Source organism: Flavobacterium succinicans LMG 10402, from assembly GCF_000611675.1.
Lineage (GTDB): Bacteria > Bacteroidota > Bacteroidia > Flavobacteriales > Flavobacteriaceae > Flavobacterium > Flavobacterium succinicans.
Window position 1 is genome coordinate 57,672 of the sequence record NZ_JATV01000017.1, and the last position, 41,239, is coordinate 98,910.

Sequence of the window (41,239 nt, forward strand, 5' to 3'; positions counted from 1 at the left end):
AACACTTTGTCTGGAATGGATTACAGTACTATTGCGGTTAAAGGTGGTGGCGGTAGTGTGATTTATGGCAGTGGAGCTATTGGAGGAACGGTACATTTGAACAACGACTTAAAGTTTGATGACTCATTTTCTAATCAATTGCGATTGGATTACGGGAGTTTTTCTACGCAAAATCTCAATTATAGTAGTCATTTTTCTAATACAAAATGGTCGGCTCAAATAGGTATTTCTCGAAACTATTCTGATAACGATTATGATTATCCTGATAGTTTTGATTGGAAAGGCAATCAACGGTTCAATGAAAACGGGGAATATGAAATTATTGGTTTCAATACAGCCATTGGTTTTAAAATTTCGAATCGTCACATGTTGAAGTTTTACAGCCAATCTTCGAATACCGATAGGAATATTTCCTTGATCTTGCCCTCTGAATCTCGTACGAAATATAAGAATGATTTTAGTAGAAATTTATTAGAATATGAAGCCAAATCAGGGCTTTGGGTGACTAATTTGAAGGCCGCTTATCTTGCCGAAAACTATCAATATTTCCCCGACAATACGCTAAATCAATTCACTTATGGCGGTACCAATATGCTGATCGCCAAAGCCGATTTGAGTTATCAAGCGAGTCGTTCTATTCTTCTAAATTCTATCGTAGAATACAATAAAACCAAAGGTAAAGGTTCAGGATTTGGATATCATGAACGTGAAATTACTGGTGTTTCATTTTTGGTCAAACAAGAAGTTTCGTCCCAATGGCAAAATGAATTGGGGATTCGTAAGGAGTTTACCAGCAATTACAAATCGCCTGTTCTTTTTTCGGCAGGAAGTGCTTTGCGCATTGCACCTTGGTACCAATTGAAAGTCAATGTTTCGCACAATTTCCGAATTCCTACCTACAATGATTTGTATTGGGAAGAAGGTGGGAACCCCAATTTAAAACCCGAAAGTGCGTACCAAGGCGAACTGGCCAATGTTATTACTTATAAAGATATTAGCTTGACGCAAACAGCCTATTACAATAAAATTAAAGATTTGTTGCGTTGGGTTCCGGGGAATAATGGTATTTGGTCTCCTCAAAATACAGATCGCGTAGCTGCTTATGGCATAGAAACCTTGTTGGCTTGGAAACAACAATTTGGGAAAAGTATTTGGCAAATCAATGGGACGTATGCTTACACTATTTCTAAAAATGAGGAAACCCAAAAGCAATTGTTTTTTGTGCCTTATCACAAAGCTACCGCTGCTTTGGCGTATAGTTATCAAAAATGGAGCGCAAATTATCAATTCTTGTATAATGGTTTTGTTTATACCCAATCCGATAACGATCCAAGTGCTATCATTCCTTCGTATTGGGTTGCTAATGTGGGTGTGGATTATGAGTTTTTTAAGCGTAATCCCATAAAAATAGGTGTTCAAGTGCTTAATCTATGGAATGAAAAATATGAAAGTCTGGAAAATAGAATCATGCCCGGACGCAATTTTAATTTGTATCTAATCTTTAAATTTTAATATAATGAAGTTAACTAGAGTTTTATTTGTGACCTTTACTTTTGCCTTTTTGGCGTCTTGTAGTAATGATGATACCAACGAAAATGTATCCAAAGGGAATTATGATAATGGTGTGTTTATTTTAAATGAAGGTAATTCTTCAGGAGGATCTGTTTCGTTTTTAGGAGACGATTTGAGTAGTTTTAAGCAAGATGTGTACGGTGCTGAAAATCCAGGTGACTTACCAGGTAAGTATTTACAAAACATCTTTTTTGATGGCGATAAAGCGTATATCATTGCTGGTGGCTCTAACGTGATTAATGTGGTGAATCGTTATTCTTTTAAACTGATTACAAAAATAGAAGCTGGTTTTGTGAATCCAAGATACGGAGTAGTTAGAAATGGAAAAGCATATGTAACCAATGCGAATGCCTATGGAGGAACATCGGGCAATACAGACGATTTTGTTGCTGTTATCGATTTGGCCACGAATAAAGTGGAGTCTAAAATTAACTTGAATGCTACGGCCAATCGTATTGTTGTAGATGGCGATAAGTTGTACATCACAGAACCCTATAATAGCGACAAAGTTTTGGTAGTAAATACAGTAACTAAAGCTTTAGAAACACCAATAACTGTTGGGTCAAGCGCCAATACAATGGAAGTGAAAAACGGTGTTTTATATGTGTTAGCTTCTCCTTACGGAAGTGCAAGCAAAATTGTAAAAGTGAAATTATCGGATAAATCGGTTACTGAAGTGGTGTTTCCAACGACTTTGACCGATGCAGGAAATTTGGATATTTATGGTTCTAAAATCTATTTTACAAAAGATACAGGCGTGTATAGTATGGACATCACGGCTGCACAACCTTCTGATAAACCTATTTTTAAGTACTCATCGACTTCACAATATGGAGTAATGTATGGTTTTGCGGTAGAGAATGATAAAATTTTCATTGCTGATGGAGGCGATTTCGCTTCGAATAGTAAGGCTTATGTGTATTCATTAACTGGAACTTTACAAAAAGAATTAGTAGTAGGAGTAGGGCCAAACGGATTCTATTTTAATAACTAAAAGGTGTAACTTAAAAATAAAAAAGGCGTTTTCGCAAATGAAAACGCCTTTTTTTGTTTGGAATAATTGTTGTTTTTATTTTAGAGTTGAAACCACATCTAAAACGGCATTCGCAATCTTAGTTTGTTCTACTTTATCGGTCAGGGTGCGTTTGTCATTTTCATTAGTCAAATAACCTAATTCAATCAAAACACCAGGAACTGTAGCTTTCTTTAACACCATAAAAGGAGCGTTTTTTATGATAGTATTGCCTTTTAAAGCGGTTTGCTGTGTCAATCTTGCGTTAAGTTGTGTTGCAATTTCTTTAGATTGTTGAGCCGTGGCAGGATTTTGTTCGTTGATAAAAAATTCCAATCCAGATTTTTGACTTGTAGCGTTAGCATTAACATGCAATGAAATGAATAAATCAGGTTGTATGCTATTGATAAGAGCTGCACGAGAATGCAACTCCACGAATTCGTCCTCATTTCTAGTAAAATGTAAAACAATAGCTTGATTGGTATTCTGTTCTTTGATTTTATTAGCAATTTGAGCAACGATTTCTTTCTCGATAGCAGCGTCATTTTTTGCGCCAAAATCATGTCCGCCATGACCAGCATCGATAACTACGTGGATGGTTTTAGAAGGTTTAAATGCAGGCGAAATAAATGCTAAGGAAGCACAAGCTAAAAAGCCAATACCAATTTTTGAATACAATTTCATACTATAATGTTTTAAAAGTTACTAATGAAGTTTTAAAAAGCATTGCTTTTCAGAGATGTATTTATAACGCTATATTTTATGATTTTAGTATAATTACTATAAAGATTGTAATAATCCTTCAGGAATCGTTTCTAAATACATGTCGTTTCTAAAGCCTTTGATAGATTTTGAATCTTTGAAATATTCAAATGTTTTGCCTTTTGTTGTAGGAACACCTTTGGCAGTACCTGTAATTTTTCCGATGGCTAATTTTAATAAGGGTTCATCCACATCACCCAAAACACCAAAAGTACTGATGGTTTCTTTGAGTTCAAAAGTAGGCGTCAAACCACTTTGATAATCGCCAAATCCGTTCGCATTTACAATTTTAAGTACCAACGGTTGCATAGCGTATTTATGGGATTTGTTTACGTTTTCTTTTTCAAAAGTTGGAGAATCATACAGCGTGATGGAACCCACATTTTTACCTGTCGTCACATCTCCAATTTGAACCACATCGATAAAAGGCTTTAAACCATTAATCACCAATTCACTTGCTGAAGCGGTACTTTTTGTCGTTAGTACATAGATTTTTTTTAATTTTAAACTATTGATTGGGGTAGAGCCAATTTTATCCGTGAAAAAGTTTTTCAATGCTTCAGGATTATTGGTGTTAAAATAAGCTTCTATCTTTTCGTTCCATTGTTGTTTGGCAAACACTTTCCCTGTTAAGTCTCCTGTAATCATGCTTGCTAAACGCGTAGCTGTTTGTACTGATCCTCCTCCGTTGTAGCGCAAATCCAGTACTAATTCGGTAACACCTGCCGATTTTAAACTTCCAAAAGCGTCGTTGAGTTGGGTGTCATAATTAGCAAAAAAGCCATTGTACATCAAATACCCTATTTTTTTTCCTCCTGTTTCTATTACTTTATTGATTAAAATCGGATTTTCATTCAAAGTGGTTTTCGTTAAAGCAACTGATTTGCCATTACTAACAATAGTAGTTCCATTATAATCTGCTAAATTCAAAGTATAACTTTCGGCATTTAACAATAAAGTTTGATAGTTGCTTACTGTTAATTGCGTTCCATTAACTCCTGTAAACATATCACCACGTTTAATGGCTTTGGTAGCAGCATCGGATCCTGGAATGATATAACGAACATATCCAAAAATTTCGGTGGTACTTCCAGGTTTATAACTTAAACCAAAATCAACACCATCATTTTTGGTAGTACCTTGAAAGGATTGTTCTAAAGCTTCGTAATCATCCACAATCCAGCTGAAACGGTCCGTATTTTTGTCTACACGCAAGGCCTCAAATAAGCTTTCCGGAGTGCTGTATCCGCTTAGGAAGGTGTTTAACTCGGCTTGATTTTTAAATTTGTTGTCCGCTAAATTAGGAACGCTACTTTGCCACAAATAATATTGGTTCATGCCTTTCCATATAAAGTTCTGAATTTCCAGACCTTTGGGTGCAGCGATATCGTCATCATCTTTTTGACAGCTCTGAAAAAGGAAAAGGCTTGTAACTAAAAGCAGGACAATTTTATAGGTTGTTTTCATATTGAGGTTAGGTCTATTTAGTTTTTGTAAAAATACTAACTTTAAAATTATTTTTTTATTGTTTGTAACAAAAATAATTGTGGTTCGTCTTGCTTATATGAACCGCTAGAAACAACCATTAGAATGAACCAAAATGAGTTTGTACAATTGATTACTCCTTTCAAAGACAAGGTCTTTCGATTGGCCAAACGATTACTCGTGAGTACCGAGGAGGCGGAAGATGCTACGCAAGAGGTTTTGGTAAAGTTGTGGAATAAAAACGAAAGTTTGTCTGATTATGGCAGTGTAGAAGCCTTGGCAATGACCATGACTAAGAATCATTGTTTGGATCAGTTGAAAGCCAAACGTTCTAGTAATTTGAGAATTGTACATAATAATTACACGGATCGCGAACCAAGTTTACAGCAAAAAGTAGAAGATAATGATAGTTTGAATTGGGTGGCTAAAATAATTGATCAATTGCCAGAACAGCAGCGCATAATTATCCAATTGCGAGAAGTGGAGCAATATGAGTTTGAAGAAATCGCCAAATTATTAGAAATGAATGAAACCGCCATTCGCGTGGCACTCTCTAGAGCTAGAAAAACCATCAGAGAGCATATGTTAAAAACACACCGTTATGGAACTGTATAAAATAGAAGCACTTTTAGAAAAATACTTTCAAGGAGAAACCAGTATTGCCGAGGAAAAAGAGTTGACGAATTATTTTTCTTCATCAAATGTTGCGCAGCATTTAGAGCAATATCAGCCCTTATTTGGCTACTTCTCCTTAGCCAAAGCAGAAACAACTCGACAAGTGGTGTCAGAATTGTCTACAAAAAAGACTTATTTTGCACCATCAGCTTGGTGGTCTTTAGCGGCTTCGGTTGTGATTTTGTTTGGAATAGGAATGTATGTTTACACCACCAATGCAACAAAAAATAGTGTGGCCTCCAACGAATTAGGGACTTATGATACACCCGAAGAAGCGTTTAGAGAAACCCAAAAAGCACTAGCCCTGTTGTCAGGTCACGTAAACACCGGCATAGAAAGTGTGCAGGTCATTCAGGAATACAATGAATCAAAAGGAAAAGTTTTTAATCAATAAATCAAAAAACAACATGAAATCAACAGTTATAATCAGTAACAAAACTCGTTTTATTTCAATAACGAAAAAAGTATTTTTAGCTTTAGTATTTTTACTAGTCGCTAACCCCATTTTTGCTCAAGGTGCCTTCGATAAATTTGATGGCCAAGACGATGTCACTTCGGTGATTGTTAACAAAAAAATGTTCGAAATGATGAGCAAAGTCAAAGTCGATGCCTCTGATAAAGAAATGCAACAATATCATCATTTGATAAAAAAATTAGACAATTTAAAAGTGTTCACCACCAAAAGTGCTCGTGTAGAAGCTGAAATGAAAGCCACTGCTGAACGCTATATGAAAACGGCTAATTTAGAAGAGCTAATGCGTGTAAATGACCACGGCAGAAGTATTAAAATATTAGTGAAATCAGGCGCTAAAGACACTCAAATCAGAGAGCTATTGATGTTTATTGATGGAGGAAAAGGCGAAGATAGTGTCTTGATGTCATTGACAGGAGATTTTGATTTGAATGAAATTTCAGTATTGACTGATAAAATGCGTTTTCCTGGTGGAGAGGATTTAAAAAAAGCCACAAAAGGGAAGAAGTAGGAGCTAGTAACTAGTACTTAGTGATCAGTACTTAGTATTTAGTAAGTATTAATTTGTCAAATCAGCTTACTTTATTAATATAAGTCATTATTCTAAAACAAAGCAATCCAATTCCTGCAAGATTTTCAAAACCTTGTAGGTATGTTTTCAGATTCTAAAAAAGGTCAAAACAAAAAAAGGAACTACAAGGAATTGTAATAAGCTAGTGTAAGAATATTCAAAATGGAACGCAATTAATATTTAAAAAGGTAAAAAAATGAAAGCAGTAGTTAGTTTGGCTCTTTTCCTATGTCTGTGGTTGAGTAGTTGTAACTCTGAACCGAGTTTGCAAAAGTATTTTGTAGAAAATACTGAAAATAAAAATTTTATAGCGCTTGATATTTCCTCTTCTATTTTGAATTTGGATCAGGCGAAACTCTCTTTGGAACAAAAAGAAGCGTTACAGTCTTTTAAAAAGATGAATGTGCTGGCTTTTAAACGCAACCCCAATAATACGACCGAATTCGAAACAGAACGCGCTAAATTGAACGGAATCTTGAAAAATCCAAAGTACCAACAACTCATGAAGTTTGGTTCTGGTAAAGAAGGTGCTTCCGTAAGTTTTGTAGGAACAGATGAGCATATCGAAGAGTTTGTTTTGTTTGCCAACCAAAAAGAAACGGGTTTTGCAGTGGTTCGGGTGTTGGGCAAAGACATGAATCCTACTCATATCATGAACATGATGTCGGTTTTGCAGCAATCAAAAATCGATTTGGATCAGTTGAAACCGTTACAAGAATTGCTGAAGAAATAATCGATTAATTATAGATATTAACGAAAAGCAGCATAGTATTGCTTGCTTTGGAACAGACTATAATAAATTAAATAACAAGTGATGTATAAAACACGATCCATATTCACAATCATATTGCTTTTGTTGGCTTGTAAGATTTTGTTTGCTCAAAATTCACAGATAGGAATCTTTGAGAAAGATACTATAATTGTTATTGGAAAGAAACCATCAAATTTATTTTTTAATGATTACATTCTTTTTATTCCGAAAGGAACGAAATTAAATTCCAAAACATTTTTGCTAGTTGAACCAAATAACACAGGTAGACTATCGGATAGTATCGAAGTGCATAAAAAAAACGCTATTGATTTAGCATCTGTAAGTTCTGTTGGGAATAATATTTCTACCGCTTTACGAATGCCTTTTCTTGTTCCTGTTTTTCCAAGACCAGCATCAAAGTCCTTGGTCTACACCCATGCATTAGATCGAGACGTAATGTTGGAAAAATCAAACGAGTTGAAACGACTTGATTTGCAGTTGTTGGCAATGATAAACGATGCTAAAAACATTTTAAAAACATGGACTATTGAGGTTGAGGACAAAATTTTTATGTGCGGTTTTTCTGCTTCTGCAACTTTTACAAATCGTTTCTCATTTTTGCATCCAGACAAGATTCAAGCATTGGCTATTGGTGGTTTTAACGGAGAGCTTTTGTTTCCGCAAAATGAAATTAATGGTGTAAAACTAAATTATCCAATTGGAATAAATGATTTTGAAAAACTATTCAAACAAAAATTTGACTTTAATACTTACAAATCCATTCCTCAATTCATCTATATGGGAGAGTTAGACAACAATGATGCTGTTCAATATGATGATGCATACAGCAAAAAGGAACGAAAAATAATTAACGATAACATTGGGTCGGATGTTCAGAAAAGGTATTTAGAATGTCAAAAAGTTTATTTGAAAGCTAAAATCAATGCGTCCTTTAAAACATATGAAAAAGTCGGGCACTCGACAACATCCAATATGAACTTAGAAGTTATTAAATTCTTCTTGTCACAAATAAATCAGAGTAAAAATTAAAGACATGATAGCAACCTAGCAAGTGATTTGGGTTTCTTAATGCTTAATCTCGTGTAGTGCAGGAATATCATTGGAAATGAATTCTCCTCCTGATGTCGTAGGTTTAGTGATTATAATTTAAAAGTAATTAGAGTTGGAGAGTGTCTTTCTTTAAATTATAATTGTTTAAATTGTAACTATTTCACTTTAATAATTTCACTAAAAGTAGACGCAGTTATTAAAAACAACAAGAAAGATGAAGTGGGTTAAGTGTGTTGTTGTATTTGAGTATGCTGGTTGAAAGAGCAAATAGAAATGTTGCTAGAATATTACTTGAAGAATACGGATTGATTTTAATAAAATAAGCGTTAAATTTGCGAGCTCTAAATCAATCCCCCAAATAATGAATAATAAGGTATTAAAAATAGCAATACTAGGAATTTTAGTATGCTTTATTTTTGGACTTCAAGGTTGTACCGTTCATCATGTTCATCCTACTAAAGTAGTTAAGGTTAAGAAAATCCCTCCGGGACATGCTAAGAAAATGTCAGGTGAAAGAAGTGCCAAAAACCATGCTCACAAGCATTAAAAAAAACAGTAACCGTTTCAAGGTGTTTTCTTGAAACGGTTTTTTTATTTTTTTTGTTACTAGATTAAATTTTGTTGCTACAAAATCAATCTTTTCCGAAGGAACTCCAGTCGCTAAAAAAAAGAGTCGTAGACTCGACTAATATTGTAGGGCTGGATTTCAATCCAGCACAAGTACAAGAATTGATTTTACAAAATCAATCTTTTCCGAAGGAACTCCAGTCGCTAAAAAAAAGAGTCGTAGACTCGACTAATATTGTAGGGCTGGATTTCAATCCAGCACAAGTATAAGAATTGATTTTTTGAAAAAGAGGGTAGAAACTAAGCTATTTTGAAAACAGAAGCACCATTGCAGCTGCTGAATCTTTTAATACAAAAATAAAAGCCTTTAGAAGCTAGTTTAGAGGGGTAATAAAGATAGATTTCTTCTTATTCAGATTATCTAATCTTTTTGCATAATCCCCAACTTTTGAACTTGATCCCTTTTGAACTTGATCCCTTGATCCTTTAAAATGTTCCAAACAAAAAAAGAGCAACAAATACAAGATTTATTGCTCTAAAAAAAATGTGACCACGGTGGGATTTGAACCCACACGCCCTTACGAGCACCACCCCCTCAAGATGGCAAGTCTACCGTTTCTCCACGTGGCCGAAAACAAAAAAGGTTACTCGTACAACGAATAACCTTTGTGACCCGACTGGGGCTCGAACCCAGGACCCCATCATTAAAAGTGATGTGCTCTACCAACTGAGCTATCGAGTCAATCATTCAAGAAACGTATGTCTAGTTCACACTATTTGTGACCCGACTGGGGCTCGAACCCAGGACCCCATCATTAAAAGTGATGTGCTCTACCAACTGAGCTATCGAGTCATTTCGTTCCCTGAATGCGGGTGCAAATATACATACTTTTTTTCGAAGTTTCCAAGCGTTTTTATTATAAATTTGTCTTTTTTTATTAAAAACTTACAATCCCTTAGTTAGTAGGGCTTTAAAATCATGAAGAAAATAGTATTATTAGGGTATATGGGCTGTGGAAAGTCAACCATTGCTAATAACCTGTCTCAAAAAACAGCAATATCATATTTAGATCTGGATCATTTTATTGAAGAAAAGACTAATTTGTCGATCAAAGCGCTATTTGAAAAGCATGGCGAGGTGTATTTTCGTAAAGTAGAACACCAAGCTTTTGTAGAAGTATTGGCCATGCCTGGCGATCGGATTCTTGGACTTGGTGGAGGAACGCCATGTTATGCTAATAATCATGTGTTGTTGCAGCAGCCTGACGTTATTTCTATATACCTAAAAGCTTCTATCGACACATTGTTTGAGCGATTGTCTAAGAATAGAAGTAAACGTCCCGTAATTGCCAACCTAAATGAGGAGGAATTGAAAGAGTTTATCGCAAAACATTTGTTCGATAGAAGCTTTTATTATCATCAAGCTCAGCATATCCTTCCTATTGACGGGAAGTCTGTCGCCGAAATTGTGGCAAGTATTGAGCTACTTTTAGCTTAAATAAGCGTAGCTGTTGCCTGAATCTTCAAAAACCACCTGTACGTGTTCAAATAAAGAAGTCGATAATGAGATCCCCTTGAAATCGGCTTTTACAGGGTATTTTTTGTGGTTTCGATCAATGAGTACTGCGGTTTTGAATTTTTTTAAGGGAACTTCTAAGAAATGACGTACAGCATAAATAAGCGTCGTGCCGGAATTGAGTACATCATCTACCAAAACTAATCCTTTGTTGGTGTAGTTTTCTTTGGATAATGAAGTGCGAATGGCTAAGTCAGGTTGGTGTTTGTTGAGTATCACTTCGCAAAGCGATACTTTAATTGGAGAAATCAAAGCCAATGCTGCGGCTATTTTTTGAGCAAATACATAACCGTTTTTGGTAATGCCTGCCAAGACAATTTCTTCTTCTTCTACAAAGGTTTCGTATATTTGATAAGCAATTCGCTTGGTTTTATGTTCGATTTCTTGATGGGATAAAATGATATTTTGGCTCATAGTTTTATTTTTTTAATTTATTTAGTAAAAATGAAAAGATAGTGATGCCTGAAGCAAGAGTTTGTGTTTTGTAGACTAAAATAAGACTTCGTCGCCTGTAGTAATTACATTGCCAAACTCGTCAATGTCACGTCGATCTTTTTTGGTAGGGCGTCCGGTGCCATTTTTGCGATAGTGTTCTTTGGATAATTTTAGTAATTCAAGATGTTGATAGACTTCTGCAGGCGTGTCGTTTCGGCGATACATATCGACTAATTTGGCTCCCAAACGGCTTTCGGGAACATCCAAAACGGTGATGGTTTGTGTGATTTGATCCTTACGAAAGGTGATGACATCCGTAGGAAAAACTTCCTTCGAGGCTTTGGCAACTTGACCATTTACAGTGACTTGGTTTTTTTTGCAAGCTTCGGTAACCATGTTACGGGTTTTGTAGTACCGAACGCACCACAAATATTTATCTATTCGCATAATTTTTCAAAAATCAAAGTTAAATACTTCATCAAAATCAATCTAAATTGTATCTTGCGCACCTAAAAACTAGTACTAATGAACAAAATTAAGTTTTATTTTATTTTATCAATGCTAACGTTGGCATTATTTTCATGTTCTAAAGATAAAGATGAAGAGTTAACGCCACCAAGAGAATATAGCGTGCAATATGCCACCGATATTAAAGACATTGAAGAATATTTGAATACTTATTATATAGAAGAAGTAACTGCTAACTTCGATATTAAAATTACTAAAATCCCTGCTGGAGGGACTCAGGTATCTGTGATGAAACAAACCACATACCCTATTAAATTCAGAGAAGTGGATTTGCATGGAATTAAATACAAGTTATATTATTTAATTTTAAATGAGGGAAAAGGAGAATCGCCTACTAATGTTGATAATTATTTTGTGGGGTATAAAGGAGATTATCTGCAACAAGTAACTACTGATGGAGTAACCAAGTTGACGGCAACAGAGTTTCAAAGATTTGATTTTTATCTGCTTTCAGGTGCTATAACTGGATTTTCAGAAATGATGCCTAAATTAAAAACAGGAACCTATTCTTCAAATGCTGATGGTACAGTTTCTTATAAAGATTTTGGAGCTGGGGTAGTTTTTATTCCTTCTGGATTGGCCTATTTTAGTAGTGGTAGTGGTACGATTCCTGCGTATGCGCCAATCACTTTTAATATTAAATTATATGAAATTCAACGATCGGATTTAGATAGAGAAATTAACGGAACCTTTAGTCCTGATGGTATTCCTTCCTATTTGGAAGATATAGATGGTGATGGGTATTTATATGATTTCAGAAGTGAGATTCTTTATCCAAACAAGCCTGTTAATCCAGACGATACGGATGGGGATGGGATACCTGATTTCTTGGATGTGGATGATGATGGTGATGGTTATACGACTAAATTAGAGCGTTCATATAAAGACGCCAATGGAAAAACATTGTATTATGATTTTGCCGATATTCCTCTTTGTACAGGAGGGAATGGCAAGAAAAGACACTTGGATCCAAAATGTCAGAATTAAAGAAAGCGTAGTTTTAAACATATAATAAACCGTTCCAGTTTTGGAGCGGTTTTTTTATGTAGTTATTGAGGTTGTCGTTTTTTTAATCTGTGATTCAAAGGCGCTGGATTGAAATCCAGCTTTACAATATCGGTCGAGTCTACGACTCTTTTTATACGAAGCTATTTTGGGTTAATTTTTATTTTTTTAATCTTTGTCAATCTGTGAAATCTGTGTTTCGTTTAATAGATAAAAAAAATCCCGCCAAGTATACACAAGACGGGATGATTTTGGGATGGATAAAAAATTATTTTCTAGCCAATACTCTTTCTACAGCTTCAACAATCGCTTGGTTGTTTAGCTTGTATTTTTCCATTAATTGTTCTGGGGTTCCAGACTCTCCAAAGCTATCATTTACGGCTACAAATTCTTGTGGCGCAGGATTATTTAGAGCTAAAACTCTCGAAACGCTTTCGCCTAAACCACCTAAGATGTTGTGTTCTTCCGCAGTCACTACACATTTCGTTTTGGCAACTGATTTCAAAATAGCTTCTTCGTCCAAAGGTTTGATGGTGTGGATGTTGATTACTTCTGCTGAGATTCCTTTAGCTTCCAAAGCTTCAGCAGCGATTAAAGCTTCCCAAACTAAGTGACCTGTTGCAACGATAGTAACATCTGTTCCTTCGTTTAATAAAATTGCTTTTCCGATAACGAAAGGTTCGTCTGCTGGCATAAAGTTAGGCACCACAGGACGACCAAAACGCAAGTAAGCTGGGCCGTGGTGATCGGCTAAAGCGATCGTAGCTGCTTTGGTTTGATTGTAATCACAAGTGTTGATTACGGTCATGCCAGGCAACATTTTCATTAATCCAATATCTTCAAGGATTTGGTGGGTTGCTCCATCTTCTCCAAGGGTTAAACCTGCGTGTGATGCACAAATTTTCACATTTTTATCAGAGTAAGCAACGGATTGACGAATTTGATCGTACACACGACCAGTAGAAAAGTTAGCAAATGTTCCTGTGAATGGAATTTTTCCTCCGATAGTCATACCAGCTGCAATTCCAATCATGTTGGCTTCTGCAATTCCGATTTGGAAAAAACGCTCTGGGTGATTTTTTTTGAAATCATCAAATTTCAATGACCCGATTAAATCCGCACAAAGTGCTACTACATTCTCGTTTTTTTGACCCAATTCAGTCATTCCCGCTCCAAAACCTGAACGAGTATCTTTGCTTCCTGTATTTGTATATTTTTTCATAAGCCTCCCCCAACCCCTCCGAAGGAGGGGAGTTCCTATTGGGGTAAATAGGATTTATAATTTTTTATTTTCTAATTTTTTAACTAAGCTTTTTTTCCTTTTGGAGGATGAGGAGCTTAATAATCTGCTAAAGTTGAGCTATTTTGTGCTAGACCATTTTCTAATTGAGCATCATTTGGCGCTTTTCCGTGCCAAGCATGCGTATGCATCATGAAATCAACACCATTACCCATTTCAGTGTACAACAAAACACAAACAGGTTTTCCTTTTCCAGTTTTAGCTTTAGCTTCTGTCATTCCAGCAATAATCGCTTCGATGTTGTTTCCTTCTTTGATTTCAAGAACATCCCAATCAAAAGCTTCAAATTTAGCTTTTAGGCTTCCCATATTCAATACTTCGTCAGTAGTTCCATCAATTTGTTTCCCATTAACGTCGATGGTAGCAATAAGGTTGTCTACGTTTTTTGCAGAAGCATACATAATCGCTTCCCAGTTTTGACCTTCTTGCAATTCGCCGTCTCCATGTAACGTATAAACGATATGTGAATCACCATTTAATTTTTTAGCTTGAGCAGTTCCCAACGCTACAGAAAGTCCTTGTCCTAATGAACCAGAAGCCATACGTACTCCAGGTAATCCTTCGTGTGTAGTAGGGTGTCCTTGTAAACGAGAATTTAATAAACGGAACGTAGCCAATTCTGCTACTGGAAAATAACCGCTTCTAGCCAATACGCTATAGAATACAGGCGAAATATGACCATTCGATAGGAAGAAAACATCTTCTCCAATACCGTCCATGTCAAATCCTTCTTTGCGATCCATTAAATATTGATAAAGAGTAACCAAAAATTCTGTGCATCCTAGAGAACCACCTGGGTGTCCAGAATTAACAGCGTGTACCATACGAAGAATATCTCTTCTAACTTGGATAGTTAAATCGTTTAATTGTTGTGTGTTAGGCTTCATTTTGTGTGTAAAAGTTAAACTGCTGCAAAAGTAATTTTTATTTTTGGGAAGACCAATGATTTCGGGTGCAATTTCCCCTATAATTCGAAAATAGCATCCTGCCATAATTTCGGGCTGTATTTAAAGCCTCTGAAACAAAAAAAGATTAGCGTATAGCCAATCTTTTCGAATGTTGTTGCGAAGGAGGAAGTGTGGCAAAAGGATACATCGTGAGCCACAAACCCTATACTTCTTGTTTTATAATTTGCTTTTTAAGCTTGCCCATCCACCACCGTTGTATACTTCTGAAAATCCATTAGCTTTTAAGATGCTTTTGGCCGATGCGCTTCGCATACCAGAGGCACAACACGTAATGATAATCTGGTTTTTGTTTTTAAGTTTTCCTAAATTTAGCCTTAGTGCGTCTACGGGAATGTTTAGAGAATTTTGAATGTGGCCGCTATTGTATTCGTCTTTGCTTCGAACATCGATAATAATGGCGCCTTGTTGCAATAATGCTTTGTAGTTTGTAGTAGGTCCCAGACCCAAAATACGTTTTAAAAAAGTAATCATGTTAATCGATTTTGTTTTGTAAAGATTGATAAAAATTCACGTTCAGCCAAGAACCTCCGTTGGTACAATCAATACCATGTTGTAAGAGGAAATGCTCGGCTTGACCACTTCGGCCACCAGAAGCACAGCACAAAATAAGAGGACTAGGTAAGGCTTTCATTTCTTCAAGACGCTCGGGAATTTCATTCAGAGGAATATTGATAGACGTGGCTACATGACCGCCCATAAACTCTTCGTGAGTTCTAACGTCTACAATGGTGCCATGTTTTTCTTTAATTAAATGTTCTAAGGTCATAGGAATTCAATTTAGTTGTTGTTGAATTGAGTTAGGCAAAGATAAAGGTACAAAATGAGGTTTTGTGTAACAATTGTTACACTGTAGGGACAGGTCGTGACCTGTCCAGATTCATTTGTTCGTGACCTGTCCAGATTCATTTGTTCGTGACCTGTCCAGTTCATTTGTTCGTGACCTGTCCAGTTCATTTGTTCGTGACCTGTTCCAATTTGCAAATTTAATTTCAAATAAGGTATGTTAATTTGTAGTATTTTAAATGTTATTTTTATATTTGATTATGTAATGATTTGATTTTTAATTAATGATATTGCGTAGGGACAGGTCGCGACCTGTCCCTACGCTACATTACGCCTGTTCCATCCGAAAAAAATTATAATAGAATGAAAAGAAAAAATAGGAAAAGAAATCGAAAGGAAGGATTTGATTATTCGCAGGATAATTTGTATTTCATTACCATTTGTGTTCAAAATAGAATATGTTGTTTTGGATCCATTCCTGTAGGGACAGGTCGTGACCTGTCCATTTATGTAAATCGTGACCTGTCCCGAAATCAAAACCACGACCTGTCCGTACAGGATTCGCATTCGAATGATCAGCATTTGAGAAATTCGATTCATTACAATGAAGAAGAAAAAAATGAAACAGATGAAATACAAATGAATTTGAATGCATATGGTCAGATAGCCAAAAAACAAATGCATTGGTTAGAAGAGCAATATCCTTATGTTGTAATTCATTGTTTTGTAATTATGCCCAATCATGTACATGCAATTTTAGAGATAGATAAAAATTTGGTTTCAGATGAGGAGATTAAAATCAAGTCGTTATCAGAATTAATTGGAGCCTACAAAACCACGTCTTCGAAGCATATTCATCTAAAGGGATTGTTGTCTTTTGCGTGGCAGCGTTCCTTTCATGATCACATTATCAGAAATGCGATTTCATATGAAAGAATTTTTAATTATATACAGACGAATCCATTGCGTTGGCATGCCGATACATTTTTTGCGGCACCGTAGGGACAGGTCGCGACCTGTCCGTACAGATGCCCTGTTCGTACAGATGTCCTGTCTGTATGCAGCGACATTTCGTTCGTGTTAAATAAAATGGTAAATAGCAATTCGTAAATCTTAAATAAATTATCTTTGCGCACTGAAAAAAGAGGATATGAAATTTGATTTATTACAAAAAGATACGCAATCTAAAGCGAGAGCAGGGAGTATTACAACAGATCATGGGGTGATTGAAACTCCTATTTTTATGCCTGTGGGTACCGCTGGAACGGTAAAAGGAGTGCATCAACGCGAACTGAAAGAAGATATTAATCCAGATATTATTTTGGGTAATACTTATCATTTGTATTTGCGCCCTCAAACCCCAATTTTGGAAAAAGCGGGTGGTTTGCATAAATTCATGAACTGGGATCGTCCTATTTTGACGGATTCTGGTGGTTATCAAGTGTATTCATTATCGGCTAGTCGAAAAATTAAAGAAGAAGGAGTGAAATTCAAATCACATATCGATGGTTCGTATCACTTTTTTACACCCGAGAACGTAATGGAAATTCAACGTACTATTGGAGCCGATATTATCATGGCTTTTGATGAATGTACGCCTTATCCTTGTGATTTTCGTTATGCGCAGCGTTCCATGCATATGACACACCGTTGGTTGGATCGTTGTATCAATCATTTGGAAAAAGTACCTTATAAATATGGTTATGAGCAAACCTTTTTTCCAATTGTTCAAGGAAGTACTTATAAAGATTTGCGTCGTCAATCGGCCGAATATATCGCCAATGCTGGACAGCAAGGGAATGCTATTGGAGGACTTTCAGTAGGAGAACCAGCCGAAGAAATGTATGAGATGACCGAAATTGTTTGTGATATTTTACCCGAAGACAAACCCAGATATTTGATGGGTGTAGGAACACCGATCAATATTCTGGAAAACATTGCCTTAGGAGTCGATATGTTTGATTGTGTAATGCCTACGCGTAACGCCAGAAACGGAATGCTTTTTACCGCTAATGGAACAATTAATATCAAAAATAAAAAGTGGGAAGATGATTTTTCACCTTTAGACGAAATGGGTATGACCTATGTGGATACGCATTACACCAAAGCGTATTTGCGCCATTTGTTTGCTGCCAACGAATACTTAGGAAAACAAATCGCAACCATTCATAACTTAGGTTTTTATATGTGGTTGGTTCGTGAAGCAAGAAAACATATCTTAGCCGGCGATTTTAGACCTTGGAAAGATATGATGGTCAAAAATATGAGCCAAAGATTGTAAAAAAAAAACAGAAGTCAGAAGTTAGAGATTAGAAATGTTCGATGATAACGTATTATCTAACTTCTAACTTCTAACCTCTAACTTCTAACCTCTAACTTCAAATAATGAAATTAACCATAATAGACAAATACATTCTGAAGCGCTACTTGGCGACTTTTGCTGTAATGTTGTTGTTGTTTATTCCGATTGGAATTGTAATTGATGTTTCGGAGAAAATCAATAAAATGTTGGAAAACAAAATTCCGTTTTGGGATATTGCTTTGTATTATTACAACTTCACCATTTATTTTGCGAATTCTCTTTTCCCGATTTTTTTGTTTTTGTCAATCATTTGGTTTACCTCCAAATTGGCCAATAATACCGAAATTATTGCCATATTGGGCTCTGGAATTTCTTTCAGTCGTTTTTTAAGACCTTATATCATTGGAGCGACTATTGTTTCGATTTTAGTCATGTTGATGGGGTTTTTCTTGGTTCCATCGGCTTCTGAAGGTTTTAATAATTTTAGATATACTTATTTAAAAGGTGGTGGTAAAGAAGCCATGCGAGGCGACAATACCGATGTGTATCGTCAAATTAATGAGAATGAGTTTATTTATGTCAATAGTTTTAATCCGGAAACCAAAATGGCTTTTAATTTTTCGTTAGAAAAGTTTAAAAAAGAACAATTGGTGACCAAAACGACAGCGAGCAGGATCAAATGGAATCCTAAAGACAGTACCTATACATTGTATGATTATACCAAACGTACGTTAGGGGAGTTGGGAGATAAAATTGAAAAGGCGCCAGAGAAAAAAATGCGTTTGGCCTTTGATCTAGAAGATTTGACTCCTGTAGTGTACATTGCTGAGACTTTGAATTTAGGGAAATTAAACGCCTTTATTGACAAAGAACGAAAACGTGGTTCCTCAAATATCAACACCTATTTAGTGGTATTGTATAAAAAATACAGTGTTCCTGTTTCAGCCTTTATTTTGACTATTATTGCAGTTTCTGTCTCGGCCATGAAACGACGTGGTGGTATGGGAACCAATTTGGCCATCGGAATCGCAATTGCCTTTTCGTTTGTGTTTTTTGATAAAATTTTCGGCACTATCGCTGAAAAATCCTCTTTCTCTCCCTTGGTAGCGGTGTGGTTACCCAATATCTTTTTCGGAATTTTAGCCATTTATTTATTACGTAATGCCAAACGATAATTTAAAAAGTTACTTAAATCTTCATTTAATTGTTTTTATTTGGGGATTTACGGCCATATTAGGCGCCTTGATTACTATTGATGCTGACTTTTTAGTGTGGTATCGTATGTTATTTGCCGCTGTTTTTTTAGGAAGTTTTTTATGGATAAAGAAAATTCCATTCCAAATTTCATTTAGTGCGGTGCTAAAACTAGTGTTTGTTGGTTTGTTGATTGCCTTGCATTGGATTACCTTTTTTGAGTCCATTAAAGTTTCTACCGTTTCGATCACTTTATCTGTTTTTTCTTTAGGTGCTTTTATTGCCTCTATTTTGGAACCCCTTTTTTATGGGCGAAAAATATTGTGGTATGAAGTGTTTTTTGGGTTAGTCATTGTGGCCGGTTTAGCCTTAATCTTGCAAGTAGAAATCAATTACCTAAACGGTATGTTGTTGGCTTTGGTTTCGATTGTTTTAGGAGTAGTGTTTACTTTATTCAATGGCAAATTGATCGAGCATCATGAACCCGCTGTGATCTCTTTTTATGAGTTTTTAGCCGGTTTTGTTTTTATCACTATTTATTTTGTTTTCAATGGCTCTTTTTCAACCGATTTTTTCATCATGACTCCAAAAAACTGGGCGCTCATTTTGTTGTTGGCTTCCATTTGTACCGCCTATGCCTTTACAGCTTCGGTAAAAGTCATGAGGCGATTATCGCCTTATACCGTGATGCTTACGACCAATCTAGAGCCGGTATATGGTATTGTTTTGGCTTATTTTATTATCGGTGGGAAAGAAAAAATGAGTACCGAATTTTACTTGGGTGCCTTGCTAATTGTTATCACGGTGATCCTCAATGGTGTAGTAAAGCATTATAAAGAAAAGTCTGTTCAATAACCCAAACTGAGGCATAAATCGGGAGTTAAAACATAAATTTATCTTTTGTTTATCTTTTTAATTTTTACATTTGCAGTTCCTGAATTGCAAATTCATACAAACGCAAAACCCTATGGAATATTTAGATTTTGAGCTACCAATTAAAGAATTAGAAGAGCAATTGCAAAAATGCGTCCTTATCGGTAAAGAATCGGATGTGGATGTAGCTCCAACTTGTAAAGAGATTAACAAGAAGCTGGTAGAGACTAAAAAGAACATTTATAAAAATCTTACGGCTTGGCAACGTGTACAATTGTCTAGACATCCAAATCGTCCTTATACTTTAGATTATATTCGTGCCCTTTGTGGTGATACTTTTTTAGAATTGCACGGGGATCGTGGCTTTAAAGATGATAAAGCAATGGTGGGTGGTTTAGGTAAAATTGGCGGACAGTCGTTTATGATTATCGGTCAACAAAAAGGATTCAATACCAAAACACGTCAGTATAGAAATTTTGGTATGGCCAATCCTGAAGGCTACCGAAAAGCGTTACGCTTGATGAAAATGGCTGAAAAATTTGGAATTCCTGTGGTGACTTTAGTTGATACTCCTGGTGCTTACCCTGGACTAGAAGCTGAAGAACGCGGACAAGGAGAAGCCATTGCCAGAAACATCCTTGAAATGGTTCGTTTAAAAGTACCTGTTATTACCGTAATTATTGGTGAAGGAGCATCGGGAGGTGCCTTAGGTATTGGAGTAGGAGATCGCGTTTTTATGCTTGAAAACACTTGGTACTCTGTAATTTCTCCAGAGTCATGTTCTTCTATTTTATGGAAAAGCTGGGAGTACAAAGAACAAGCCGCAGATGCTTTGAAATTGACTTCGGCCGATATGAAGAAACAAAAATTAGTAGATGATATTATCCCTGAACCGCTTGGTGGGGCACACTTTGATCGAGAAACAACGTTCAAAACAGTAGAGCATTATATTATTAAAGGGTTCAATGAATTAAAAGACTTATCAACAACCGAATTAATCGCTCAAAGAATGGACAAATACAGTAATATGGGGCATTTTAAAGAGTAAAAACCTACATTAAATTTCGAAGTCCGAAGCCTTTGGTTCTCGGACTTTTTTTATGGTTATCAACAAAAAAAGGTTAGTTATGAACATAACACTGTTATAACTCTAACCTGCTTTATCTCTATTTTTATTTAAATTAGCAACATGGAAAATTTTAAATCTATAAACCCTGTAAAAGTGGATCGTTCCACTATTATTAACCTAGAAAAAGGAAAGTTACCTCCGCAAGTCCTAGAAATAGAGGAAGCGGTGTTGGGAGCTATGATGATTGACAAGAAGGGTGTAGATGAGGTTATTGATATTTTGCAACCCGATGCTTTTTACAAAGAGGCGCACAAACACATCTTTGAGGCTATCGTTCAGCTCTTTACAGAATCTCAACCTATTGACTTATTAACAGTTTCGGCTCAGTTGAGAAAAAACGCCAAATTAGACCTTGCAGGAGGCGATTTGTATTTGATTCAATTGACTCAAAAAATTTCATCCTCAGCGCATATCGAATTTCACTCGAGAATCATTCTGCAAAAATTTATTCAGCGTAGTTTGATTCGAATTTCTTCCGAAATTATCGAAGATTCATACGATGAAACCACCGATGTGTTTGATTTGTTAGACAAAGCTGAATCCAAATTATACGAGGTAACCCAAGGTAACGTGAAACGTAGTTCCGAAACGGCGCAAAGTTTAGTGTTACAAGCCAAGAAACGTATTGAAGAAATTGCAGGTCAAGAAGGATTAAGTGGTGTAGCTACTGGTTTTGAAAAGCTAGACAAAGTAACTTCTGGTTGGCAACCTTCGGATTTGATTATTATTGCCGCCCGTCCAGGTATGGGTAAAACGGCTTTTGTATTGTCAATGGCGCGTAATATTGCGATCGATTTTCAAAAACCCGTAGCTGTATTTTCATTAGAGATGTCGTCGGTGCAGTTAATTACCCGTTTGATTTCTTCTGAAACAGGCTTATCTTCTGAAAAACTCCGTACGGGTAAGTTAGAAAAACACGAGTGGGAACAATTGAGTACCAAAGTGAAAAACTTAGAAAAAGCGCCTTTGTTTATCGATGATTCGCCCTCGCTTTCTATTTTTGATTTACGTGCCAAATGTCGTCGTTTGGCATCGCAACACGGCATTAAATTGATCATTGTCGATTATTTGCAATTAATGACTGCTGGTGGTGGTGGAAAAGGAGGAGGAAACCGTGAACAAGAAATTTCGACCATCTCTCGAAACTTGAAAGCCTTGGCTAAGGAGTTAAATGTTCCTGTGATCGCCCTTTCACAGTTATCGCGTGCGGTGGAAACCCGTGGATCTAGTAAACGCCCTTTGCTATCGGATCTTCGTGAATCGGGAGCGATTGAGCAGGATGCCGATATTGTATCGTTTATTTATCGTCCTGAATATTATAAAATTGAAGAATGGGATGACGAGGAGCAATCTCCAACGGCAGGTCAGGCCGAGTTTATTATCGCCAAACACCGTAATGGTGGATTGGAAAATGTGCGATTGAAGTTTGTGGGTAACTTAGGAAAATTCGACAACTTAGAGGATTATAGTAGTGGCTATGACGATTTACCGTCAAGTATGAATCAGGATGACTTTACTAAAAATTTGCCTTCAGCGCATGAAGCCTTTGGTAGTACTTTTAACAATGATCCTGATGATGATAGTGATGTACCGTTTTAATTTATAAAAGATAATTCTTCCTTTTTTTCTTTTCTTAAGTCTTAAAAATACTCTAATTTAGCCCAAACTATTATTAACCAATATATTTTTACGTTATGACTGAAGAAAAATTCCCAGGAAAAATTGAAATCACGTTGCCAACCGCTCAAGAATGGGTAAAAAAATTCAAGGAGCCGAAGGAAAAGGCTAAATCTAAAAAAGTAGACGCCTATTTAATTCCGTTAGAATCGCTACAAATGGTAATGAACCAGCAAATCGATGCTGTTCGTGCCTACAAAGGAATTAATACAGCTGGCGAGGAAACCTTGATGTTGGTAGGAACAGTATTGAATGCTAAAACAGGGATTTTTGAAGACGTTTTTCCAGAAAATGCAGGAGTAGCTAAAACTTTAGGAGATGAGCCAATTGTTTTCGATGGTGGTCGTCCATGCCCTCCTTTTGGAGATCCAGAGAGTCCAATGAATAATTAAGATGGTTGATTTTTTTCTTTATTTAGCATATGGTATTTTATTGCTAAATTTGAGTTTATTTGCCATTAGCTTTTTCAAAAAAGAAAAGGTTAATGGCTTTTTCTTGTTCTATTTGTTATTTGTCACAATCATACAGTTAAGTATGGAAGCATTGTATCATTTGCATATAAAAAATTTATTTTTGATGAATTTATTTTTTATTGGGCAAATGATTTTGTTGGGGTTTTTTTATGGTTCTTTAACTTGTTTGAAAGTGCAAAAAAGGGTAATTTATTGCACAACAGCTTTGGTTTTAACTGGCATAGGAATACAGAGTTGGCTCGATTCTGAGCAATTTTTTCAGTATAACTTGTTCGTTATAGTGATTGCTAATTTGAGTGTCATTGTGTTTGCTGTTATACATTTGTACAATATGCTTACCACCGTAAAGAAATATTACTATTTTACTATTGGTCTTATTATTTACTTATTAGCGAGTACCATGGTTTTTGTAGTTGGAAACATCAATGCTAAATTGAGTAATGAATTCAAGTTTTTACTTTGGATTTTTAATTCAGTCTTAATTGTAATTTACTATTTATTTATTTTGTACGAATGGAAGGTGAGTTTTCTACAAAAAAAAATGCAATAACATACTTTTATATGAAGTATAAGCAATAGTTAATCGTAAAAGCACTATTTTTGACGTTCTAAGAACATAAATTAAATACCACCTAGTGCATGACATCAGCTTCCATTTCTGAAAAAGAGATTGTTTTGGTTATTCTATACACCTCTTTCTTTTTTATGATTTTGGCGGGGATCATTATAGTGTTCTTCTATTTTTCCAGAAAAAAAATTATCCAAAAAGAAATTGAAAAAAAGGATACTGAAATTGCGCACCAAAAAAAGCTATTAAAGGCAGTAATCGAAACGCAAGAAACAGAGCGCAAGCGTATCGCACAAGATTTGCATGATGATATTAGTTCAAAATTGAATGTGGTAGCGTTGAACGCACATTTGTTAACCACTCCTAATCTTTCGGCTATTGAATTGGAAGAAATTAAAACCAATGTTATTACCTTGACCGGAAAGGCTTTGGAGAATTCAAGGAAAATTGCGCATGATTTGTTGCCCCCAGTGCTGGAAAAGTTTGGTTTGGATGCAGGCGTCGAGGAATTGTGTATGGATTTTAGCTCCACCAAAGGCGTACAAGTGGAGTATACTAACGAAGTGACTTTTGAAGAGTCTGATATTCGTAGGCAATTGCATGTGTTTCGAATTTTGCAAGAACTCTTAAATAATTCCATTCGTCACGGTAAAGCTACCAAAATGACCATTAGTTTTAGGCCCGATGGTCAATACGTTAAGTGTTTGTATACCGACAATGGTATTGGTTTTGATGAAAGCTGCGAAGAACATCAAAAAGGGTTGGGATTAAAGAATATTGAAAGTAGAGTTTCATTTTTAAATGGGAGTTTGTCTTTTCATTCTGAAGTGAACAAGGGAGTAACCGTAGAAATTATTTTTTAGCGATGAGTCAAGATATTAAAATTGTATTGGTAGATGATGAAGAATTGTTCCGAAAGGGCTTAGCGTTCATTTTAGGGCGTGAGCCTAATTTCTCTATTCTTCATGAAGCATCCAATGGACAAGAATTGATTTCTTTTTTAAGATCAACGGAGGTCCTTCCTGATATTGTGATTACAGATTTGAAAATGCCTGTTGTTAATGGAGTAGAAGCCACAAAAATCATACATAGAGAATTTCCGGATGTGAAAATTATAGCTTTGACGAGCTATGATACCAAGTCGTTTGTAGCCAATATGATTGATATTGGAGCGGTGTCGTATATGTTAAAAAATGCCTCCCCTGCAGAATTGGTTTTCACGTTGAATGAAGTCGCAAGTAAAGGATTTTATTATTCAGATTATGTTCGCAAGGTGATAAAAGAAGTGGTGTTGTCAGGTAGTAAGTTAAAAAGCCCGTTGGATAAAAGTTTGCTGTCGGATCGAGAGCTTGAAGTATTGCGATTAATTTGTAAGCAAAAAAATGCACATGAAATAGGAGAGTATCTTTTTATAAGCCCAAGAACGGTAGAGGGGCACCGTACGAATTTGTTATTAAAGACCGACTCCAGAAATGTAGCCGGCCTTGTTGTGTATGCTTTACAAAATGAATTAGTCAAATTGGACTAAACTAATTTGGTTAATTGCTCAGTAAAAACTGAAAGGATAGTACATAAAATGCGATCAACAAAATAGTCAAAAAGCAAATAAGTATTTTTTTAAAGGTGCCTGAGTTTTCCACGTGCTTTGGGGTTTGGTTATTATAGTTAACAGTATATTTCATAGGTTTTTCTTTTACTTTTCAAAAATAGTTTGTTTCATTAAATTGATAATAAGTAGTTTTACGTGTTTCTTATTTACTCCTTATTTTTTTGAAAAACAGAAGACTTTTGTTGAAATGGGATACTTTGTTTCTTAGGTATAAAATAGGATAGATCACTTCTTTAATCACTTCGAAATACAGTCGTTGCTATGAATGCTAAATATTTCTATAGTTTTATTTTTTTTACAATCTCAATTGTTGCCAATGCAGGTTTTATCTTGTTACCTATGGATGAATTTTCTCAGCAAAATCATCTAAAAGCTTATGGGATTACGTATTGGTGTTTGGATAAAGACTACAAAGCCAGTTGGTTGCTTAATTACAGAGGAGGCTCTTTTTTATTGCCCGATGCGCCTGAAATCCGAAAAGAATGTAAAATACGCGGGGTGAGTTTCGAATTGATTTCTGATACTGAAGAAGTGGAATTACTAAAACAAATAGCTAGTCCATCTCAAAACACAGAATCTGTTTTGTTAGAAAAAGCGCCTAAAATTGCCGTTTATACCCCTAAGGGGAAACAGCCTTGGGACGATGCTGTAACATTAGTGCTTTCGTATGCTGAGATTCCGTTCACGGCAGTATATGATGAGGAAGTTTTAACGGATCAATTGGTTTTGTATGATTGGCTACATTTGCATCATGAGGACTTTACGGGACAATACGGGAAATTTTATGGAGCCTATAAAAATACACCTTGGTACATTGAGCAAAAAAAAGAAGCTGAGCTATTAGCCAAAAAATTAGGGTATGCTAAAGTCTCGGATGAAAAAGGTGCGGTGGCTCAAAAAATTAGTCATTTTGTGATTGGTGGTGGATTTATGTTTGCTATGTGTTCTGCTACCGATAGTTTTGATATTGCTTTAGCTGCCAATGGAATTGATATTTGCGAAACCATGTTCGATGGGGACGCAAGTGCATCCAATTATCAAGCTCAGTTGAATTTTGAGCGTTCTTTTGCTTTTAAAAATTTCACTTTGGAGCGTCGACCTGAACAATATGAGTTTTCTAATATCGACATGACAGGTAGACGAAAAATTCCAATGGAAAAAGATTATTTTACCTTGATGGAATTTTCTGCAAAATGGGATCCTGTACCTAGTATGTTGTGCCAAAATCACACTCAATTAGTCAAAGGATTTATGGGACAAACCACCGCTTTTGATGCCGAGTTGGTCAAATCAAACATTCTTGTTTTAGGAAGTTGTGAACTTAATGGTGAAGCCCGATACATTCATGGACAAAAAGGGAAAGGTATGTTCACTTTTTATGGTGGGCATGATCCCGAAGATTTTCAACATCAAGTGGGGGATCCAGCTACGGTACTCGATCTACATCCCAATTCACCCGGCTATCGATTGATTTTGAACAATGTATTGTTTCCAGCAGCCAAAAAGAAAAAATTGAAAACCTAATTTTTTGTTTTATATGTGAGCGTTTTATAGAATCCTTATTTGCAGGGTTTAATTCATTCTTTTTTACGTGTTTGTCAGGGATACTTCAGAAAGAGGATTTGATCTTGAAAAATGAAAACGATATCGTGACTATCAATTACTTATAACTGAGAGGGATTGGTTTTTTAGTTATATTTTGGGGTTACTTGCCTTGAAAATGTTTAAATTTGGATTTGAATAGTAAAGGGATCTATTCCAAAAATAGATTCTGAATTTTAATCTTAAATACATATAAAATGTCACGTATTTTTTTAGTTCTGTTTTTATTTACTACCTATATAAATTCAGCACAAACTCCACAAAAAAAAGAAATTAACGATCAAGCACAAACTTGGATAAGTCTTAATACGGTACTAAAATTTAATGACCGTTGGGGAACAATGAATGATTTTCATATTAGGCGTACGGATTTTGCAGATAAAGAAAATTTTTATTTTGCAAGAACGGGGATTACGTATAGTCCGTATCCAAAACTTACTCTCGCTGCGGGTTATGCTCACTTGTGGCTTGCGCCTTCAAAACCGGAATGGTCTAATTTTGCCGACGAAAACAGAATCTTTCAACAAGTATTATATTCATCCAAAATCGGAAACGTTAGTATGTTACAACGTATTCGTAATGAACAACGTTGGCAAGATAAAATGGTAAATGATAGAGCTGTAGACACTCGGTTTACTAATCGTATTCGTTATTTGTTAAGTTTTACAATTCCCGTATTTAATGATAAAAAATTACCTTCCTTAGTTGTAGCAGACGAACTTTTAATGCATTTTGGAAAAGAAGTAGTTTATAATTCAATGGATCAAAACCGTATTTTTATCGGGATTCGCCAAAATATCAATCCCAAATGGAGTTATGATTTTGGATACATGAACGTGATACAACAAAAATATAGTGGTTATCAATATGACTCTAATCACACGCTTCGTCTTTTCTTTTACTTTACCGGTAATACCAAAGATATTTTTCATCATGACCATGCCTCAGGTGACGAGTAGTTGATTTAAGAAAGTAAAATACTATAACTTTATAAAAAGCTAATGTTTAAGATTAAACATTAGCTTTTTTTGTTTTACTTTTGTAAAGTATACATTGTCAGGTAATTGTGTTTTTTTTTGTTTTTGATAACTTTTGACGTGCTTATGTTAACTAAATAGGTATATTATATTAATTTAAGTTAAAAAATATTTAAATTATGCTTTATTGTTATTTTTTGGCTTAAAAATTGATTTTTTGTTAAATATGTTTTATAATTTTACATTTTAATTTTAAACAATCTTAATACTTTTTTAATATGAAATCAACAAGATTAGAACATGACTTTTTAGGAGAATTAGAGATTCCAAATGAATTGTATTACGGCGTTCAAACGTTTAGAGCGGTTGAGAATTTCAACATTACTGGAATTCCAATATCTAAAGAACCTTTATTTATAAAAGCCCTAGGCTATGTGAAAAAAGCTGCGGCATTAGCTAACAAAGACTGTGGTGTTTTAGATGCTACAATTGCTGAGGCTATTTGTTATGGAAGTGATCAAGTAATTGCTGGTAAATTTGATCAAGAATTTGTTAGCGATTTGATTCAAGGAGGAGCTGGTACTTCTGTTAATATGAATGCTAATGAGGTAATTGCTAATATTGGTTTAGAATATTTAGGTCATAAAAAAGGTGAATACCAATTTTTGCATCCTAACAATCACGTTAATTGCTCGCAATCTACTAATGATGCTTATCCATCTGCTTTTCGTATTGCTTTATACCTAAAAATGGAAAGTTTTATAGCGTCACTTTCTGAATTGGAAAAATCATTCACCGCTAAAGGAAAAGAATTTAATAGTGTGCTAAAAATGGGACGTACCCAATTACAGGACGCTGTTCCTATGACTTTGGGTCAAGAGTTTCATGCTTATGCCACTACAATTAGCGAAGATATTAAGCGTCTAAAAGAGGCTCAAAGTTTAGTGCTCGAGATTAATATGGGAGCTACGGCCATTGGGACTAAAGTGAATGCACCAGAAGGTTACCCAGAATTATGTGTAAGTTATTTAGCCAAAGAGGTAGGTATTCCTTTGTCATTATCACCAGATTTAATTGAAGCTACTGTAGATACTGGCGCCTATGTTCAAATTATGGGAACCATGAAAAGAACAGCAGTCAAAGTGTCTAAAATTTGTAATGATTTACGATTGTTAAGTTCAGGGCCACGAACTGGTTTTAATGAAATTAATTTACCAGCAAGACAACCAGGTTCTTCTATTATGCCAGGAAAAGTAAATCCAGTAATTCCAGAAGTAGTAAACCAAACATGTTTCTATGTAATTGGTCAAGATTTAACCGTTACTATGGCAGCTGAGGCAGGACAATTACAATTAAACGTGATGGAGCCTGTAATCGCCTTTGCTATGTTTACCTCTTTGGATTACTTAACTAAAGCCATTCATACTTTAATTGATAAGTGTATTGTTGGAATTACAGCCAATGAGCAACACTGTTATGATTTAGTGATGAATAGTATTGGTATAGTAACGCAGCTCAATCCAATTTTAGGGTATGAAGAAAGTGCAAGTATAGCGGGAGAGGCTCTTAAGACAGGCAAAAGCGTACACCAAATTGCTGTAGTAGAACGCAAATTAATTACTCAAGAAAAATGGGATGAAATCTATTCTATAGAAAATTTGATTAATCCAAGGTTTATTAACGCATAAGTTAATCTTACTTATTTTACAAATATAAATTTATTATGATGAAAAAAATTATTTCAATTGTATATGTTGCAATTTTGACTTTCTCTATTGCAACGAATGCTCAAAAAAATACAGATAAAAATGCACCAAGAATTATCATTTTAGCAACGGGAGGAACCATTGCAGGATCAGGTGAATCAGCTACTAAAGCAGCCTACACTGCAGGAAAGGTGCCAATTGATGATTTGTTAAATGCTGTTCCAGACATTCACAAATACGGAAAAATTTCAGGAGAGCAAATTGCACAAATTGGAAGCCAAGACATGAACGTGGTGACTTGGTTGAAATTAGCGAAAAGAATCAATCAAATTTTTAAAGATAATCTAGCCGATGCAGTAGTGGTAACTCATGGAACGGATACACAAGGTGAAACGGCTTACTTTTTAGATTTAACTGTTACGTCTGACAAACCTGTTGTTCTTGTTGGAGCAATGCGTCCTTCTACTGCTATGAGTCAAGATGGAAATCGTAATTTATTGGATGCTGTAATGGTAGCAGCCAACCCAAAAAGTCAAGGCAAAGGAGTAATTGTAGCTATGGACGAAAAAGTCTTCGATGCTAGAGATGTTACTAAAACAAGTACCACCAATTTAGAAACGTTTAGATCTACCAATTTTGGTCCAATTGGTTTGATATACGATGGTAAAGTTAGCTACTACTACCAGTCATTACGTAATCCCTCCAAAAAATTTGATGTCAGTAAATTGAATGAACTTCCAAAAGTAGAAATAGTATACGGTTATGCTGATGCTAGTCCTGAAACAGTTTCTAATTTGTCTACTATTCCCGCTTTAAAAGGATTAGTGTATGCAGGTATGGGAAATGGTAATTTTGGGGAACCTGTTGGAAAAGCCCTAGCGGATATTTCTAAAAAAGGAGTAGTGGTATGTCGTTCTGCTAGAGCAAATTCAGGAAGAATCACTTTAGAAAATGAAGTAAATGATGCTGAATTAGGCTTTGTAGTAGCCGATGATTTGAATCCACAAAAAGCAAGAGTTTTATTGATGCTTTCTTTGACTGAGACTTCAGATAGAGCTAAAATTCAAGATAATTTTTTTGAATACTAGAATCCAAATTTTTAAGAATCAAATTAAAAAACACCGTGTATGTTTTGGATAGAGTTTAGTGTTTTATTGGCGATGATCCTTATTGGTTCGCAAATGAAAGGCATTGGTCTTGGGGTGATGGGTATGGTAGGATTGCTCATTTTTATATTAGGATTTAATATGAGACCTACCAATCCACCATTAGATGTAATGTTGATAATAATGGCCATCGTAACTACTGCTGCAACACTTCAGGCTTCTGGAGGTTTAGATTATTTAGTGCAATTGGCCGAGAAAATAATTAAAAGTAACCCTTCAAACATCACTTTTATAGCTCCCTTTACGGTGTTTTTTCTTTGTTTGTTTGCAGGTACAGCCCATATTGTTTATTCCTTGTTGCCTATTATTGCTGAGGTGGCGGCTAAAAAGCGTATTCGACCTGAAAGACCATTGAGTATTTCGGTAATTGCTTCACATTTGGCTTTAACAGGAAGCCCGATGAGTGCGGCAACTGCGGCGTTGGTAGTAATTTTAGGGTATCCAGGAGCCTTGGTAGACATCATGATTATCTGTATTCCTGCTTGTTTGATTGGGCTTACGGTGGGGTGTTTTTCTGTCTATAAAAAAGGAGTTGAGTTAGTAAATGATCCTATTTTTATCGAGAAGATGAAAGACCCACAATTTGCAGCTAGTTTGGATAGTGATGATGTAGCGCAGCAAAAAGAATTAAAACCTGGAGCCAAAACTGCAGTTCTTATTTTTTCAGTAGCTATTTTAATGATCGTTATTGCAGGTGCATTTCCAGAGTTAGTGCCCCATTTTGAAGCGGGAGCTAAAACTTTAGCTGTAAACGAGAAAGGATCTTTGACAATGGTAACTATTATCGGAGTGGTTACTTTATCCGCTTCGGCTGCTATGATGTTGATTACCAAAACGAGCGCTGCTGAAGTTACTAAGATGAGTTTATTTACTTCGATGGCCTCTGCGGTGGTATCTGTTTTTGGAGTGGTTTGGATGAGTTCAACATTCATGGGACACAACGCAGTATTGATTCAAGATGTTTTGGGCGGCGTGGTAAAAGAGCATCCTTGGACTTTTTCAATAGCCGTTTTTGCGCTTGGAGTACTGATGTTTAGTCAAGCTGCAACTACTAAAACTATGATGCCTCTGGGAATGGCTTTAGGTCTACCACCAGGAGCATTGATGGCAATTTTCCCTGCAGTAAATAGTGATTTTGTTTTGCCTGGGTATCCAACTCTTTTGGCGGCTATTAATTTTGACAGAACCGGTAGTACTAAAATTGGTAAATTCGTTGTTAATCATAGTTTTATGGTGCCAGGTGTAGTCGCAATTGGTGTTGCTATTGCCGTAGGTTTTTTATTGGGTTCATTTATTCTTTAAATATATAATTTATGAAAAAAGTATATTTTTTACTTATGGTTTGTTTTTGTTTCAATGCCAGTTTTGGCCAAGATAAACAAACAAACGAAGGTGTGCTTTCAAATCGAGACACCATACGATCAATAATTCCAATAAAAAAACAATCGTTGTTAAGGGATGTCGATGTGATTTTTAACACTAGAGTGGCTTTCAATAGTGGTTTTTTAGATGGAAGTCATACAGGGTCAAAATTCAATTACGATCAATTACGTCTTGAAATTAAAGGAAAAATTCATGAAAAAGTCTCTTTTAGATTCCGTGATAGATACACTAGAGAACCTATACCAGGAAATCTTGATAATATCAGTAGATCTGTAGATATGGCTTTTGTAAAGGTTGATCTTTCTCCAAGAACCAATTTTACTATCGGTAAAATGTGTGCCGATTGGGGAGGATACGAATTTGATTTTAACCCAATTGATATTCTTACCTATAATGATATTATCGAAAATGCCGACAACTTTTTAGTAGGGGTTGGAGTGGCTCATACTTTTGCCGATAAGAAAAATTCATTATCATTTCAAATCTTAAACTCAAGAACGAAAACTTTTCAAGAACAATACGGGGCAACAGCACCTCCAGATATAACGCCTTCTAAAGCGCCTTTAGCTTTCGTGGCCAATTGGAGAAGTAGCTTTTTTGATGGTAAATTAGAAACTACCTATAGTTATAGTTTCTTTAATGAAGCCAAAAATTCTCATATGAATTACTTTGCTCTTGGAAACAAGTTTACTGCAAATAAATTGGTACTTTATTATGATTTCCAATACAGCAAAGAAAATATTGATCGTAAGGGCATTGTGTCAAATATCATAAGTAGTCAATACCAATATGCTGCACAAGACGCGACATATCTTGAAAACTGGCTGCGTGCAGAATATCTAGTGACTCCAAAAGTGAATTTGCTTTTGACAGTGATGAATAGTAATCACTCTTGGGAAGGGAATCCCGATGCTAACGGATGTTCGAAACTTTCAACTAGTTATGGGATTATTCCAACCGTTCAGTTTATGCCCTTCAAAGATCATAATATTCGATTTTACCTAGCCTATACCGCTAGAAAATTTAATTACACGAAATATGCCGAAACTACCTTTGGGGTAAAAGATTACTCTACGGGACTTTTAGGAATTGGGTTAGTAGCACCGTTGTTGGTGTTGTAGTATTTACTGCTTTAACGGTGTAGAACTAGAATAGGTTTGTGTTTTTTTGGAGGAAGTAATCGTTTTTTTTCCGGTACTGTTGTGGTGCCATAAAATGGTTCTTTTTTAACCCGTTGGGTGAAATTACCAAATAAGCGTGAGTTTGAGGACTATTTTTTATGCGGAAAAGAGCAATATAAATGACATTTGGTTTGTCAGGTTGAGCGCAGTCGAAACCTTTCTTAAACAAAAACGTCAGTTCGAGTGTTTTTTAATGAAAGTTTATCTTGTTCTAGATATATTTTTATTAAAAAACACTCGAACTAATTAAAAAAAGCTTCAAAAAACTAATTTCACCCAACGGTTTTTCTTAATATTAGATTATGAAAATTCAATACTTCATAGTGCTCTTGTTTTTTTGGTGGTGCAATTCTGGCTATGGTCAACAAATTCAAAAACAAACTACAGAAGGTGTTTTGTTAGTACCTGACTCTTTACGTTCCATTATTCCTATTAAGAAGCAAGGTTTATTGAAGGATACGGATATAATTTTTCATACTCGCTTTGGGTTAGATTCCTATAGTAATAATGCAGAGCATATGCTAACCAACTTCAAAGGCAGTCAATTGCGGATAGAATTTAAGGGGAAAATTCACGAAAAGATCCATTTTCGCTTTAGAGAACGATTCACACAAGAACCGATTCCTGGCAATTTAGATAATATTAGCACAGCAGTAGATATCGCTTTTCTCAAAATCGACGTGACACCTAGAACACATCTAACAGTGGGAAAATTATTTGCAGATTGGGGCGGATATGAATTTGATTTTAATCCCTTGGATATTATGCAGTACAACGATATTCTACAAAACTCAGATGCATTTTTAGTTGGAGCGGGGATTGGGCATACGAATGCCAATAAACAGCATTATTTTTCCTTTCAAGTACTCAATTCTAGAACAAGAACTTTTGAAGAAATTTACGGACAATACATTCCACCGGGTATTCAGCCTGTAGCAAATCCTTTGGCTTTTGTTGGTAATTGGCGCGGGAGCATGTTTAAGGGAAAATGGCAAACTACTTATAGTTATAGTTTTTTTAATGAAGCATCAGCTGCTGCCAAAATGCATTATTTTGTGCTAGGGAATAAGTTGCAATGGGATAAGTTCTTATTGTATTATGATTTTCATTATTCCCGTGAAGGATTAGATCGAAAAGGAATCATTTCTAGAATAATAATACCAAAGTACAATTATGCTGCAACAGATGTTCGATATATCGAAAATTGGATCAGAGGTGAATACTTAGTTACTCCAAAACTAAGTTTTATACTCACTCTGATGAACAGTAATCATCGATGGAATGATAATCCAGATCCCGAAGGTAACCAATTGTTGTCGAGAAGTTTTGGATACATTCCAACGATTGAATATTTGCCTTTCAAAAATTTGTATTTAAGATTCTTTGCCTGTTTTGTTGGTCGAACATTTAACTATACTTCCTATGCTGAAACTACTTTTGGAGCCAAAGATTATTCCACCGGACAATTCAGCATCGGAGTTGTAGCTCCTATAAATGTGTTGTAATATTCAATTTGGAAGGAGAAAAATAGAGCTATGGGGTGTAACTTAAGTTCATAAGAAGTTCTTTTTGTTTTTAGAAATGAAATAAAGTTCTATTTCAGGAATACATTTTGTTATTCTAGGGCTTAAATTAGTAACGAATTAATCATGAAAGTATGGAAAGAGTATCGGGTTATGACATTTTACGGAATCCTAAGTTAAACAAGGGGACAGCCTTTTCAATGGAAGAAAGGGAAAAATATAATTTAATTGGCTTACTTCCTGAAGCGATAGAAACTATTGATAATCAAGTTGAAAGAGTGCTTAATCAGATAAGTAGGTTAAACAAACCGATTAATAAATACATTTTTTTGATGCAATTGCTCGAAAATAACGAACGATTGTTTTTTAAAACGGTTTCAACTGCCCCGAAGAAATTCTTACCTATTGTTTATACACCCACTGTTGGTGAAGCTTGTCAACATTTTGGACAAGTTTCTAGACGACCCCGAGGAATGTATATTTCAATTGAGCAAAAAAATAATATCAAAGAAATTATTAAAAATTGGCCTGAAGAGGATGTGCGTTTCACTGTTGTAACAGATGGAGGGCGTATTTTAGGTTTAGGAGATTTAGGTATTTATGGAATTGGTATTTCAATAGGTAAGTTGATTTTGTATACCAGTTGTGGAGGAGTTCCTCCAGAATATACTTTGCCTATAGTACTTGATGTAGGAACAAATAATGAGGAGTTCTTAAATGATCCTTTATATCCTGGATTAAAAAGAAAAAGAGTTAGAGGAAAAGAGTTTGATGATTTTGTGGCAGCATTTGTGGCAGCAGTCAATGAAGTTTTTCCTAAAATATGCATTCAGTGGGAAGATTTTCCCGGGGTAGATGCCATTCGTATTTTGAATACGTTCAAAAATAAAGTGTGTACTTTTAATGATGACATTCAAGGAACGGCAGCTGTAGCAACGGCAGGTTTTATTGCTATCAGTCGATTAACTAGCAAAACGTTCAAAGAGCAACGTTTCTTGTTCTTAGGAGCTGGAGCCGCTGCTTTTGGAATTGCTGATATGTTGACAAATAAATTCATAAAAGACGGCTTATCTAAAGAAGAAGCTTTAAATCGAATCTGGATGTTTGACATCAATGGTCTTATTGTAGAAGAAAGAACAGATTTGTTAGAACACCAATTACAATTTGCTCATAAAGGTAAACTATGTACCAGTTTTGCAGAAGCAGTTCTTTCTGTAAAGCCAACCGCCATTATTGGGGTGAGTACTGTGGGAGGAGCTTTTAATCAAGAAGTAATTGAAAATATGTCTTTGGTGAATGAAAGACCGATCATTTTTCCTTATTCCAATCCAACCTCACATTCTGAATGTACGGCAGAACAAGCTTACAAATGGAGTAAGGGCAAGGCTATTTTTGCGAGTGGTAGCCCTTTTGAGCCAGTAGAATATGAAGGAAAGGTTTTCTATCCTGGACAAGGTAATAATATTTACATCTTTCCAGCACTTGGCTTAGCCGTTTTTGCGACCGAAGCCAAAAGAGTTACTGATGATTTGTTATTGGTTGCCGCAGAGGCGGTTGCAGAACAAGTTGCTATCGAAGATTTTGAAAAAGGCTTAATTTATCCTAATATTTCAGATATTTTAGAAGTTTCTTTGAATGTTGCGGTTAAGATTACAGAAGAAATTTTCAATGCTGGTTTAGCTACTGTAGAACGTCCAGAAAATATTAGAGAATTCATTAAGACTAAGATGTATGTCCCTCAATATTAAAGTAAGTCATGATGCAAATGGGGAAATAATAGGGCTTCTGGGTCTTGAAATTGTTATGAAATCATTGATTTTGTAATGGTTTTGACAAAAAAACATTTGCCGAGGTAAATGTTTTTTTTGTTTTCATCTCTTTTTTTGGTTTTATATAAATCAAAAAGTAAGTGTATTACATATTCTTTTACAATTGGAACTAGTATATTTTTTTTGGGAATAATTCTATGTTTTCATTCTAAGAAACTAATTGCTTTGTATTGCTTCTAAAAAAAACTATAAGTAATGAACAAATACTTTATTTATATCATATTATTTTTTTATCCAATTTTAGCAATTGGACAAGTTGAACAAATGGGACAAATGGAAAAACAATCAAATGAAGGGGAACAGTTTGTTGTTGATTCTGTCCAATCTTTGTTTCCTGTTTCAAAGCTGACTTTGCTACGGAATGTTGATTTTATATTTAATTCTCGTTTCGCTTTTGGTAGTAACTTTTTAGACGGAAATCATAACGTATCAAAATTTAATGTGGATCAATTTAGATTTGAAATTAAAGGAAGGATTCATGATAAAATCCGGTTTAGATTTCGGGATAGATTTACTCGAGAATCCGAAATTGGAAATCTTGATAATGTCAAAAGGTCTATAGATTTGGCTTTTGTAACTGCTGATTTAACTCCAAGAACCAGTATTTCTATCGGAAAGTTAGTGGCCGATTTCGGGGGATGGGAGTTTGATATGAATCCAATTAACATATTGGCATACAACGATATTGTGGGAAATTCGGATAATTTTTTAGTTGGAGTCGAAATTTCACATTCTTTCAAGAATAAAAGTAATGCTCTTTCTTTTCAAATTTTAAATACTAGAACAAAAACTTTCGAAGAACAATATGGTGAAACGGCTCCACCTAATATTGCTGCTTTAGACTATCCCTTAGCATTTGTGTCGAATTGGAGGGGCAGTTTCTTTAATAAAAAATTTGAAACTACCTATAGTTATTCTTTTTTTCACGAAGCAGATGGGGTTAGTATGAATTATATTGCTCTAGGAAATAAATTCAAATCAAAGAATTTTATTTTGTACTATGATTTTCAATACTCTCATGAAGGGTTGGATCGTAGAAAAATTGTATCAAATATTATCAATAGCCAATATCCATATGCTGCTGAAAAGGCACTTTACATCGGACATTGGATGAGGGCTTGTTACTTGATTAAACCAAAAATTAATTTACTTTTAACGCTGATGAATACCAATTTTTATTGGGAAGGCAATCCTGACCCTATTGGAGAATCTAGACTAGCTTCCAGTTATGGTGTGACGCCAACAGTTGAATATTTGCCTTTTAAGAATCTTAACATGAAATTTTATGTAGGTTATGTCGCTAGAAAATTCGAGTACACCAGCTATGCTAAAACGGCTTTTGGCGCAAAGGATTATACAAGTGGTATGCTTAGTTTTGGGATTATTGCGCCATTATTAGTTTTGTAATTGGTATTGGTTTGGCTAGCCTCGTAATATAATCGAATCATTTGATTCTATTGTTTGCACAATTTGAATAGGAATGGGCTTTAGCCCATTCACTAAAATAAGTTTTGTATTCGGGCTTTAGCCAAAACTTTAATTTAAAACGGTAGGAAGCCAATAACAGGAAGTCAATTCCAAAAAGGCATAAAAAGGTTTAATAGTCAAAAATGGTTGGTAAAAATGCTGTGAAGCTTTGTAAAATATGATATTCCCAAAAGTTTATTGAAATTCGTTTCAATAAACTTTTTTTATTTATGAAAAACTCAAAAAAAAGCGCTGCCCAACATGTAAAGGTCTTCAAACAATTAAGTAAGAATCAAGTGAAGCGTATCTTGAACTATACTGTAAGATGTTTATTGGTTTTACTTCATTTTAATCTTTTTTAATTAAATAAAGTCTTTTTTTTATTATTTGTACTTTCTTCAATAAAGTACTGCCAAATTGTATAAGTGTATTATATTGATAATAATTTGTTTAAAAGCAAGAAACAACTTTTTTTATCAGAAACCGAAAGCTTTTGGTACTCTAACTTTGTTCAAACCTTTTCAATTAATTTTTGAATTTGTATATCAATTCTTCCATATTGAATTTTGTTTTCTGCTTTTTTATTTAGCTACTTTCCTAAAAAAAATTGAACATATCCAAATAATGTTCAGGCTTTTTTAAGTAGTAAAGTCTTGAAATTTCAGGCACTATACACAGATTGCCCTATAATCTAAAAAAAACAACACTAGTAATTGAACTAGTGTGTTGAAAGGATACAAGCTTAGCAGACGTTTGACTGTTTAAAATTATCCAACGATACAACGTGCTACATGCTCTATCTTAAGTCCAGTATACTCGCAAAATTCTTCAACAGAGATAAGTTGATGAGGCGCTTTGTTAAAGTGCTTCTTTATTTTCAACAAATACAATCTTGCTTGAGCATATTCTTTTCCCATAATGCGCTGCACGTCTTTCGGATAGATACATACCCTGATGCTGCTTTGAATCACTATTGATGTTTTATGGATACTTGCTTGTTAAGCAACTCAAATATAGAAAAAACAACTAATAAAAAAAAAGATGATAAAAGTCGATTATTTATGGTTTTGATTGGTTTTGAAAAGAGGCTGTTTGAATAAAGACATTTTTGATTGAATATTTGCTCAACTCATTCAGAAGTAGTTGCAACTCAAAGAAGAATGAAAAGTGTATTTAATTAGTAACAGTAAATTTTTAAGTTATGGCTAAACAAAATGGCATAATAAAATTGAAAGGGACTATCGGAGATATTACCTTCTATAAAACAAAAGACGGGCATTTAGCTCGTGAAAAAGGCGGTGTAGACGCCAACAGAATAGCAAATGACCCTGCATTTCAAAGAACACGTGAGAATGGTTCCGAATTCGGAAGAGCAGGCAAAGCGGGCAAAATGTTGAGAGTGGCTTTACGTCAAGTGTTGGTAAATTCATCAGATGCTCGAATGGTGAGTCGTTTGACACAATCCATGACGAAAGTCATTCAGGCTGACGCGACCAACCCAAGGGGGTTACGTAATGTGATTGATGGGGAAGCAGAGTTGTTAACGGGTTTCGAATTCAACATAGGAGGGAAGTTAGGAACAACTTTGTTTGCTCCTTTTGAAGCGAATATTGACCGAGTTTCTGGGAATATCGGATTGACTTTGGCTCCCTTCGTTCCTGCCACCATGATTACTGCACCTGCAGGAACTACTCATTTCAAAATTATCTCAGCTGGAGCAGCTATCGACTTTGAAGCAGAGAAGTTTGAAGTGACTACTTCAGAAACAGCGGTTTTACCATGGGATAGTACACTAACTGCACCCATCACTCAAGACAATGCAGTAAGTGCTAATAGTACCAATCCGTTGTTCTTAGCTTTAGGAGTAGAGTTTTATCAAGAGGTAAACGGACAAATGTATGCCTTGAAAAACGGAGCGTATAACCCCCTTTCTTTAGTACAAGTAGTCGGGTTGTAATATGGTGATAGTACTATCAAGAAGCTATTTCCCCAACGGAACAAACGGTAAACTCGAAAGCGACGGTAAGCTCATTTGTTATACAATTGAATTACCTTGGAAGGAAAACGAAACGAAGGTTTCCTGCATTCCTGAGGGGGAATATGGTATCAGAAAAAGATACAGCAGAAAATACAAATGGCATTTAGTAATAATGGATGTACCCAGTAGAAAGGGAATTCTTCTACATCCCGCAAACAATGCTCAATCTGAATTAAAAGGCTGTATTGCTCCAGTAACCAAACTTTCAGGTGCTGGAGTAGGGTTAATGTATAGAAAAGCTTTTGTCAAGCTAAAAAAACTAGTAGACAAAGCACTAGGCAGTAAAGAAAAAGTAACATTAATTATTCAATCTTAAAAGCATAGAATGATGAGAAAAATAATCAAAAGAGCTACGGCTCCCACACCAAAGTTTTTTAAAGTGCTTCGAACGCTTGGGTTAACATTAGCTGCTGTTGGTGGAACAATTATAGCTGCACCAATTGCCTTACCTGTTGTGGTTTCTACCATTGGTGGATACATGGCAGTTGTAGGTGGTGTCCTTTCAGCTACAAGTCAGCTGACCATAACAGATGACAGTCAATAATCCCACCCTTAAAGGGACAGCTGGTGGTACATTTTTAAGTATGATACCCAATCTTTCTTCTGATGATATTGTCAAAACAATAATTTTAGCAGCTATAGGAGCTGTAGTCAGTTTTATGATTTCGTTACTACTTAAAAACCTAAATAAGAAGCACAGAAAATAGTGTAACTCTAGTTTAACCAATAGGGAAAACAAATAGAAAGCCAAGTCATAAGACTTGGCTTTCTTGTTTTATGACTTACGTGTTTATTAAAAAGTGAAACGGCTAAAGAACTAAGAATAGTAATACTTTCAACATTGCTATCCGAAAGTTTTAATGAATGAGCATAAAATACCTTGTTACCCATTATAAATAGGCGTTTACTTTTTTATTATGCTGAAAATAAGTCAGAACTGAATTTTAATTCTGGTTCTGATCTTATTTTTTTGGCTCCATCTCCAACCTGATTGCAGATATAATCTAAA

Annotated in this window: 40 protein-coding genes and 3 tRNA genes (1 of these 43 running past the window's edge); 32 read left to right on the forward strand and 11 right to left on the reverse strand. The window is 35.3% G+C overall.

Annotated features, from left to right (window positions below):
- Window positions 1-1,512: the 3' portion of a TonB-dependent receptor plug domain-containing protein gene (locus AO58_RS0114735; protein WP_035717906.1), read on the forward strand. 342 nt of this gene lie to the left of the window's left edge; 1,512 of the gene's 1,854 nt are visible here — the last part of the coding sequence; its start codon lies off the left edge, out of view; its stop codon occupies window positions 1,510-1,512.
- Between the two features lie 4 nt (window positions 1,513-1,516).
- Window positions 1,517-2,566, forward strand: coding sequence for a YncE family protein (locus AO58_RS0114740; RefSeq protein WP_024982435.1), 1,050 nt, complete (start codon window positions 1,517-1,519; stop codon window positions 2,564-2,566).
- A 75-nt stretch (window positions 2,567-2,641) separates the two neighbouring features.
- Here AO58_RS0114740 and AO58_RS0114745 read toward each other — a convergent pair whose 3' ends face one another.
- Together AO58_RS0114745 and AO58_RS0114750 are read right to left on the reverse strand one after the other, a co-directional pair.
- Complete coding sequence (locus AO58_RS0114745) at window positions 2,642-3,268, reverse strand: N-acetylmuramoyl-L-alanine amidase family protein (RefSeq protein WP_024982436.1); 627 nt, start codon at window positions 3,266-3,268, stop codon at window positions 2,642-2,644.
- Between the two features lie 96 nt (window positions 3,269-3,364).
- Window positions 3,365-4,813 carry a GFO_1087 family putative carboxy terminal peptidase gene (locus AO58_RS0114750; protein ID WP_024982437.1) on the reverse strand — a complete coding sequence of 483 codons (1,449 nt, stop codon included), beginning with the start codon at window positions 4,811-4,813 and terminating at the stop codon, window positions 3,365-3,367.
- 123 nt (window positions 4,814-4,936) lie between these two features.
- Here AO58_RS0114750 and AO58_RS0114755 point away from each other — a divergent pair, with 123 nt between their 5' ends.
- The 6 genes from AO58_RS0114755 to AO58_RS0114780 all read left to right on the forward strand — a co-directional run bounded on the left by AO58_RS0114755 (window position 4,937) and on the right by AO58_RS0114780 (window position 8,918).
- Window positions 4,937-5,446 carry a GFO_1088 family ECF-type sigma factor gene (locus AO58_RS0114755; protein WP_024982438.1) on the forward strand — a complete coding sequence of 170 codons (510 nt, stop codon included), beginning with the start codon at window positions 4,937-4,939 and terminating at the stop codon, window positions 5,444-5,446.
- Window positions 5,433-5,900 carry a PG0215 family putative anti-sigma factor gene (locus AO58_RS0114760; protein WP_024982439.1) on the forward strand — a complete coding sequence of 156 codons (468 nt, stop codon included), beginning with the start codon at window positions 5,433-5,435 and terminating at the stop codon, window positions 5,898-5,900. The genes AO58_RS0114755 and AO58_RS0114760 overlap by 14 nt, the downstream gene beginning before the upstream one ends.
- A gap of 13 nt (window positions 5,901-5,913) precedes the next feature.
- A complete protein-coding gene (locus AO58_RS0114765; RefSeq protein WP_081764679.1) occupies window positions 5,914-6,489 on the forward strand; it encodes a GFO_1090 family protein in 576 nt (191 codons plus the stop codon).
- Window positions 6,490-6,745: 256 nt separating this feature from the next.
- Window positions 6,746-7,282: a GFO_1091 family lipoprotein gene (locus tag AO58_RS0114770; protein WP_024982441.1), complete on the forward strand. Its 537-nt coding sequence runs from the start codon at window positions 6,746-6,748 to the stop codon at window positions 7,280-7,282.
- 81 nt (window positions 7,283-7,363) lie between these two features.
- A complete protein-coding gene (locus AO58_RS0114775) occupies window positions 7,364-8,350 on the forward strand; it encodes a hypothetical protein (RefSeq protein WP_024982442.1) in 987 nt (328 codons plus the stop codon).
- Window positions 8,351-8,732: 382 nt separating this feature from the next.
- Window positions 8,733-8,918, forward strand: coding sequence for a hypothetical protein (locus tag AO58_RS0114780; RefSeq protein WP_024982443.1), 186 nt, complete (start codon window positions 8,733-8,735; stop codon window positions 8,916-8,918).
- A 567-nt stretch (window positions 8,919-9,485) separates the two neighbouring features.
- Here AO58_RS0114780 and AO58_RS0114790 read toward each other — a convergent pair.
- The 3 genes from AO58_RS0114790 to AO58_RS0114800 all read right to left on the reverse strand — a co-directional run bounded on the left by AO58_RS0114790 (window position 9,486) and on the right by AO58_RS0114800 (window position 9,791).
- Window positions 9,486-9,568, reverse strand: a tRNA-Leu gene (locus AO58_RS0114790).
- A 39-nt stretch (window positions 9,569-9,607) separates the two neighbouring features.
- Window positions 9,608-9,680: transfer RNA gene (locus tag AO58_RS0114795), tRNA-Lys, on the reverse strand.
- A gap of 38 nt (window positions 9,681-9,718) precedes the next feature.
- Window positions 9,719-9,791: transfer RNA gene (locus AO58_RS0114800), tRNA-Lys, on the reverse strand.
- A gap of 126 nt (window positions 9,792-9,917) precedes the next feature.
- Between AO58_RS0114800 and AO58_RS0114805 the strand changes: the two genes are divergently transcribed.
- Window positions 9,918-10,436: a shikimate kinase gene (locus AO58_RS0114805; protein WP_024982445.1), complete on the forward strand. Its 519-nt coding sequence runs from the start codon at window positions 9,918-9,920 to the stop codon at window positions 10,434-10,436.
- Here AO58_RS0114805 and AO58_RS0114810 read toward each other — a convergent pair.
- Together AO58_RS0114810 and AO58_RS0114815 are read right to left on the reverse strand one after the other, a co-directional pair.
- Window positions 10,428-10,928, reverse strand: coding sequence for a phosphoribosyltransferase domain-containing protein (locus AO58_RS0114810; RefSeq protein ID WP_024982446.1), 501 nt, complete (start codon window positions 10,926-10,928; stop codon window positions 10,428-10,430). The genes AO58_RS0114805 and AO58_RS0114810 overlap by 9 nt on opposite strands.
- A gap of 75 nt (window positions 10,929-11,003) precedes the next feature.
- Window positions 11,004-11,396 carry an RNA-binding S4 domain-containing protein gene (locus AO58_RS0114815; protein ID WP_024982447.1) on the reverse strand — a complete coding sequence of 131 codons (393 nt, stop codon included), beginning with the start codon at window positions 11,394-11,396 and terminating at the stop codon, window positions 11,004-11,006.
- 78 nt (window positions 11,397-11,474) lie between these two features.
- On the opposite strand from AO58_RS0114815, the gene bamM reads away from it, so the two are divergent.
- Window positions 11,475-12,464, forward strand: a complete 990-nt coding sequence (bamM, locus tag AO58_RS0114820; RefSeq protein ID WP_024982448.1) for a BamM family beta-barrel-assembly machinery protein — start codon at window positions 11,475-11,477, stop codon at window positions 12,462-12,464.
- Between the two features lie 286 nt (window positions 12,465-12,750).
- Here bamM and AO58_RS0114825 read toward each other — a convergent pair whose 3' ends face one another.
- The 4 genes from AO58_RS0114825 to AO58_RS0114840 all read right to left on the reverse strand — a co-directional run bounded on the left by AO58_RS0114825 (window position 12,751) and on the right by AO58_RS0114840 (window position 15,516).
- A complete protein-coding gene (locus AO58_RS0114825; protein WP_024982449.1) occupies window positions 12,751-13,704 on the reverse strand; it encodes a transketolase family protein in 954 nt (317 codons plus the stop codon).
- A gap of 116 nt (window positions 13,705-13,820) precedes the next feature.
- Entirely contained in the window at window positions 13,821-14,669 is an 849-nt protein-coding gene (locus AO58_RS0114830; protein WP_024982450.1) for a transketolase, read from the reverse strand.
- A gap of 237 nt (window positions 14,670-14,906) precedes the next feature.
- Entirely contained in the window at window positions 14,907-15,221 is a 315-nt protein-coding gene (locus AO58_RS0114835; RefSeq protein WP_024982451.1) for a rhodanese-like domain-containing protein, read from the reverse strand.
- 1 nt (window position 15,222) lies between these two features.
- A complete protein-coding gene (locus tag AO58_RS0114840; protein ID WP_024982452.1) occupies window positions 15,223-15,516 on the reverse strand; it encodes a rhodanese-like domain-containing protein in 294 nt (97 codons plus the stop codon).
- Window positions 15,517-15,896: 380 nt separating this feature from the next.
- Here AO58_RS0114840 and AO58_RS0114845 point away from each other — a divergent pair, with 380 nt between their 5' ends.
- The 22 genes from AO58_RS0114845 (at window position 15,897) to AO58_RS0114955 (ending at window position 40,774) form a co-directional block, all read left to right on the forward strand.
- Window positions 15,897-16,535 (forward strand): transposase, encoded by a 639-nt coding sequence (locus AO58_RS0114845; protein ID WP_024982453.1) that lies wholly within the window; start codon window positions 15,897-15,899, stop codon window positions 16,533-16,535.
- Between the two features lie 148 nt (window positions 16,536-16,683).
- Window positions 16,684-17,814, forward strand: a complete 1,131-nt coding sequence (gene tgt / locus AO58_RS0114850) for a tRNA guanosine(34) transglycosylase Tgt (RefSeq protein WP_024982454.1) — start codon at window positions 16,684-16,686, stop codon at window positions 17,812-17,814.
- Window positions 17,815-17,918: 104 nt separating this feature from the next.
- Entirely contained in the window at window positions 17,919-19,010 is a 1,092-nt protein-coding gene (locus tag AO58_RS0114855; RefSeq protein WP_035717894.1) for an LptF/LptG family permease, read from the forward strand.
- Window positions 18,997-19,884 (forward strand): DMT family transporter, encoded by an 888-nt coding sequence (locus tag AO58_RS0114860; RefSeq protein ID WP_024982456.1) that lies wholly within the window; start codon window positions 18,997-18,999, stop codon window positions 19,882-19,884. Before AO58_RS0114855 ends, AO58_RS0114860 begins: the two co-directional genes overlap by 14 nt.
- A 112-nt stretch (window positions 19,885-19,996) precedes the next feature.
- Window positions 19,997-20,950 carry an acetyl-CoA carboxylase carboxyltransferase subunit alpha gene (locus AO58_RS0114865; protein ID WP_024982457.1) on the forward strand — a complete coding sequence of 318 codons (954 nt, stop codon included), beginning with the start codon at window positions 19,997-19,999 and terminating at the stop codon, window positions 20,948-20,950.
- Window positions 20,951-21,091: 141 nt separating this feature from the next.
- On the forward strand, window positions 21,092-22,630 hold the full coding sequence (gene dnaB / locus AO58_RS0114870; protein ID WP_024982458.1) for a replicative DNA helicase: 1,539 nt from the start codon (window positions 21,092-21,094) through the stop codon (window positions 22,628-22,630).
- Between the two features lie 95 nt (window positions 22,631-22,725).
- Window positions 22,726-23,100 carry a hypothetical protein gene (locus tag AO58_RS0114875; RefSeq protein ID WP_024982459.1) on the forward strand — a complete coding sequence of 125 codons (375 nt, stop codon included), beginning with the start codon at window positions 22,726-22,728 and terminating at the stop codon, window positions 23,098-23,100.
- Window positions 23,101-23,284: 184 nt separating this feature from the next.
- On the forward strand, window positions 23,285-23,731 hold the full coding sequence (locus tag AO58_RS0114880) for a hypothetical protein (RefSeq protein ID WP_244530680.1): 447 nt from the start codon (window positions 23,285-23,287) through the stop codon (window positions 23,729-23,731).
- Window positions 23,732-23,820: 89 nt separating this feature from the next.
- Window positions 23,821-24,612, forward strand: coding sequence for a sensor histidine kinase (locus tag AO58_RS0114885; protein ID WP_024982461.1), 792 nt, complete (start codon window positions 23,821-23,823; stop codon window positions 24,610-24,612).
- Between the two features lie 2 nt (window positions 24,613-24,614).
- Entirely contained in the window at window positions 24,615-25,277 is a 663-nt protein-coding gene (locus AO58_RS0114890) for a response regulator transcription factor (RefSeq protein WP_024982462.1), read from the forward strand.
- A gap of 342 nt (window positions 25,278-25,619) precedes the next feature.
- On the forward strand, window positions 25,620-26,882 hold the full coding sequence (locus AO58_RS0114895; protein WP_024982463.1) for a hypothetical protein: 1,263 nt from the start codon (window positions 25,620-25,622) through the stop codon (window positions 26,880-26,882).
- Window positions 26,883-27,157: 275 nt separating this feature from the next.
- A complete protein-coding gene (locus AO58_RS0114900) occupies window positions 27,158-27,919 on the forward strand; it encodes a DUF2490 domain-containing protein (RefSeq protein WP_024982464.1) in 762 nt (253 codons plus the stop codon).
- Window positions 27,920-28,215: 296 nt separating this feature from the next.
- Window positions 28,216-29,625: an aspartate ammonia-lyase gene (gene aspA / locus AO58_RS0114905; RefSeq protein ID WP_024982465.1), complete on the forward strand. Its 1,410-nt coding sequence runs from the start codon at window positions 28,216-28,218 to the stop codon at window positions 29,623-29,625.
- A 38-nt stretch (window positions 29,626-29,663) separates the two neighbouring features.
- Complete coding sequence (locus tag AO58_RS0114910) at window positions 29,664-30,731, forward strand: type II asparaginase (protein ID WP_024982466.1); 1,068 nt, start codon at window positions 29,664-29,666, stop codon at window positions 30,729-30,731.
- A gap of 39 nt (window positions 30,732-30,770) precedes the next feature.
- The gene (locus AO58_RS0114915) at window positions 30,771-32,111 is read left to right on the forward strand and encodes an anaerobic C4-dicarboxylate transporter family protein (protein ID WP_024982467.1); all 1,341 of its coding nucleotides are present in this window, start codon (window positions 30,771-30,773) and stop codon (window positions 32,109-32,111) included.
- A gap of 11 nt (window positions 32,112-32,122) precedes the next feature.
- Entirely contained in the window at window positions 32,123-33,313 is a 1,191-nt protein-coding gene (locus AO58_RS0114920; RefSeq protein WP_024982468.1) for a porin, read from the forward strand.
- A gap of 362 nt (window positions 33,314-33,675) precedes the next feature.
- Entirely contained in the window at window positions 33,676-34,878 is a 1,203-nt protein-coding gene (locus tag AO58_RS0114925; protein WP_024982469.1) for a porin, read from the forward strand.
- 152 nt (window positions 34,879-35,030) lie between these two features.
- Window positions 35,031-36,644, forward strand: a complete 1,614-nt coding sequence (locus tag AO58_RS17350) for an NAD-dependent malic enzyme (RefSeq protein ID WP_035717897.1) — start codon at window positions 35,031-35,033, stop codon at window positions 36,642-36,644.
- A 276-nt stretch (window positions 36,645-36,920) separates the two neighbouring features.
- Window positions 36,921-38,132 (forward strand): porin, encoded by a 1,212-nt coding sequence (locus tag AO58_RS0114935; protein ID WP_024982470.1) that lies wholly within the window; start codon window positions 36,921-36,923, stop codon window positions 38,130-38,132.
- Window positions 38,133-39,393: 1,261 nt separating this feature from the next.
- Entirely contained in the window at window positions 39,394-40,149 is a 756-nt protein-coding gene (locus AO58_RS0114945) for a hypothetical protein (RefSeq protein ID WP_024982471.1), read from the forward strand.
- A 1-nt stretch (window position 40,150) separates the two neighbouring features.
- Window positions 40,151-40,546 carry a DUF5675 family protein gene (locus AO58_RS0114950; RefSeq protein ID WP_024982472.1) on the forward strand — a complete coding sequence of 132 codons (396 nt, stop codon included), beginning with the start codon at window positions 40,151-40,153 and terminating at the stop codon, window positions 40,544-40,546.
- Between the two features lie 9 nt (window positions 40,547-40,555).
- A complete protein-coding gene (locus AO58_RS0114955; protein WP_255211336.1) occupies window positions 40,556-40,774 on the forward strand; it encodes a hypothetical protein in 219 nt (72 codons plus the stop codon).
- The last annotated feature ends 465 nt before the right edge of the window (window positions 40,775-41,239 follow it).

What these genes read in the sequence shown, in the direction of transcription:
- AO58_RS0114780 (WP_024982443.1), top strand. Translation starts at nt 8,733, where the DNA reads ATGAATAATAAGGTATTAAAAATAGCAATACTAGGAATTTTAGTATGC.
- AO58_RS0114885 (WP_024982461.1), top strand. Translation starts at nt 23,821, where the DNA reads ATGACATCAGCTTCCATTTCTGAAAAAGAGATTGTTTTGGTTATTCTA.
- AO58_RS0114745 (WP_024982436.1), bottom strand. Translation starts at nt 3,268, where the DNA reads ATGAAATTGTATTCAAAAATTGGTATTGGCTTTTTAGCTTGTGCTTCC.
- dnaB (WP_024982458.1), top strand. Translation starts at nt 21,092, where the DNA reads ATGGAAAATTTTAAATCTATAAACCCTGTAAAAGTGGATCGTTCCACT.
- AO58_RS0114765 (WP_081764679.1), top strand. Translation starts at nt 5,914, where the DNA reads ATGAAATCAACAGTTATAATCAGTAACAAAACTCGTTTTATTTCAATA.
- AO58_RS0114935 (WP_024982470.1), top strand. Translation starts at nt 36,921, where the DNA reads ATGAACAAATACTTTATTTATATCATATTATTTTTTTATCCAATTTTA.
- AO58_RS0114925 (WP_024982469.1), top strand. Translation starts at nt 33,676, where the DNA reads ATGAAAATTCAATACTTCATAGTGCTCTTGTTTTTTTGGTGGTGCAAT.
- AO58_RS0114830 (WP_024982450.1), bottom strand. Translation starts at nt 14,669, where the DNA reads ATGAAGCCTAACACACAACAATTAAACGATTTAACTATCCAAGTTAGA.
- AO58_RS0114755 (WP_024982438.1), top strand. Translation starts at nt 4,937, where the DNA reads ATGAACCAAAATGAGTTTGTACAATTGATTACTCCTTTCAAAGACAAG.
- AO58_RS0114865 (WP_024982457.1), top strand. Translation starts at nt 19,997, where the DNA reads ATGGAATATTTAGATTTTGAGCTACCAATTAAAGAATTAGAAGAGCAA.
- AO58_RS0114910 (WP_024982466.1), top strand. Translation starts at nt 29,664, where the DNA reads ATGAAAAAAATTATTTCAATTGTATATGTTGCAATTTTGACTTTCTCT.
- tgt (WP_024982454.1), top strand. Translation starts at nt 16,684, where the DNA reads ATGAAATTTGATTTATTACAAAAAGATACGCAATCTAAAGCGAGAGCA.
- AO58_RS0114775 (WP_024982442.1), top strand. Translation starts at nt 7,364, where the DNA reads ATGTATAAAACACGATCCATATTCACAATCATATTGCTTTTGTTGGCT.
- AO58_RS0114920 (WP_024982468.1), top strand. Translation starts at nt 32,123, where the DNA reads ATGAAAAAAGTATATTTTTTACTTATGGTTTGTTTTTGTTTCAATGCC.
- AO58_RS0114825 (WP_024982449.1), bottom strand. Translation starts at nt 13,704, where the DNA reads ATGAAAAAATATACAAATACAGGAAGCAAAGATACTCGTTCAGGTTTT.
- AO58_RS0114805 (WP_024982445.1), top strand. Translation starts at nt 9,918, where the DNA reads ATGAAGAAAATAGTATTATTAGGGTATATGGGCTGTGGAAAGTCAACC.
- AO58_RS17350 (WP_035717897.1), top strand. Translation starts at nt 35,031, where the DNA reads ATGGAAAGAGTATCGGGTTATGACATTTTACGGAATCCTAAGTTAAAC.
- AO58_RS0114845 (WP_024982453.1), top strand. Translation starts at nt 15,897, where the DNA reads ATGAAAAGAAAAAATAGGAAAAGAAATCGAAAGGAAGGATTTGATTAT.
- AO58_RS0114900 (WP_024982464.1), top strand. Translation starts at nt 27,158, where the DNA reads ATGTCACGTATTTTTTTAGTTCTGTTTTTATTTACTACCTATATAAAT.
- AO58_RS0114770 (WP_024982441.1), top strand. Translation starts at nt 6,746, where the DNA reads ATGAAAGCAGTAGTTAGTTTGGCTCTTTTCCTATGTCTGTGGTTGAGT.
- AO58_RS0114875 (WP_024982459.1), top strand. Translation starts at nt 22,726, where the DNA reads ATGACTGAAGAAAAATTCCCAGGAAAAATTGAAATCACGTTGCCAACC.
- AO58_RS0114945 (WP_024982471.1), top strand. Translation starts at nt 39,394, where the DNA reads ATGGCTAAACAAAATGGCATAATAAAATTGAAAGGGACTATCGGAGAT.
- AO58_RS0114835 (WP_024982451.1), bottom strand. Translation starts at nt 15,221, where the DNA reads ATGATTACTTTTTTAAAACGTATTTTGGGTCTGGGACCTACTACAAAC.
- AO58_RS0114915 (WP_024982467.1), top strand. Translation starts at nt 30,771, where the DNA reads ATGTTTTGGATAGAGTTTAGTGTTTTATTGGCGATGATCCTTATTGGT.
- AO58_RS0114950 (WP_024982472.1), top strand. Translation starts at nt 40,151, where the DNA reads ATGGTGATAGTACTATCAAGAAGCTATTTCCCCAACGGAACAAACGGT.
- AO58_RS0114895 (WP_024982463.1), top strand. Translation starts at nt 25,620, where the DNA reads ATGAATGCTAAATATTTCTATAGTTTTATTTTTTTTACAATCTCAATT.
- AO58_RS0114860 (WP_024982456.1), top strand. Translation starts at nt 18,997, where the DNA reads ATGCCAAACGATAATTTAAAAAGTTACTTAAATCTTCATTTAATTGTT.
- aspA (WP_024982465.1), top strand. Translation starts at nt 28,216, where the DNA reads ATGAAATCAACAAGATTAGAACATGACTTTTTAGGAGAATTAGAGATT.
- bamM (WP_024982448.1), top strand. Translation starts at nt 11,475, where the DNA reads ATGAACAAAATTAAGTTTTATTTTATTTTATCAATGCTAACGTTGGCA.
- AO58_RS0114740 (WP_024982435.1), top strand. Translation starts at nt 1,517, where the DNA reads ATGAAGTTAACTAGAGTTTTATTTGTGACCTTTACTTTTGCCTTTTTG.
- AO58_RS0114810 (WP_024982446.1), bottom strand. Translation starts at nt 10,928, where the DNA reads ATGAGCCAAAATATCATTTTATCCCATCAAGAAATCGAACATAAAACC.
- AO58_RS0114815 (WP_024982447.1), bottom strand. Translation starts at nt 11,396, where the DNA reads ATGCGAATAGATAAATATTTGTGGTGCGTTCGGTACTACAAAACCCGT.
- AO58_RS0114890 (WP_024982462.1), top strand. Translation starts at nt 24,615, where the DNA reads ATGAGTCAAGATATTAAAATTGTATTGGTAGATGATGAAGAATTGTTC.
- AO58_RS0114750 (WP_024982437.1), bottom strand. Translation starts at nt 4,813, where the DNA reads ATGAAAACAACCTATAAAATTGTCCTGCTTTTAGTTACAAGCCTTTTC.
- AO58_RS0114880 (WP_244530680.1), top strand. Translation starts at nt 23,285, where the DNA reads ATGAATTTATTTTTTATTGGGCAAATGATTTTGTTGGGGTTTTTTTAT.
- AO58_RS0114955 (WP_255211336.1), top strand. Translation starts at nt 40,556, where the DNA reads ATGATGAGAAAAATAATCAAAAGAGCTACGGCTCCCACACCAAAGTTT.
- AO58_RS0114760 (WP_024982439.1), top strand. Translation starts at nt 5,433, where the DNA reads ATGGAACTGTATAAAATAGAAGCACTTTTAGAAAAATACTTTCAAGGA.
- AO58_RS0114855 (WP_035717894.1), top strand. Translation starts at nt 17,919, where the DNA reads ATGAAATTAACCATAATAGACAAATACATTCTGAAGCGCTACTTGGCG.
- AO58_RS0114840 (WP_024982452.1), bottom strand. Translation starts at nt 15,516, where the DNA reads ATGACCTTAGAACATTTAATTAAAGAAAAACATGGCACCATTGTAGAC.